This window comes from Citrobacter sp. Cb004 (assembly GCF_030337065.1).
Classification (GTDB): Bacteria; Pseudomonadota; Gammaproteobacteria; order Enterobacterales; family Enterobacteriaceae; genus Citrobacter; species Citrobacter braakii.
The window spans coordinates 1-51,067 of record NZ_JAOWCH010000048.1 but is presented as its reverse complement, the minus strand read 5'-3'; the positions used below and the strand labels follow the sequence as shown (position 1 = coordinate 51,067).

Here is a 51,067-nt window from a genome sequence, read left to right as displayed (position 1 = left end):
TGGACTGCACCCCAAAAGTTGGACACCCAACTGACTAAGGTGCAGTTTTTTATGGCAAAGCCAAAATATTCCCTCGAAACCAGATTAGCTGTAGTTAATCATTACCTTGCCGGACTCGATGGCACACATCGTACCGCTGAACGTTTTGGTGTTGAAAGAACATCGGTGCGACGCTGGGTAAGAGCCTGGCAACTTCACGGTATTGATGGTATTACCTGGAAAAATGACCGCCATTCACCGTCGTTCCGTATTGCTGTAGTCCGGACTGTACTCGCTGAAGAACTTTCCATGCGCGAGGCCGCCGCACGGTTTAATATCTCAACCGAAACCGTTGTCCGGCACTGGGTTAATGTTTACCAGGATGCTGGTGAGAAAGGACTTCTGAGGATAAAACAGGGCCGGAGCAAGGACATGAAAAAACCTAAAAAATCATCTCCACTTACCGATGCTGCACTGGAAACGTTATCGCCCGAAGAACTACGGGCTGAACTCCGTTACCTGCGTGCAGAGAATGCCTACCTAAAAAAGCTGAAGGCCTTAGTTCAAAGCGAGAAAAACGGCAAAAAGCCGCAATAATCAGTGAGCTAAGGCTGGAGTATGCGCTCAGTGATCTTCTGCGTGCCGCGGGTATGTCCCGCAGCACGTGGTATCACAATATGAACGCGCTAAAGCGCATGGACAGGCATGCCGGACTGAAAGATAAAATAAGAGAGATTTACCACTATCACAAAGGACGTTATGGCTACCGCAGGATCACGCTCTCGCTGAAAAAACAGGGGCTGCTGGTGAACCATAAAACAGTGCAACGACTGATGGCAGAGCTGTCGCTCCGGTCCCTGATAAGGGTGAAGAAATATCGTTCCTGGAAAGGCGAAACTGGCAGGGCAGCGCCCAATATACTGAACCGGAACTTCGGCGCGTCAAAAGCCAACGAAAAATGGGTGACAGATGTTACTGAGTTCTCGGTACAGGGTAAAAAGCTGTACCTGTCACCGGTTCTTGACCTGTTTAACCGGGAGATTATCTCCTACAGCCTGTCGGAAAGGCCGGTGATGGAGATGGTTAATACGATGCTGCACGATGCGTTCCTGAAGCTCAGCCCGGAAGATAGCACGCTGCTGCACTCGGATCAGGGTTGGCAATATCGAATGGAAGGTTATCAGGCCAGGTTAAAGGCGAAGGGCATGACGCAGAGTATGTCGCGTAAAGGTAACTGTCTGGACAATGCGGTGATGGAGAACTTCTTCGGGACGCTGAAATCGGAATGTTTTTATCTGAGTCAGTTCAGCAGTGTCAGCGAACTAAGGAAAGCGATAGAGAGCTATATCCATTACTACAACAACGAACGAATAAGCCTGAAATTAAAAGGCCTGAGTCCGGTAGAATACCGAACCCAGGCTCTGAAAGCCGCTTAACATGAACTGTCCAACTTTATGGGGTCAGTCCATTATCGGGCATTTTTGTCAGCAGATAGCTGGCATTAAAGCTAATGTTCTTCCATGTATAGCTATACCCTACGTTCAGGCTGCGTTCTTTCCCTCCAAGCCCCCAGTAATCCTGCTGGTATCCTGATAAGTTGAGTTGACCAAACGAGGCCATGGTCTGGCTGATGGTAATTTGCAAACGACGATGGCGAGCATAGTTGTAGCGATATGAAAAAAGATCATCATCATCATCATCATCATCGTCCTGCTGTTGATTCAATGCTTCGTTGAATGTGTAGTAGTTGCGTGTTGAATAGCGGTATCCCGCAAGCGTCAGATTAGTGTCTGTAGGAGTAAAATTTTTAGAATATTGTACTCGATATGACTGGCCTGACTGATTTTCCTCATCGACCATATTGGTTTGTGACCAAGTGACGTCGGTGGAGAGTGATCCTAGCTGCTTGAGATCCAACCCAGTACCTAAAGCACCCGAACGGTAACTCCTGGCTCCTGTCGCCCCACCATATAGCGTAATTCCCCACGGTAAGCCGTAGATAAGGGTGCCTTGAGCAAATTCTGGTTCATCTGCGTTTCTATCTGAGGCGTGATATTTTCCGCCGACCAGACTGTAGGATATTGAGCCCTGGCGACGCATTACAGGTACAGAGGCCGACGCTTGAATATAAGTTTGCTCGCTACCGTCAGATTCTTTGACGGTGACCTCCATATCACCTCCGGAGGTGATTGGACTAACATCGTGTAGTTCAAAAGGACCTGGTGAAACATAACTCTGATAGATGACATAATTATTCTGACGAATTGTGACTTGCGCGTTAGTTCGGGCGACGCCACGAATGACTGGGGCAAATCCACGCATACTGTAAGGCAACATATTGTCGTTACTTTCCAGTTTTATGCCGCGAAACTGAAAGCTGTCAAATACATCAGAACCTGTCCAGCTATCACCCAAAGTGAGTTTGCTGGTTAATGCGGTAATATTACGCCACAGATAAGTGTCAACATTTTTCCAGTGTCCATCGCTATAATTGAGGTCATTACGTAACCGCCATGGCCCCAGATTTGCACCATTACTCAGACTGATATACTTATCATTTTCATTGCTATTGTCTTGCCAATTTTGCGCACCATTAAAATAATAATTGCTGAAAATCATCGGCAAGCCGTTATCCCACAATTGTGGATCAATAAACCCTGCAGCAGAGGCATTCATTGCAATTTGTGGCACAGACAGCGAAAGACGCAGTGATTCTTGTTGAAACTGCACTGAAGAAGATGGAATGTAATCTTCAATGTTTTCAACGGCAGCATCATCAGCGAGAGCGAGGAAAGCGGCGGAAGCTTTACTGTTGACCCCCATTGCAACGTAGTCTCTTTTAGTCAACATCGGGAGCAGTTTTTGACTTTTAGTATCGAAGGTAAAAGTAATGTCTTTACGAGAAATATGTTGATTATTCATATAAATATCAACGCGATATTTACCCGGTACCAAACCATTATTTTCATTAAAATGTTTAAGTGCTTCAAGCTCACTATCTGAAGCGCCTGATTCCAGTAACCGATAATTAAAAACCTCACGTGAGTAACTACTGTGCATCCAAGTTAACAGGATTACACTTGCGATTATATTAAGTGTAAATGTGCGCGTAGTTCTCATACTATTATCACTTTTCATGGTGCAGCATACTCACAATCTCAGTGAGTATATTTGGGTTTCTGTAGGCTATTTTTTCATCGGAAGTGTGGTGCCACCGTAATCATTAATGGCTGACCACTCAATTCTACTGTTATGAGGTAATGAACTAGTCAATAAATAACTCTGCTCACCAAATGGTGAGATCATCATTTTAATCGCGCCATTACCTTTAAAAGACACCGGCTTACCGTCTACAGATAGTGTACGAAAGGTGACAAAGTAAGGGGTTGGGTTGCTGGCGATGAGTTGATTATTCTTTATTTTAAATGTTAATCTCGTATATGCCGAATTAGCCGTACCAGGCAGATTGTCTGGGCGATAAAAAACCTTCAATTGATTCTGTACGGCAAACTGAAGTTGATTAGGGGTTTGAGCTGATTCTTCATCCATACCTGGAATTGATTTAACATTTAGCCAAAAAATAGACTCTCGATCGTCCGGTAGTTTCTGTGTAGCTGTAAAAATTAAACGAAAAAGACTGTTTTGCTGCGCATCAAGTTTGACCAATGGCGGCGTGACAACAAATGGGGTTTGTTTTTTGGTGTCATTTCCGAAGTCGCTGACCCAGGACTGGACAAGATACGAACGCGTTTTGTCCTGATTGCTAACTTCAATGGGAACCTCACGTGCAGATGAAGGATAAATGATTCGCGTTCCGCGAACGACGACCCCCGCATAAGCAGTGTTAATAATCAGTAAGCAAGATAATAGGAAAAGGGACTGTCTGTTCATGAGCATCACTTGAAATAGAGTAAAAAGAGGTGAATAAACATCCACCTCTGAGGGAGATGAATTAATAATAAGCGACGCGGTAATCAGCAGTTGCCTTACCGTAACCTTCGGTAATATTGGAAGCTGTTCTCACATATACAGCTTTGTAGTTAAAGCTGTGATTGCCATCACCGGTAGATGGACTTATGGAGGACAGCGAGACCGCACTGCTGCTTGCATCAGTCCGATCGGTGGTGAAGTTGATAGGTGTACTTTCGCTTTCGCGATAAATACGGATACCTACGCCACCAGCGGCGTCGCTGCCGCTATCAATCGCCAGGGCAGTTTTATCTGTTGCGTCAGTATTGTTGCCGCTAAATTCAAGGTTAACGCTACCTAGTTGAGAGGTACAACCGGTGAGATCAATATGGAAATTAGTCGCAGAATTTGCAGCCTCATTACCGATGGTAGCTCCGAAATCTGCAACGTCGACAGTTTGCAGGGTTACAGTTTGATCGTTTTGCCCCTCACTTGAACCCTGGACCAGATCACAGGTAGAAGCCGTAATTAAACCAGTAAAATGTACTTTACCTGCAGGTGTATCCGCATAACTTACAGAAGAAACACCTGCCAGCAACACAGAAAGTGCTGGGATAATAAATTTAGCTTTCATTTAATAAAATTCCTTTTTCTATTTAAAAAAATGAATAGTTTAGGGGGGTAATTAACCAATCCTATTGGTGTTTTGTATATTATATCTTATTGCGCGGTTTGTATTTGTACATATAATGAATTGTGATTTTAGAAAAATTAATTTGAATTAAATATTCATGGTGTTTTGTTAGGTGAATTATTCATTATGTAAATGATATTGGGGTTGATCATTGTTAAATATAATTCCCTTGGTATACAAAGTTTTAATTTACTAACCAATTGTTTTAATTGCGCGATCAATTGCTGCGGCTCGCGGAAAAACCTTGCGTTTGTTAATTTTTTGGTGTCTGTTTTTTTATAAAGCATGAATATCCAGACTGCCTAAATTAAATGAGAAAATGGATTTATTGAGTCGAACTATCTTCTGGCCTTCTGATAAACATTCAGCATACTATACTTTTTGTGCCCCACGACACACTCTCTAGCTGAGCTGGAGGGCCTCGTCGTTAATCGGGATGAGTAAACGACCGCAAAGGATAACAACATGTCAGAAGTGATTACCATCAATGACACGCTGGAACTGCGTGCCGTAGAAGAGCAACACGTCACGCCTCTGCATCAGTTGGTGCTTAAAAATAAAAGCTGGCTCCAGCAGTCGCTGAACTGGCCGCAGTTTGTTGCGTCTGAGGAGGACACCCGCAAGAATGTGCAGGGCAATATGATGTTGCACCAGCGCGGTTACGCCAAAATGTTCCTGATTTTTGCTCAAGAAAATGTGGTCGGGGTTATCTCGTTTAACCAGATAGAACCGCTGAACAAAGCGGCTTATATCGGCTACTGGCTGGATGAGGAGCATCAGGGTCAAGGCATCATGTCCCAGGCGCTACAGGCCTTAATCCATCATTATTCGCAGCGTCAGGAGATTCGCCGCTTCGTGATTAAATGTCGCGTAGAAAACGTTGAGAGCAACCAGGTGGCTCTACGTAATGGCTTCCAACTGGAAGGATGTATGCAACAGGCGGAATTCCTTAATGGTGATTACTATGATGTGAATCTCTACGCCCGCATCATTGATGGCTCTTCAGAATAAACCTGCGATAGGCGTGCGCGTAATGCGCTGTTCACCGTTAATCACTTTCGGTCCGCGTAGGTGAATGGTATCGCCATCAAACGCCTGGATATGCGCCTGACCGGTTATCTCAATGTGATGCTCGATCAGCACTTCGCCCAGCACGCAGACGTGGCCTTCAATCAGGATGTGGTCGTCTAACTGGAGCGGTCCACCGCGTAATTGCGCATGGCCGCCGACCAGCACGTGGTGTTTCAGCACGCAGTTACCTTCAACTATCGCGTGCTCCGCCACCTGCGAGCTGTAGCGTAGGGTAGGTATGGCATCTTCTTCACTCCCGGCGACGACGCGCGCATATCCATAGACTTTGGCGCAATCGCAAATCCAGACATTGTTCTCTTCATTACCTTCCACCTGTGCGAAATCAAAAACTTCTGCCCGATGTTCAATAAAGGCATAGTTAATTTTCGCATCGCCATAGATCTGCGCCTGATGCACCACTCGTGAGTGGCTGACAAAAGCCCGATCATAAATTTGCAGGAGCTGGTCGCTTTCACGGGTTAGCCCCCTGGCGGCGATGATTTCAGAGTCACACACCACGCGCGCATCACCAAAGACAAGGCACTCGCCGCGAACCACAGAACCCTGAATTGTGACGTTGTCACGTATTTGCGCATTATGACTGATTTCAGCCTGGTCAATCCACACGGCATCGCTAATTTGCGCGCCATCTCTGACCACGCTTGCCTGAGTAATGCGGGCGTTTCCTGTAATCGTCGCGCCGGAAAATGCGAGCGCGTTTTCATCGTAAATCCAGCAATCACCGCTTTGTGACAGTACGCTTTCATTATCGATCCAGCCTCCGGGCGTGCCGGAATGGACATCATTAAAATCAGTGAGCGCAATGATTTGGCGTAGTAATACGCTTTTTTTATTGCCATTATCCTGGTAACTAAAGGATCGAGACTCATCGCTGAGACGATATTTGGTCATAGCTCATTTCCATGTTGCGCACCTTAGTTAAACGTAGCAAAGTTTTCCGCACTGGCTAAATCAGCGGAAATTCCATAAAATGCATTTCAAATATACTTTAAAAAATAAACAAAATGAGTAAGAACAAGCAGAGTGAGCGGGTCCTCAATCTTCCGGCCGGTTATTTTGGCATGGTACTGGGCATCATTGGGATGGGGTTTGCGTGGCGTTATGCCAGTCAGGTGTGGCCAGTGAGTCACTTGATTGGCGACGGTTTAGTGATCCTCGCAATGGTCATTTGGGGGCTGCTGACGCTGGCCTTTCTTAGCCGTTTACTGCGTTTTCCGCAGAGCGTATTGGCGGAAATTCGTCACCCGGTGATGAGCAGCTTTGTCAGTCTGTTTCCGGCCACAACGATGCTGGTCGCGATTGGTTTTGTCCCGTGGTATCGACCGCTGGCGATTGGGTTGTTCAGCATTGGCGTGGTGATACAGCTGGCCTACGCCGCCTGGCAAACGGCAGGGTTGTGGCGTGGATCGCATCCAGAGGAAGCCACCACGCCGGGTCTGTATCTGCCGACCGTCGCCAATAACTTTATCAGTGCAATGGCCTGTGGCGCACTGGGTTTCAACGACGCAGGATTGGTGTTTTTGGGCGCCGGGGTTTTTTCCTGGCTCAGTCTGGAGCCGGTGATTCTGCAACGTTTACGTAGCTGCGGTGAGTTGCCTGCGGTGTTACGTACTTCACTTGGCATTCAACTGGCGCCTGCGCTGGTCGCCTGCAGCGCCTGGCTTAGCGTTAACGGTGGCGAGGGCGATACGTTAGCCAAAATGCTGTTCGGCTATGGTCTGCTGCAACTGCTGTTCATGCTACGGCTCATGCCGTGGTATTTGTCACAGCCATTTAATGCGTCTTTCTGGAGCTTCTCGTTTGGCGTGTCGGCTCTGGCAACAACAGGGCTGCATCTGGGCCACAGTAGCGAGTCAGGATTTTTTCATACGCTGGCGATCCCACTGTTTATTTTTACCAATTTTATCATTGCATTATTACTGGTACGTACGTTTGCATTGCTGATGCAGGGGAAACTGCTCATCCGCACGGAGCGTGCTGCATTACTGAAATCTGAGGATAAATAATGACCCTTTGCGACGAAAACTACTTTACTGAGAAATACGATTTAACTCGTACGCATTCCGATGTTGTTGAAGCGGCAAAAATTGTTAAGCCAGGTAAAACGTTAGACCTGGGCTGCGGTAACGGTCGTAACAGCCTGTACCTTGCGGCAAACGGTTATGACGTGACAGCATTAGATAAAAATCCCATGAGCATCGCTAACCTTGAGCGTATCAAAGCGGCGGAAGGGCTGACCAATCTGCACGCGAACGTCGCGGATCTCAACGCATTACGCTTTGATGGCGAATATGATTTTATTCTTTCTACCGTTGTGCTGATGTTCCTTGAAGCCAAAACTATCCCTGGCCTTATTGAAAATATGCAGCGGTGCACTAAACCGGGCGGATATAACTTAATCGTCGCGGCGATGGATACCGATGATTTTCCGTGTACCGTGGGTTTCCCGTTCGCGTTTAAAACCGGAGAATTGCGCAATTATTACAGCGGATGGGATCTGCTGAAATATAACGAAGACGTGGGTGAACTTCATCGTACGGATGAAAACGGTAATCGAATTAAACTGCGCTTTGCCACAATGCTGGCACGCAAAACTGCCTGAACCTCCCGCCTGGGTTAACTCTTTCTGCGCTCAGCATTTTTTGTGCCGGGCGTAGAGAGAAAATTGTGCGGTGTTTACCATTTTTAGTACATCCAAAATGAAACGGTTTTGCTATCCTTTTTAAGCATCATTGCGAAAACTAAAGGGATCGTTTCATGCGTACTCAAACTTTATTTAAAGTTGCAGTGCTTACTGGCTTGTTGGCATTATCCGGCTGTGCGTCAAAAGTGACCGCACCGGATAAATATTCTGGGTTTTTAAAAAATTACTCTGATTTGAAGGAAACACAATCAGCATCGGGACAAACCGTACTCCGTTGGGTTGATCCGAGCTACAACGAATCCAAATATGACAACATCGTATATAACCCGGTAACGTATTATCCGGTTCCTAAACCTACCACGCAGGTAGGGCAGCAGGTTCTTGATCAACTGCTGACCTACACCAATACCCAGTTGAAATCCGCCATCAGCAAGCGTAAGCCCCTGGTTACTACCCCTGGGCCACGTAGCCTGATTTTCCGCGGAGCGATTACCGGTGTTGCAACAAGCAAAGAAGGTCTGCAGTTCTATGAAGTGATCCCGGTTGCGCTACTCGTTGCGGGAACACAAATGGCAACGGGTCACCGTACCATGGATACCAACCTCTATTTCGAGGGTGAGTTGATTGATGCTGCGACAAATAAACCGGTAATTAAAGTTGTACGTAAGGGTGAAGGTAAAGATCTGAGCAACGAAAATACGCCGATGGCGTTCGAAACGTTGAAGAAAGTTATTGATGACATGGCGACGGATGCCACCATGTTTGACGTGAACAAAAAACCACAATAATAATCAACGCACCATCTCAGGATGGTGCGTTTTTTTTATGCCACCCGGCGTCGATAGAATAGTTTACCCATCAGCACTTCTGGTCGGGCAAATATCACCATATTCCCCAGTAAAATCAATACCAATCCGGCAATAGCGTTAACTTGCCAGACGTATCCTTCATACAATGTTGACAGCGTTAGCGCAACCAGCGGGAAAAGCAGGGTGCTGTATGCCGCCCTACTGGGACCAATGCGACCTACCAGTGTGAAATAAGCGCCGAAAGCAATCACTGAGCCAAAAATAGCCAGATATAACAGCGCGCTGAGATAGCTGAATGTCCACTGTGGCGTAAAATTGTCCCCGCGCATCAGCGCAATGGCAGCGATCAACAGCGTGCCGTACAGCATGGCCCAACTGTTGGTCGTTAACACTTCCAGCCCTTTTTTCTGGTGACGCATGCTGATCATATTACCCAATGAGAAACCGAAGGTTCCAAGGGCGCTTAAGCCGATACCCAGCAGCAAGGAATGATTGAATCCGCTGTTGAGCAAATCCTGCCAGAACAGAGTAACAATGCCCGTCAGTCCAAGACCGGCTGCGATATAGAAACGCAGCGGTGGTTTTTGCCCAAAAAAGATGAAGCTATTGACCGCATTGAACAGGACGGCCATTGAGAAAATCACCGACTCCAGGCCGGTATTAATCCAGGCTGCAGCCGTATAAAAACACCAGAAGTTGAAGCAAAAAACGCATCCACCCTGTAACAGACAAAACAGATGATCGCGACCAGACAGTTTGCGTAATTTACCGCTAACCAGCAGGATCACTATCATCAGCGAACTGGCAACGGCGAAGCGCCAAAAGATAGAAACCGGCGCAGAAACCGGGCCCTGCTGCAAATAAATCGCAATCCATGTCGTTCCCCAAATTACCACCACCAGGCAGTACAACAGTGCGTTCATACAACTCTCTCTTTTTTGGATTCAGGTTCACACTGTGTCATGTCTGGCGGCAGGAGGCTTTCATCGGTTTGCGGCGGACTTGCAAAATCTTGCGCTTTTTTAGCGTAAAAGCGAAAAGGAAGCTGTTAACAATATGTGGCTGTTATAGACTGAAAGCCTGCTAACTTATTTTGAATGTGATGGTATGCCTCAGCCCTACGATGCCTTTGAAAACTTACGCAAACATAATGCCGTGCTGCATGAATCGGTTGCGTTACATTCAGGGATCCAACTGGCGGCCTGGTCAAACAAGCGCGATACTATCACCCAGTATTGCGATCACCATACGCTCAGTTTATATATCGCGGATGGCTACGAGAGTTACCACAAAACGGCGGGGGGCTGGAAGAATGGCGGCGGACCGGACCGTTTTTGCCTGATGCCGAAAGAGAGCGAGTCAAGTTGGGATATCCGCGACGATCTTTCCTTTGTTCATCTCTATTGTACCGACGAACATCTGCGCGAAGTGGGGGAAAAAGTCTGGGATAAAAGCCCCTATAGCTTCACGCTGGACGAGCACACGTTTGGCAGTGACCCGGGGATCACGGCGGTTTACCGTCAGTTTCTGCTTGATAACGACTGGCAGCAACCGGCCAATCACCTCACGCTCAGCGCGGCATCTTCGCTACTGTTAACGCATCTGATCCAGCATTACAGCAACGTTCAATGGCGACTGCCCACCGTCACCGGGGGACTCGCGCCCGTCACCTTGCGTAACGTGGTGGCCTATATTGACGCGCATCTGGCGTACCCAATCACCCTGAACGATCTGGCTAGCGAGGCGGCGCTTAGCGAATTCCATTTTGCCAGAATGTTTCGCCAGTCGATGAATATGGCACCGCATCAGTACGTGATGCAACGTCGTATGGCGCTGGCGCAGCATCTGGTCTGTTACACTTCACGCAGTTTGTCAGATATTGCGATGACCTGCGGATTCAGTTCGGCAAGCCATTTTAGTAACCGGTTTAAACAGGTAACCGGTAAAACGGCAACGCAGCTACGTGCGGCGAAATAACGTCAACACGGCGTAGCAGATACCGCCGACGACCAGCCCCCAGAATGCAGATCCAACCCCCAATAACGTCAGGCCGCTGGCCGTGACCAAAAACGTAACGATGGCTGCGTCGCGTTCCGCTTCATTATGCAACGCCTGATACAAACTACCGCTAATTGTCCCGAGCAAGGCCAGACCGGCCAGCATCTGGATCCAGCTTACGGGTAGTGCCGCCATTAGTCCTGTGACTGAACCGCCAAACACCCCTGCCAGAAGATAGAAGACGCCAGCCGCGGCGGCGGCGAGCCAGCGTCGTTTGGCATCAGGATGCGCTTCGGGACTTTGGCAAATTGCGGCGGTTATGGCGGCAATGCAGATGGAGTAGACACCAAACGGCGAAAACAGCAGCGCCAGCAGGCCGGTAAAGATAATGAGCGGTGAAACGGGTAATGAATAGCCCGACGCATTCATAGTGGCAATACCTGGGGCATTTTGCGAAGCCATGGTAACCAGAAACAGCGGCAGCGCAATGCTGATACTGTGGGCAAATGAAAAGTGTGGGGCAATAAACGCAGGCATGACCGGCGATAAATTCACTCCGCTTGTGACAATGTCACCTTTTATTAGCGCGATAGCGATACCCGCCAGCATCGCGGCGATCGTCGCGTACCGTGGGGCTGTGACTTTAAATACCAGCCATGCCACCAGCATACTACCGCACAAAATAAGCTCACTGTTGAGGCTATTAAAGGCCTGCAGACCAAAGCGCAGCAGGATCCCGGCCAGCATGGCTGATGCCAGTGAGTGGGGGATTATTTTCATCAGACGGGCAAACAATCCGGTTATGCCGCACAGCACGATCAACGCATTAGCCACGATAAAAACGCCGATAGCATCCTGAATCGATACCCCGTGCAGACCCGTAACCAGCAGCGCGGCGCCAGGTGTTGACCAGGCCGTGAGCACAGGAGCGCGATACCATAACGTCAGCGCCAGCGTACTGACGCCCATTGCAATCCCCAGTGCGGTCATCCAGCCCGCGATTTGATCGGTGGTCGCACCTGCGGCCAGGGCCGCTTGCCAGATAATGGCAGCCGAGCTGGCGTAACCGACCAGGACAGCCACAAACCCCGATAATACGGTGGGCAGTGGGATGGAAAATGCGCGCATAGTCACTCCGTGTGCGTTATAACGGTCAATCAATGTAGCACTGTGCGTTATAGCGTACAAGTGCTAAGCTGTAGCCTTGAGAAAGGAGAGTCAGGAAGGCGAAAAATGGAAAACTTAACCCACTATCTGGCCACAACGCTCCGCACGCTACGTCACCAGCGGGAATGGAGCCTGTCACGTTTGGCGGAGGAAACCGGCGTGTCAAAAGCCATGTTGGGGCAGATTGAGCGCAACGAATCCAGCCCAACGGTGGCGACATTGTGGAAAATTGCCACCGGACTGAACGTGCCATTCTCGACGTTTATTTCACCGCCAGAGTCAGACGGCGCACCAACATTCGATCCCCAGCAGCAGTCGATGGTCGTCACGCCATTGTTTCCGTGGGACCCACAGCTGTGCTTCGATCATTTTTCGATACAGCTGGCACCTGGCACACTCAGTGAATCGACTCCGCATGAAACCGGCGTTATAGAGCACGTGGTGGTGATAAATGGGCTGCTGGATATGTGTATTGAGGGGCAGTGGCGCACCATGAAATCCGGCGAGGGGGTGCGTTTTGCGGGAGACAGGGCGCATAGCTACCGTAACAGTAGCGAACAAACGGTTCACTTTCATTCCCTGATCCATTACCCGCGCGGTTAATCGGGAAAACTATTCCGAAAAGCCGCGCTTGTGACTACAATAGCCGCCATTTTTACCACTTGTGGATGGTAACAACTGTATGCGCCAGCAGCCTCATCACCTTGAATTGTTAAGCCCGGCCCGGGATACCGCCATTGCACGTGAAGCCATTTTGCACGGCGCTGACGCCGTTTACATTGGCGGACCGGGTTTTGGCGCGCGTCATAACGCCAGTAACAGCCTGAAAGATATCGCCGAACTGGTGCCGTTTGCGCATCGTTACGGGGCGAAAATCTTTGTGACGCTAAATACAATCTTGCATGATGATGAGCTGGAGCCCGCACAGCGATTAATTACCGATCTGTATCAGACCGGCGTTGATGCCCTGATTGTGCAGGATATGGGGATTCTGGAGCTGGATATTCCTCCCATTGAGCTGCACGCCAGCACCCAATGTGATATTCGCAGCGTCGAGAAGGCGAAGTTTCTTTCTGACGTCGGATTCACCCAAATTGTCCTCGCGCGCGAACTGAGCCTTGAGCAAATAAACGCCATCCATCAGGCTACGGATGCGACTATTGAATTTTTCATTCACGGTGCGCTGTGCGTCGCCTATTCAGGCCAGTGTTATATTTCACATGCGCAAACCGGACGTAGCGCTAACCGCGGTGACTGTTCTCAGGCTTGTCGCCTGCCGTATACCCTGAAAGACGATCAGGGGCGCGTGGTGTCCTATGAAAAACATCTGCTGTCGATGAAAGATAACGATCAGACCGCCAACCTCGGCGCGTTGATTGACGCAGGCGTGCGCTCCTTCAAAATTGAAGGGCGCTATAAAGACATGAGCTATGTGAAGAATATTACCGCGCATTATCGTCAGATGCTGGACGCCATAATTGAAGAGCGCGGCGATCTTGCCCGTTCTTCAGCCGGGCGTACCGAACATTTCTTTACTCCATCCACGGAAAAGACCTTCCATCGCGGCAGCACCGATTATTTTGTGAATGCCCGTAAAGGGGATATCGGCGCATTCGACTCACCAAAGTTCATCGGTCTGCCGGTTGGCGAAGTCCTGAAGGTGGCAAAAGATCATCTCGATGTTGAGGTAACAGAACCGCTGGCCAACGGGGATGGTCTGAACGTGTTAATCAAGCGTGAGGTCGTCGGATTTCGCGCCAACACCGTTGAAAAAACGGGGCACAATCGTTATCGGGTGTGGCCGAATGAAATGCCCGCCGACCTGCACAAAGTGCGCGCCAACCATCCGCTGAACCGCAATCTCGATCATAACTGGCAGCAGGCGTTGACCAAAACCTCCAGCGAACGCCGCGTCGCGGTCGATATTGAGCTGGGCGGCTGGCAGGAACAGTTGATCCTGACGCTCACCAGTGAGGAGGGGGTGAGTATCACCCATACGCTGGACGGCCAGTTTGAGGAAGCGAACAATGCAGAAAAAGCGTTGAGCAACCTACAGGATGGCCTGGCAAAACTGGGACAAACGCTGTATTACGCCCGTAATATTCAGGTGAATCTGCCGGGAGCATTGTTCGTGCCTAACGGTCAACTGAATCAGCTGCGACGTGAAGCGGTCGACATGCTGGATGCCGCTCGTTTGCAAAACTATCAGCGCGGTCGCCGTAAACCGGTTGCCCAGCCGGCGCCGGTTTACCCGCAAACGCATCTGAGCTTTCTGGCTAACGTCTACAACCATAAAGCGCGAGAGTTTTATCACCGTTATGGCGTGCAGTTGATTGATGCCGCCTATGAGGCGCATGAAGAAAAGGGCGATGTGCCGGTGATGATCACCAAACATTGCCTGCGTTTTGCATTTAACCTGTGTCCGAAACAGGCGAAAGGAAATATCAAAAGCTGGAAAGCCACGCCGATGCAGTTGGTTAACGGCGATGAGGTCCTGACGCTGAAATTTGATTGCCGACCGTGCGAAATGCACGTGATCGGCAAGATGAAACATCACATTCTGAAGATGCCGTTGCCGGGCAGCGTGGTGGCTTCCGTCAGCCCTGAAGAACTGCTGAAAACGTTGCCAAAGCGTAAAAGCTAACGGTTAGCTCTGATGTGTATCGGGTTTGCGTGATTTTTGCCAGTAATGGTGTTCGCGAAGATCGGCGGCGGATTCTTCCGCCGTCATTCGTAGTTCATCGCTGTCGGCTGTGTGTCGTAATAAGTGATCGGCATCCTGCACCTGAAGATATTCATGTCCCTGATTAGTAGCGAGAAGCTGACCGGAAAAAAGCGCGCTGGCCAGCAATAACACCGTTAACCCTTTCTTAAACATCATGCACCCTCTGGTACGTTAGCTGCGGAATTGACGATAATTTCGCCAGGTGACTATTCAATATTTTAATCGGGTTAATGACAATCTCTGTTTTGTCATTTCGATGTTTTTTACATTTTTGTTTAGATAACGTTGGGATTTGTCACAACCGGGCAGTGCAGCGCTGCCCGGTTGTTATCAGGGAGAGAATCAGGATTTAAATCCGGCGGCCGTCATCAGGAGACGAAAGAACATACCAACGGCGGCCAGGGCCAGCACGCTGCCGCCCCAGAGGATCACCAGCCACATCAGGCGTTTCCAGATTGTCTGTTGCATCAATGATACCCCTCACCATGTTGAACTTTGCCGCGGAAAACGTAGTAGCTCCAGAAGGTGTACACCAGGATTATCGGGATAATCAGCAGCGCGCCAACCAACATAAAGCCCTGACTCTGCGCCGGAGCTGCCGCCTGCCACAGCGTAATGGACGGTGGAATGATGTGGGGCCAGATACTGATCCCCAGCCCGCTGAACCCGAGAAAAATCAGCCCCAGCGTCAATACAAAAGGCAGCGTATGGCTGTTTTGCTGACCCAGCGAACGCCACAGCCAGAGGCTAATCAGCGCAACCAGGAGCGGAACCGGCATCAGGAACCACAGATTGGGCAGGCTAAACCAACGATCGGCAATGGCGCTGTGCGCCAGCGGCGTCCACAGGCTGATAATGGCAATAACAACCAGCATCGCCAGCAGCAGTTTTCTTGCCACGCAGCGCATTTTATCCTGCAACGGATTTTCGCTTTTCATCACCAGCCATGTTGCCCCCAACAGGGCGTAGGCTACAACCAGGCCTACGCCGCAGAACAGGGTAAAGGGGGTCAGCCAGTCGAAAGGACCGCCGCTGTAGCTGCGTCCGGTGACGGAAAATCCATTGAGTACGGCACCGACCACAATACCCTGAGTGAATGTCGCGAGGATTGAACCGCCGAGAAAAGCTTTATCCCAGAATGGTCGATGCACCGGCGTGGCTTTGAAGCGAAACTCAAACGCGACGCCGCGAAATATCAGGCCGATGAGCATCAGGGTCAACGGGATCGTCAGCGCATCGACAATCACCGCATAGGCCAGGGGAAAAGCGCCGAATAATCCGGCGCCACCCAACACCAGCCAGGTTTCATTACCGTCCCATACCGGGGCGACGCTGTTGACCATCACATCGCGGTCATCCGCATCCGAAATCGCAGGGAATAAAATACCGATCCCGAGATCAAAACCGTCCATCACGATATACATCAGCGTGGCGAACACGATAATTACAAACCAGATAACTGATAAATCGATACCCATTAGCGGTGTGCCTCCGGTTGAGAATCGAGAACGACAGCAGAAAGCGGCCGCGCCGGCGTGCCTGTTGGTGGAATGGTCGGCTCATCTTCCTGTGGTCCTTTGCGGATCAGGCGGATCATGTAGCTGTAACCCACGCCAAACACCGAGCTATACACCACAAAGAAAGACAGTAGGCTGATGCTCATATGTAAATCACCATGTGCGGAAACCGCATCCGCCGTACGTTGCAAACCGTAAACCACCCACGGCTGACGGCCAACTTCGGTGGTCACCCAGCCAGCAAGGATGGCAATCAGACCGGAGGGGCCCATCCACAATGCAAAACGCAGGAAAGGACGTGAGGTGTATAGCCGCTGCTTATAACGCAGCCACAGGGCAAACGCGCCCAGCAGGATCATCAGCATGCCTAACCCTGCCATAATGCGAAACGACCAGAACACGATGGTGGAATTGGGCCTGTCTTCCTTCGGAAATTCTTTTAACGCCGGGACCTGTTTATCCAGACTATGAGTCAGGATCAGGCTGCCCAGCGCCGGGATTTCCAGCCCATAGCGGGTGCGCTCCTGCTCCATATCCGGCCAGCCGAACAACAGCAGCGGGGTCGGTTCACCGGGCGGATTTTCCCAGTGTCCTTCAATCGCCGCAATTTTTGCAGGCTGATGCTTCAGCGTATTCAACCCGTGCATATCGCCAATTAAGGCCTGCAGCGGAGCGACGATTAACGTCATCCACAGCGCCATTGAAAACATAGCGCGAATTGCTGGCGTGCTATTACCGCGCAATAAATGCCATGCGGCTGATGCCGCGACAAACAGCGCGCTGCTCAGGAAGGCGGCAACGGACATATGCAGCAAACGATAAGGGAATGACGGATTGAAAATCACGGCGAACCAGTCGACGGGAACGACTTGCCCGTTAACAATTTCATAGCCCTGTGGCGTTTGCATCCAGCTGTTGGAGGCGAGGATCCAGAAGGTAGAAATAATAGTACCCAGCGCAACCATACAGGTCGCGAAGAAGTGAAGCCCTGGGCCAACCCGATTCCAGCCAAACAGCATTACCCCGAGGAAGCCTGCTTCGAGGAAGAAGGCGGTTAATACTTCATAGGTCAGCAGCGGCCCGGTGATGCTACCGGCGAACTCAGAAAAACCACTCCAGTTCGTGCCGAACTGATAAGCCATCACCAGCCCGGAAACCACGCCCATACCAAAGTTTACGGCGAATATTTTCGACCAGAAATGGTATAGCGAGCGCCAGGTCGGATTTTTCGTTTTTAACCATAACCCTTCGAGCACCGCCAGATAACTGGCGAGGCCAATGGTAATCGCCGGAAAGATGATGTGAAAGGATACCGTAAACGCGAACTGGATCCTCGCCAGGTGAAACGCGTCAAGACCGAACATGCTTAGCTCCGCAGGCAAAATTGATTTAGCGCAATTCTAAGGCTGCGAAGCAATGGAAGGCAGAAACAGAACAGTTCTTTTTAACCATAACAGTTGTCGTGCTGTTATAGGTTAGCCTGGCTGATATGAAATCTGGAACCTGGATTCCTGTTATTGAATCGCGTCCTCCCCACGCGAGTGATTTTACGCTATCACTAGCGAGGTAATGAAAAGGTAATCATAAATGTTTACTTTGTGCGTATAATAGACGACAGGGAGGCGCAGTGAAGCAAAGTGAGTTCAGACGCTGGCTTGAATCTCAGGGAGTGGCTGTTACAAACGGCTCAAATCATCTGAAGTTGAGGTATCAGGGAAGGCGTAGCGTTATGCCCAGGCATCCTGGTGATGAAATAAAAGAAGCCTTGCGAAAATCGATCCTGAAGCAGCTTGGCTTACAGTCATCATCAATATGAGGTTAATTATATGAGAGATTTTGAAAAAATCATGCGTTATCCCGTTAATCTAATCCCCGCCGTGGAAGGTGGATTCGTGGTTTCTTTCCCGGATATTCCTGAAGCATTAACTCAGGGCGAAACCCGTCATGGGGCTTTGCAGGCTGCGCAGTCTGCATTGGTGACCGCTTTTGAATTCTATTTCGACGATAACGAACCGATTCCTTTACCTTCGGCGGTTGGCGCTGAAGGTGACTATGTGGAAATCCCCCTGAGCATTGCGTCGAAGGTTCTTTTGTTAAATGCCTTTCTTGAATCAAAAATCACCCAGCAGGAGCTGGCAAACAGGATTGGCAGGCCTAAGCAGGAAATTACCCGTTTGTTCGATTTAAAGCACGCGACAAAAATTGATGCTGTGCAAATAGCTGCACGCGCCTTAGGCAAGGAGCTGTCAGTAACAATGTTGTAAAACTGTTAACTATAACAGTTATAAAAAATGCCCTGATTATGTAAACTGATATATACAGTGCGTGTCACCGACACCGATTATCAGGACGAAAAATGAAAAAATACCAGCGACTGGCTGAGCAAATTCGCGATCAAATCGCGTCTGGCGTATGGCAGCCCGGCGATCGCTTGCCATCCTTGCGCGAGCAGGTGGTCAGCAGCGGCATGAGTTTTATGACCGTCGGACATGCATATCAGTTGCTGGAAAGTCAGGGCCGGATTATCGCCCGGCCGCAGTCGGGTTACTATGTTGCCGCGCGCCCTGAACGTGAGCTGGCAGCGCCGCAGGCGCAGGTGATGCGCGATGAAGCGGTGGATATCAACACCTATATTTTTGATATGCTGCAGGCCAGCCGGGATGCGTCAGTGATGCCATTTGCCTCTGCATTCCCCGATCCGCGTCTGTTTCCCCTCCAGCAGTTGAACCGCTCGCTGGCGCAGGTCAGTAAAACCGCGACCGCCATGAGCGTGATAGAAAACCTGCCGCCGGGAAATGATGAGCTGCGCCATGCCATTGCCCGCCGCTATGCTCAACAGGGGATGACCATTTCACCTGATGAAATTGTCATCACTACCGGTGCGCTGGATGCCCTCAACCTGAGCCTGCAGGCGGTTACCGAACCGGGAGACTGGGTAATTGTCGAAAACCCCTGTTTCTACGGGGCGTTGCAGGCCCTGGAGCGATTACGGCTGAAGGCGCTTTCGATTGCCACCGACGTGAAAGAGGGGATCGATCTTACCGCGCTGGAGCAAGCGTTGCAGGAGTATCCGGTAAAAGCCTGCTGGCTGATGACCAACAGCCAAAATCCGTTGGGCTTTACGCTCAGCCCAGAGAAAAAGGCGCACCTGGTCTCATTGCTGGAAAAATATCATGTAATGCTGATAGAAGATGATGTCTACAGCGAGCTGTACTTTGGTCGCGAAAAACCACTGCCTGCCAAAGCCTGGGATCGCGCCGACAGCGTTTTGCATTGTTCGTCTTTCTCGAAGTGCCTGGTGCCCGGATTTCGCGTGGGCTGGGTGGCGGCCGGGAAGCATGCTCGACGTATTCAGCGACTCCAGCTCATGAGCACGTTATCCACCAGTTCCCCCATGCAGCTTGCGCTCGTGGATTATCTGTCAACCCGGCGCTATGACGCGCATCTGCGCCGCTTACGCCGTCAACTGGCGGAACGCAAACAGCAGGCCTGGCAAACGTTGCTGCGCCATCTTCCGGCGGAAGTCAAAATTCACCATAACGACAGCGGCTATTTTCTGTGGCTGGAACTGCCAGAACCGCTTGATGCAGGCGTGCTCAGCACCCAGGCACTGGCGCACCATATCAGCATTGCACCGGGAAAAATGTTTTCGACCTCGGGGAGCTGGACTCGTTTCTTTCGCTTTAATACCGCATGGCACTGGGGAGAGCGTGAGGAACAGGCTGTGAAACAGCTGGGAAAATTAATTCGCGAGATGATGAAATAAAACGTAACGCGCTATTCAATATAAAAGAATAGCGCGTTCTTATTTTCGAAATAGAGAATACCTAACCCCGATGTTATTTATATCGGGTGCTACCATACAAAAAATCAATAGTTCTTACTATTGCCGCCGTTGCACCTAACTCCTTGTCTATACTCCAGAAGATTAAAGCTCCCGATCAGCATCAGTAGCGTAATGAGCGTTAGCTCACAACCTGATTAAATTTCCTTGCGCCAGCAGGAACGCTTACAACACCCCGACTATTTTTAGGAAAGGACATATATTTACGGCAAGGCTGCCGCTCAATATTTTTTAGACAGGAGTAAGACGTTATGAGCAAGCAGTTTGCCCTCAGTAGCCTGTGCGCACTCAGTATGACGCTGATGACTGCACAGGCAGCCGAACCCCCGACATCCTTAGATAAACCGGAAGGCCGTCTGGATATTATTGCCTGGCCGGGCTACATCGAACGTGGACAGACCGATAAACAATATGATTGGGTCTCGCAGTTTGAAAAAGAGACCGGCTGCGCGGTCAATGTTAAAACAGCGGCCACTTCTGATGAAATGGTCAGCCTGATGGCAAAAGGCGGCTACGACCTGGTCACCGCTTCCGGTGATGCCTCCTTGCGTCTGATTATGGGAAAACGCGTTCAGCCGATTAATACCGCGCTGATCCCTAACTGGAAAAGCATCGATCCGCGCGTGGTAAAAGGCGAGTGGTTTAACGTTGGCGGAAAAGTTTACGGCACACCGTACCAGTGGGGACCAAACCTGCTGATGTACAACACCAAAATCTTCCCAACGCCGCCGGATAGCTGGAACGTGGTATTTGTTGAGCAAAAACTTGGGGACGGAAAAAGCAATAAAGGGCGCGTTCAAGCCTACGATGGCCCGATCTATATTGCCGATGCTGCATTATTCGTTAAGGCGACTCAGCCGCAACTGGGCATTACCGATCCCTATCAGCTCACCGAACAACAGTATCAGGCGGTGATCAAAGTCCTGAGCGATCAACACGCGCTGATCCATCGCTATTGGCACGATACCACCGTGCAAATGAGCGACTTCAAAAACGAAGGTGTGGTGGCGTCCAGCGCCTGGCCTTATCAGGCGAACGCCCTGAAAGGAGAAGGCCAGCCTATTGCCACGGTCTTCCCAAAAGAAGGGGTTACCGGATGGGCTGATACCACCATGCTGCACAGCGAAGCCAAACACCCGGTGTGCGCTTACAAATGGATGAACTGGTCATTAACCCCGAAAGTTCAGGGCGACGTCGCAGCCTGGTTTGGTTCTCTGCCAGTCGTGCCTGAAGGTTGTAAAGCCAGCCCGCTGCTGGGTGAAAAGGGCTGTGAAACCAACGGCTATAGCTACTTTGACAAAATTGCCTTCTGGAAAACGCCGATCGCAGAAGGTGGCAAATTCGTTCCTTACGGTCGCTGGACGCAGGATTACATCGCCATTATGGGCGGTCGTTAATTCCGCTGGGGGTTTTATGACGTACGCAGTGGAGTTTCATAACGTCTCGCGTCTGTACGGGGATGTTCGTGCAGTTGATGGGGTGAGTATTGCGATTAACGACGGTGAGTTTTTCTCTATGCTGGGGCCATCCGGCTCCGGCAAGACCACTTGTCTGCGCCTTATTGCAGGGTTTGAGCAACTGTCAGGCGGCGCAATCACCATTTTTGGTAAGCAGGCCAGCGAATTGCCGCCCTGGGAACGGGACGTTAATACGGTATTTCAGGATTATGCGCTATTCCCGCATATGTCGATTCTCGACAATGTCGCCTACGGGCTGATGGTCAAAGGTATTGATAAAAAACAGCGTCACGCTAAAGCACGTGAAGCGCTGGATAAGGTTGCGCTCGGTTTTGTTTATGAACGCAAACCATCGCAACTCTCCGGTGGTCAGCGGCAACGCGTGGCGATTGCCCGCGCGCTGGTCAATGAACCGCGCGTCCTGCTGTTGGATGAACCGCTCGGGGCATTGGATCTTAAGCTGCGTGAGCAGATGCAGCTGGAACTGAAAAAGTTACAGCAATCCCTGGGTATCACCTTCATTTTTGTCACCCACGATCAGGGTGAAGCCCTGTCGATGTCCGATCGTGTGGCGGTGTTTAATAATGGCCGCATCGAACAGGTGGATTCTCCGCGTGAACTGTACATGCGTCCGCGCACACCGTTTGTGGCAAGTTTCGTCGGGACGTCAAATGTTTTTGATGAAACGATGTCAGCGAACGTTTGCGGGCTACAGGGTATGTTTTCCCTGCGTCCGGAACACATTCGCTTGAATGATACCAGTGGCGAAGTCCAGGCCCGGGGGGTTATCCAGGCGGTGCAGTACCAGGGCGCGGCGACACGTTTTGAGCTGAAACTTGTTGGCGGTGAAAAATTGCTGGTTAGCCAGGCGAACCTGACGGGAGAAATGCTGCCGACAACGCTGTCGCCGGGTCAACAGGTGATGGCATCGTGGTCACGCGACGTGATGGTACCGCTGGTTGAGGAGAGGTGAATGGCTATGAATGTCTTACATTCGCCTCCACAGTCGACAAGTCTGAACCGGATCTCAGGGTTCTTCTGGCGTAATCCGGGACTGGGGCTGTTTTTGCTGCTCCTCGGACCGCTGATGTGGTTTGGGATCGTCTACTTCGGCTCATTACTGACGCTGTTGTGGCAAGGTTTTTATACCTTCGATGATTTCACCATGTCGGTCACGCCCGACCTGACGCTGGCGAATTTGCAGGCGCTGTTTAATCCCGCCAACTACGACATCATTTTGCGTACCCTGACGATGGCGGTGGCGGTCACCATTGCCAGCGCGATTCTGGCGTTTCCGATGGCGTGGTATATGGCGCGATATACCAGTGGCAAAATGAAAGCCTTTTTTTACATTGCTGTGATGTTGCCGATGTGGGCCAGCTACATTGTTAAAGCCTACGCATGGACGTTACTGTTGGCTAAAGACGGGGTGGCGCAGTGGTTTTTAACTCATCTGGGACTGGAGCCTCTGCTGCTTTCGTTCCTGACGCTGCCTGCGGTCGGCGGCAATACGTTATCGACTTCAGGGTTAGGGCGTTTTCTGGTGTTCGTCTACATCTGGCTGCCGTTTATGATCCTGCCGGTACAGGCCGCGCTGGAGAGACTTCCGCCTTCGCTCTTACAGGCCTCCGCTGATTTGGGCGCTCGTCCGCATCAAACTTTCCGCTATGTGGTCCTGCCACTGGCGATACCCGGTATCGCGGCGGGGTCGATCTTTACCTTCTCTCTGACGTTGGGCGATTTTATCGTGCCGCAACTGGTGGGGCCGCCAGGCTATTTCATCGGCAATATGGTGTATTCGCAACAAGGGGCGATCGGCAATATGCCGATGGCGGCGGCATTTACTCTGGTGCCGATTGTGTTAATCGCACTGTATCTGGCGTTCGTGAAGCGTCTGGGAGCTTTCGATGCACTCTGAACGCGCGCCCTGGTTACTCAAACTGGCGGCATGGGGCGGGGTTATTTTCCTGCACTTTCCCATCCTCATCATCGCCACCTATGCTTTTAATACTGAGGAGGCTGCTTTTAGTTTTCCACCGCAGGGGTTAACGCTGAAGTGGTTTAGCGTTGCGGCGCAACGTAGCGATATTCTGGAATCGGTGACGTTGTCACTTAAAATCGCTGCGTTGTCGACGGCCATTGCTCTTGTTCTGGGGACGCTGGCCGCTGCCGCACTATGGCGCAGGGACTTTTTTGGTAAAAGCGCAATATCGCTGTTGCTGCTGTTGCCGATCGCGCTGCCGGGGATTATTACCGGTCTGGCGCTACTGACGGCGTTTAAAACTATCAACCTGGAACCCGGTTTTCTCACCATCGTGGTCGGCCATGCGACGTTTTGCGTTGTGGTGGTATTTAACAACGTCGTGGCGCGTTTTCGCCGTACCTCATGGAGTCTGGTTGAAGCGTCTATGGATCTTGGCGCCAACGGCTGGCAAACCTTTCGTTATGTCGTGCTGCCAAATCTGGCGTCGGCACTGCTGGCGGGAGGGATGCTGGCGTTTGCTTTGTCGTTTGATGAAATCATCGTGACAACGTTCACCGCCGGACATGAAAGAACACTTCCTTTGTGGCTGCTCAATCAACTGGGTCGACCACGAGATGTGCCTGTCACCAACGTTGTGGCATTGCTGGTAATGCTGGTGACAACACTGCCAATTTTAGGGGCCTGGTGGCTAACGCGTGAAGGCGACACTCTCGCCGGAAACGGTAAATAAACGACGATATGGGAAATTGCTATGCAACATCAATTACTGATTAATGGCGAGCTGGTCAACGGTGAAGGTGAAAAGCAGCCAGTCTATAACCCTGCCACTGGAGAACGCATTCTGGAGATTGCCGAGGCGTCAGCCGGGCAGGTTGATGCGGCGGTACGTGCAGCAGACAGCGCATTTTCCACCTGGGGACAAACCACACCGAAAGTCCGTTCCGAACTGCTGCTGAAACTGGCGGATGCTATCGCCGATAACGCGCAAACCTTCGCTGAGCTGGAATCGCTTAACTGTGGTAAGCCGCTGCACTGTGTCCTTAACGATGAAATTCCGGCAATCGTCGACGTTTTCCGCTTCTTCGCCGGGGCAGCTCGTACCCTGCAAGGACAGGCAGCCGGAGAGTATCTGGAAGGGCATACGTCGATGATTCGTCGGGATCCGCTGGGCGTGGTGGCCTCTATCGCGCCGTGGAACTACCCGCTGATGATGGCGGCGTGGAAGCTGGCACCGGCGCTGGCGGCGGGTAACTGTGTGGTGATTAAACCGTCAGAAATTACCCCGCTAACGGCACTTAAACTGGCAGAATTTGCCAAAGATATTTATCCGCCAGGCGTTATCAACGTGCTGTTTGGCCGTGGCAAAACGGTGGGTGACCCGCTGACCGGTCATGAAAAAGTCCGGATGGTTTCCCTGACCGGCTCCATTGCGACCGGTGAACACATTATCCAGCACACCGCGCCTTCGATTAAGCGCACACATATGGAGCTGGGCGGCAAAGCCCCGGTCATCATTTTTGATGATGCCGATCTGGATGCAGTGGTGAGCGGCGTGCGAACCTTTGGGTATTACAACGCCGGGCAAGACTGTACCGCCGCTTGTCGAATCTATGCCCAGAAAGGCATTTATGATGCGTTGGTTGAGAAACTCGGTGCCGCGGTTGCCAGCCTGAAAATCGGTGCACCGAATGACGAATCGACGGAGCTGGGGCCGGTAAGCTCGCAGGCGCACCTCGATCGCGTGACTAAAGCGGTCGATGAAGCCAAAGCACTGGGGCATATCAAAGTCATCACCGGTGGTAAAAAAGTGGACGGCGCAGGCTACTATTTTGCTCCGACGCTGCTGGCCGGGGCGAAGCAGGAAGATGCTATCGTGCAGCGGGAAGTTTTCGGTCCGGTGGTCAGCGTCACCGTATTTGAGGATGAAGATCAGGTACTGGCGTGGGCTAACGATTCGAAATACGGCCTGGCATCCTCCGTCTGGACTCGGGATGTGGGGCGCGCGCATCGATTTAGCGCCCGCTTGCAGTATGGTTGCACCTGGGTCAATACCCACTTCACGCTGGTCAGCGAAATGCCGCACGGCGGACAAAAACAGTCTGGTTATGGCAAGGATATGTCGGTATACGGGCTGGAAGATTACACGATTGTTCGCCATGTCATGATCAAGCATGAGTAATATCTTAAGCGCGAGCGATAAATGCGGCACGGATAGCTAAATACTGGCAAACGTGTGTCTATATTATTCGCGCCACTGGCCTCGTCGCCATCGGACGGCGGTAAGTTGGAAATATCCGCGAGGTCAGGCTAATTGATACAACAAAGCCCCGGCTTATTAATGTCAGGGCTTTGTGCTTTCACGATCGTCATCCGGTTATCCGCGGCGCAAGCTGCAAATCCAGGCGAGTAGCGCACAGACGCTCAGAACCAGCCCCAGTTGTTGCACCATGCCTGCCACCCCCAGCATCATTCCCAGCAACAGGTAATAGCTTAATCCGAATAATGCACCGGCGGCCCCGGCCTGTTCACGATAGTGGCGTAGGGCCTGACTCAGCACATTAGGGATCGCGATGCCATAGGCAATAACCGCGCCGAAAACCGGTATCAGAATCCACGCGGAGTGCTGTAACCACCACGCGGCGAGGCCTGACGCTGCTGCCAGCGCACAGGCATAATGTACCCTCTGTTCCGATGTCAGGTCTGTCGTCAATAATCTCCGGTTCAGCAGGCTGCCCGACAGCGAAGCAAACGCAAGTAGTCCCCCCGTCCAGCCAAAGGCTCTGGAACTCCATCCCAATTGCCCGAAAAGAAACGGAGCCAGGCTGTAATAGCTAAACAGCATGGTGTTCAGCAGTGCAACCAGCATGGTATTTTTCCACAGCTCGCGGTCACGCATCATGCGGGAGAGCAGTGCAGCAAGGCTGGGTCTGAGCGTATTTTCGGGCCGGGTTTCTGGCAGCATGGTCGCAGTCAGTAGTAGCAGTAGCAGCGCCAGCAGCACAAGGGCAATAAATACACCGGTATGACCATACAGGCTAACCAACCAACCTCCGCTTAGCAGGCCGAAAACGGGACTCAATGCCAGCGCAGCGCCCATCACGGAAAAGACGCGGGATAGCGCAGTTGATTCATAAGTGTCCCGTAACATGGTCTGTACCACCACTGACCCGGCAGCCGCGCCGATGGCTGAGATCATCCGCGCCAGCAGCAAAACGCTGAAGTCAGTGGCAACCACGGCCAGGGCACAACCTGACCCATAGCAGATAAGTCCTGCCAGCATCGCCCAACGTCGACCGAGGCAGTCGCTCAGCCAACCCCACATCGCCACGCCGATGGCGAAGGCAATAAAATAAACGGAGAGTGTTTGCGCCGCGCGTTCACTGCTTACGTGATAAGACGTGGCGATTCCTGGCAATGCCGGGCTATAAATGGTTTCCACCAGTTGCGGAAACATAATGAGCAAAGTAAGAAGCCACAGCGGCGGGCGGCGAAGGGTGTTCATAGCAATATCCAGAGAGACAGAAAACTGGCGGGCATTATTGCTGAAAGGGAGATGTCGTATTACCATTATCAAGACTTTAAATATCAAATATCGGACAGATAATGGAAATTGCCCCGGATGATGATTTCGATGCGGATAGCTTTGATAAACCGGTAATCGGGATTGCCTCCGAGATGGGCGTACACGATTCCGGCCGGCATAGCCATCTTCGTCATCAGCTACTTTTTTCGGCAGCGGGAAGCATTACGATTGAGCTGGAGCATGCCCTGTGTCTGCTACCGCCACGGCGCGCGGTCTGGATCCCGGCTGGTACGGTACATCGCGCCATAATGCGTGGGGTGATGGCTTATCGTTCGTTGTATTTTTCAACTACATTGCCGTTATCTAAGTTACCGCTGCAGATAGTCGACGTTAATCCTCTCTTTTTTGAAGTAATAGAACGTATGGCTTTCTGGCCATGGGAAATGCCTGCCGAGCAGCAGGCCAGTCTTATCACCGTTTTCTGTGAGGAAATGCGGGCCGCCCACAGTGAAAACTGGACGTTGCAGTTTCCCTCAGATCCACGGCTGAACGTGTGGCTTGAAGGAGTACGTATGGGCGAATTGCCACCACGACTAAATCAATTATCCCAACGGGTTGGGGCATGCGAGAGGACGATCAGTCGAATATTTACCAGGGATACCGGGATGAATTATCAGAGCTGGCGGCAGCAATTTAGACTATTAAAAGCCATGGAGATGCTGGCTGACGGGGGGCAGATCAGCCAGGTGGCGCAATATCTGGAATTTGTCAGTGACAGTGCTTTTATCGCTTTTTTCCATCAGCATACCGGCACAACACCGAGCCGTTATGCGGGCAATATAATGCCGCAGAAGGATTAGGGGTATTACATACTAAGGATAATTTACCGGGTGGCAGGAGAGTGGGAAAATCGTGTACTAATGGCAGAGAGAAGAGCCTCTCTGCCAGCAGACGCTGCAATTAATCAAGAAGAACGACATCAAGCAAACCAGCCAAACCTTGCGGAAATCAGACTGAAAAGTCCTACAGCAGCAAATATATTTATCAGCACCACAGTTTTACTGGAAACATTCATTTGTGCCACCTTTCGTTTTAACCCTTATGGGTATAGTACGGGTTATAACTATCCGCAATAGTACGGATTCTGAACATAATGAAAACGGCTTGTTTTACCGGCGTTTCTCTTAAAATAATTAATAAAACTTGATGTGGGTCATGAAAAAGAGCATATTGCGCGCGATTTTACCTTTCGGCCCGGATGCCTGACATGTCTCTGTACCAAAAAATGTTGGTTTTTTATGCGGTGATGGCCGCTATCACGGCAATCATCACCTGGTTTCTTTCCCGCGATAAAAAACGGATTCGTTTTCTCAGCGCGGTATTAGTCGGGGCGACCTGGCCGATGAGTTTTCCCGTCGCGTTAATGTTTTCTCTCTTCTGATGACGGCGTAAACGCCGTTTCAGGAGGAAAGCAGGGCATCTAATCGTTTTTTGTCGGCTGCGCAAACATCCTGCGGATGCTGATATCCCACGTTTTCATTGGCGCGGGTATACAAAGCGACCAGCCAGTCGTAAACGTAACGGCTTGCGCCATGCGAAGGTTGTTCATCCAGTTTCGTCAACCGTAACATCGGCTGTTGCGCCGGGGCACTAAAAATAGCCGATCCTTTTTGGATCCTGCTGGCCGGACGCTGTTCCTCTGCCACGCTGGCAAATCCAAGCCAGGTAATAAAATCCCCAATATCGGCGTGAAGCTGCGCGGCGCAGACGTTTTCTCGCTGCATAATGCGCTGTAAGCGTTGCGGCATTTCCAGCCGATAGCTGGTGGTGACGAGGATATCGGCAACCTGCCTTAGCGTACGCGGCTCGAGACGTAAACGGCGCGCATTATTTTCATCGCGACACCACTGGCGCACGTGGTTAACCCACATTTTGTGCGCCTGATACCCGGTCTCTTTGCTTTCCGGCGAGTGCGGTGTGTCACGCACCTCGGCAAACAGGTCAATCTCTTCATTAAATAATCCGCTCACCTGTTCCTCGCGCGGCTGCTGAACACGCAGCAGCGACTCAAAGAGGCGCATCGGCGGGAGCAAACCGTCCAGGAGTTCGCCATGCTTTGCCGCCTGGGCCTGGAGCTGGCGGATCACCGACTCATTGCTACCCGATTCGGTTTCAACGGGATTAATCCAGCCTATCAAGGTTTCGCGTACACGCTGCTGGTGCTGCTCACGCAGGGAGGTCAATCTCGCCTGGCGTTGCTGGGGCGAGGTTGCCTGAGTCAGCCATTCGACGAGGCGTTGTAAGCTGTGTTTATCCAGCGCCTGCAGCGTGCCCCAGTGCAGTCCGGGTTTGCCCATTAATTGCTGCACAGATTCATCAAGATTTTGCTGAGTGCTAAACCGCGCATCCTGCGGAGTAATGGCCCAGACCACTCCCGGCAATGCGGCGTCATGTACGGGCTGAGTATCGTTAACCCAGCCCAGTAGTTTGCGGGTGATGGCGGGCGTCTGGGAGCGGGTAGATACCGCATTACAGATTAAAAGTACATCCGGTTGCAGATGCTGGCGATAATGTTCCAGCATCCAGCCTAATTTGGCCTGCCACAATGGATGGGGATGAACATCCGGGGCGAGGGGAATATCCAGCAGATCGACATTCTCCAGTACCGCGTCTTCAACCGTCAGGACCAGCTCGCGCGTGAGCAGCGCCAGCGAAGCCTGAGAAAGGCTGACCGCATTGAGCAACTGATCATTTTCTATTGGATGAACCACCACATCGCTTTGCGCCTCATTCCCGTTCAATGCTACCTGAGTCAGGAAACTCTCGGCAGGTAAACCAAAATGGTCAACCAGCAGGCTCAGCGGAGCCGCGAGTTCTTGCGCGCTCCCGGTTTGTTGCAGCGTATGCGCCAGCGCCAACCACTGTTGCGTCAACTCTGGTTGTTCTCCCCACAGTAACGCCCAGGCGTTTGCCCGGGTAGTCAGATCCAGAGCGGGTAGCAGCGTGGCAAACTGATGCCATAGCGCGTCGTCAAATTGCTGTTGTCTGGCCGGTACGCAGGCGCGCCAGAAACGACCAATTGCCGCGACATCTTGCGCGGTAATGCCCGGCACCGGATGACGCTGGCGCAACGTTTGCCATTTTTCCAGGCGCGCCTCAATAATCGATTTCTCGACCTGGCGGTTGTCCGCAAGCGCACAGAACTGGGTAATAAATAGCTGTACCAGTTCGGCTTCACTGAGTAGCCGCAGGCGCAACGGCCATTCACCATCGAGCGGATTTTCATCACGCGTAAAGCGGATCGCCATATTGGTTGGCGCATGACCAGGATTAATATGTGAAAAGTAATCAAAGCTGCGATCCGGGGTAACGATATTCACTTTGCCATTGGCGTTGCTGCACAATGCTGTGAGCAGGTGCGCTTTTGCCGATTGCGAATGTCCGTAAAGCCCAACGCATCCTCGCGATGAAAAGGTCGTCTTCAACGCAGATTCATTAACGGCGGCCAGGGTGAGCTGTGTCAACAGGGCATCCGCTTCATCATCAAGACGCGCCGCACGCTGACGGGTATCAGTTACCCACTCGATGGCGGCCTGCGCGGTGTTTAACATCTTACTCATTTCAGGTACACGCTCCCGCTATCAATCCAGTAATGGCTCCCGCTATGGCGTCGGTCTGCCAGCGTATTCAGTTTTAACGTTAAGGCATTGGCGGCAACGGGAGTGCCATCCTGTAACCACGCATCGCTCAGTACGAAAAATTCCGGGCCGCTTTCTTTGCTACCACCGCGTAGCTGCAGCCGTACATTCAACACGCCATCTCCGGCGATGGTTTTTGCCAGTTCGGCAGAATTTATGCTGAGCGTATACAGCGGTGTGGCAGGCCAACGGCTGTTGGCCAGTTGACGGAAACCTAACGTAACGTTGCCGCGCAATGGGAAGTGCAGGCGGGCATCCAGCTTCGCGCCGGGCTTATCCAGATCGATATCGTGATACCAGATGTTCTCATCGCGCAGCGTATTGACCGTATTATCCAACACGCCGAGATAACGTACGGTCGAGTAAGCGCCGATATCGGCAGCTTTAAAGTTGAAACGCGGCAAGCGTAGATCAAGCGCCAGGCTACACAACATGGCACCAACTGCTGCGGTGGATTTGGGGTTACCAATCCGCCCTTGTTGGCTGAACGGATACCACTCATGTACGCGGTAGTTATCCATCCAGATCATACGATTAACCGGAACGGGCTGCAGATGGCGGATCAACGCCTGTACGCCCGGCAAACAGGCGGGTCTGCCGGTCACTAATAAAATATCGCAGCGATAGTGTGAAATAGCCTCACAGACCGCGTGCAGTGGGGAGGTCAGGGTAAACTGGCCCGCCAGTAACGCTTCTCGTAACTGCCTGAACTGCACCTGTAACGGCACGCTCAGCACATCAAACGCTGGCGATCCCGCAGGTAACGCATGATCGATAGCCTGCTGGATGTAATTCAGTACGTTGCGCGTTGGTTGCTGGCTCAGGAGTTCGCCAAAGGTGGCATGCAGACCCGCTACCGGATCGTTAATATCACTTTGTTCCCAGGCTGAAAGTACCGCATGACCGAGCGGCATAAAGAGTTGTAACGCCGTTTGTTGACGCAAAATCGCCTGGGTGTCGATGCGCCCTGAATCGCCAAATAGCGTAGCCAGCAATGCGGCGGCGTCGGTCACGCCAGCCTGTTGCAGGCGGGTTTGCAGCGCAGGCAACACGCAACGCTGAATCACGTCCAGCAGCATGTCATCGCCCGCAACCTTAAAGCCTTCACGGAACAGCAGGTGCGGGGTAATTTTGACGTTTGTACCCACGCCGTCATCAAGCTGGTAATGGACGACGGCCATATCCGTTGTCCCGCCGCCAATGTCGATCGATGCCACGCGCAGCGCACGACCTTTAGTCTCACCAGGCTCCGGCAAACGGTCCGGGCGGGCAAGGGCGTTAAAGAACGACTCGGTGTGACCATCGTAGTGAGAGATAGCTTCGTTATACAGCCACACCAGTTGCCCGCAGCTGGCCTCATCCCATTCCATCTGGATCTCAGGTACGGGAACCACGCTCTTTTCCTGCTGTTTACGGGTGGTGAAGTCTTCATCCTGCGGGTGCCAGCCCATTGCTTTCCAGACCAACGCAATAGCTTCAAACATGCGCAGGCGGAAAATCTCACGCTCCTGTTTGGGCATCGCCGACGGCAGGGTCAGGATCAGCGTACGCAACTGACGAGGAGATGCCGGGAATCCGAGGCGCAAACGCGTCGCCACGCTGTTAATTTGCCCCAGCGCCTGGGCCAGTATTTCGCACAACATATGCGTCATCAGCGTACTGCGGCTGTATTGCGGTGAGAATACCGGCAGACGATCATCCTGCGGCAGGCTGAACAGCGGTTGCCCGTCATCGTTCATCAGGTTCATCAGCGGGAATGCGGTAGCCAGTGGTTCGCGCTGGGTTTTGCCATTCATCTGGCTAAAGCGCCAGTCATGCAACACCGGCGTTTCGTCCCACAGATAACGGCGCGGGCTGGAGATCCCACTGCTGCCTTCAGTGCCCATGCGCTGCATCGCCAGCTTTCGGGCTTCATCGCCAACGCGGACAATCGACGGCCAGATAAAGGCATCATCACGACCGCTCTCCACGGAAAAGTGCTGCTTACCAAAACGCGCTTCGGAAAACTCCAGTCGGCTGGTGAACAACGGATCGTTGAGAAACTGTGGCTCGCTTAACGAACGCACCTGCAATTCGGCTGTCTGGCGCAGTCCGTCATTGGCATCCCCGTGATCTTCAATCAGGACGCCACAGGTATGGGTGTTACCGATATCCAGGATAAGATCAACGGGAATGGCGGGCGTGCTGAGGGTATGCGTGACCAGTTTCACTTCCGGGACGGAAAGCTGCTCGCCTAACAGGGTCAGCACATTCAGCCAGTGCGCCTGATATTCAAAGTTACGCAGCGCCTGCTGGATCTCTTGTTCTGAGCGGTTCTCAAGCTGTGTGACATGATGCATAAAGGATTCGCGCAACCAGCCGTCAATCCAGGTCTGGTCGAGGAAATCGGCAATTTCGTTGTCATGCCAGGCCAGCGCAAATCGCGTACCGTTCAGCAGGTCATTTTCGTTGGGGGTTAACGCCGCAGGGGCATTTTCAGTGAGCTGGCTGTCCAGCGCCACGGTGACGCGGTGGGTGTTGCCCGCGCTGTCAGGTTGCGCCAGCTTCCGCACCTGTACGCGCGCCCAGTTATCCGGGCCTTCAACGAACGTACGCGGCGGATTAAAGCGCAGGAACGGCAGCGGCAGCCAGACACCGTCGAGCACGTCCAGAGAATAATGCAGCTTCTGGGTGCTTTCCGGCTTCACCACTTCGGGCTGAGCGCCGGTGCTGCCAGGTAAGGTATAACGCCCGGTTGTCAGATCGAAATCCAGCCGCAGCAGGGGACCATTTGCCGTTTTGCGCACAAAGCGGCCATGATGCGCAGATTCCTGCGGCGTCAGGCCAAAATCCAGAAATTGCACACCGCTATTGGCGATGAGCGTCACGCTCTGTTTGTAGTCACACAGATTCACCAACATAAAATCAGGCACCTATCTTTTTGATCGTCAGAGGGATTTCCGCGTGATCGTCATAACGTGCGGTACAGGCGGCGACGTCATTGGTTCCCGCTTTGCAGGTAATTTCCGGCATCGGATAACGTGACCCGTCCGTACAACGGGCATTCCCGCGACTCTTAATCATTAATTCACCTGACTGATGCAAACCGGAGAAAATCTCGGCACGACAAACAATATTGTCGCCATGAACCACGCGCGCCGTGCCTTTATTGGCCTGGATCTGATAGCGCAGCGACGGCGCTTTACCGCTAACCGGATCTTTAACATCAACCATTACGCGCCAGTTACCGTTGAGAAAACGCGTCGTTCCTGCCTTCATCTGGTTGGCATCCATCACCAGCGCATCTTTCGGAATCGCGGCGATCACGACCGGTCCTTCGACAGGTTTTTCTTTTTTCGCAGCCGGAACCACTTCAGCCCGATGCAACGGCAGTGCAGATGTCAGTTCTGGCAGCGGTGCCATATCTGCCTTAGCGACGTCTCTTGGGGGAACAGCGGGTACGGGCTGGGAGGGCTGTTGCTTCCACAACAGCGGCCCAACCATGGCTGCAATGATCACCGCGGCAACGGGCAGGCTCCACAGCGGCAGGCGGCGTGCGGGTTTCTTCTGTGCGAGCGGCGGCGAGACTTCCGGTTCGTTAACAACGACCGGGGGTTGTGGTTCAGGTTCAGCCGGTTTAGGTAGCTCAACCACTGGAGTCAACAAAGGCGCCTCGGCCTCGGCGAAGGTGATTTGGGCAGTGATTTCCTCTTCCGGCTCAGGCTCTGCTACGGTGACGACCGGAGGAATATCGGCAAGGCGCAGGCAATCGAGCACATCGTCGCGAGGATTTTCATTCAGATTGACGAAACCCCAGAACGTAATAACGGGTTTACCTTCAACCAGAAACACGTGATTCTCACCAGGAAACTGGATGGCTTTTTCCAGCAGTGAGCCAAACAGTTGCAGGGAGGTTTTACCCGATTGCAGACTTTTACGGCTCAGCGCCGCCGCATTTTCCAGCGTGCTCCCCAGATAGCGCAGCGCACGAAAACGGGCCTCTTCATCAGCGGCTTTCCATGCAACGGCTTTCCCTTCAATCGGCGAATACCAGTCAACGCGATCGCCGTTGTCGTTAATTTGTGGGATCGCCAGACAATCCACCATCGCCTGCTGTTTACGCAGGCGAAGCGTTTCACGAATTTGCAATGCTGAATCAAACACGGCCTGACCACCGCCGCCCACGGCCTGATAGTCATCCAAATTGCCGCTGCGCAAGAGAGTTTTTGCCACGTTGTTACCCCTTAGACTTCTTCACGTATCTACTTTACGTTTTATAAAAACGAGCAAACGGTGGAAGAGAGGCAAAAAGGGGCGAATTTTCATGGCATAGAGTGCCGGGAAAAATCTTGACGTTTTGAAAAAGACTTAAGGGAAATTAATTCGCTTAGGGTGATGAATTATTCAGCAAAATACACCGGATTAGAATAACCTGATAGTGATTTGTTATTGGTCAGTTTTTGTCAGCTATGCTCTGATATCCCGGTTAATAATAAAATAAGAAGGCTTATAACCATGATTGCAAGGAAAACGTTACTCGCGCTGGCGCTCAGCGCCGTCTTACCATCAGGCGCGGCGTTCGCGGCCAATACTGACACTCTCATTTACTGCTCAGAAGCGTCGCCAGAGTCATTTAACCCGCAAATCGCCAGTTCCGGTCCATCGTTTGTGGCCAGCTCACAGGTGCTCTACAACCGACTCATCAACTTTGATCCGGTAAAAAATACGCCAGTTCCGTCTCTGGCAACGGACTGGACGATTTCGCCGGACGGTAAGACCTACACTTTTACCCTGCGTCAGGGCGTGAAATTCAACAGTAATAAATTCTTCAAACCAACCCGCGACTTCAACGCTGATGACGTGGTTTTCTCGGTATTACGACAGAAAGATGCCGATCATCCGTACCACAAAATTTCTCAGGGAAGCTACGAATACTTCAACGATGTCGGTCTGGATAAACTGATTAAAGAAGTGAAGAAGGTCGATGATTATCACGTTCAGTTTATCCTTAATGAACCTAACGCCGCGTTTCTTGCCGACTGGGGAATGGATTTTGCCTCCATCCTCTCTGCGGAATATGCCGACGTGATGCTGAAAAAAGGCACTCCGGAAAACGTCGATAACTGGCCAATTGGCACCGGGCCATACGTGTTGCAGCAGTACAAGCAGGATTCGCAAATCCGCTATCTCGCCAACCCGAACTACTGGGACGGCGCCGTCCCCACGAAGCACCTGATCTTCTCAATCACGCCAAACGTACAGACCCGATTGGCGAAACTGCAAACCAATGAATGCCAGATAATTCCGGCGCCTGCGCCCGTACAGTTTGACGAGATTAAGAAGAATAAAGATTTGACGCTGCATTCGGTTGAAGCGCTGAACGTCGGCTATCTGGCGTTTAATACCGAGAAAAAACCGTTTGATAACGTGCTGGTGCGTCAGGCGCTTAACTACGCGACAGACAAAAAGGCCATTATTAACGCCGTCTCTTTAGGTTCCGGTACGGTGGCAAAATCGCCAATTCCGCCGAATATGTTGGGGTTCAATAAAGATCTGCAGGATTACGCTTACGACCCGCAAAAAGCGAAAGATCTGCTGAAACAGGCGGGACTGGAAAACGGCTTTGAAGCGACGCTGTGGTCAATGCCGGTTCAGCGCCCATACAACCCGAACTCCCGACGGATTGCCGAGATGATCCAAAGCGACTGGGCGAAGGTTGGCGTGAAGGCGAAAATTGTGTCGTACGAGTGGGGCGAATATCTCTCCGGAATGCGTAAAGGTGAGCATGACACCGCGTTGTTCGGTTGGATGTCAGACAACGGCGATCCGGATAACTTCGCCGATGTACTGCTGGGCTGTGACAGCATTAAAACCGGATCTAACGCCGCGCGCTGGTGCGATAAAGAGTATAATTCGCTGGTTCAAAAGGCGAAACTGGTGAGTAAACCGGAAGAACGCGCCGCGCTTTACCAGCAGTCGCAAGAGATTTTCTACCAGCAGGCTCCGTGGATTGCGTTGGCAAACGGGAAAACGTTTTACGCGACGCGCAGCAACGTCAGCGGATACAGCGTTAGCCTGATGGGCAGCGATTTTTCAAAAGCAAAATTAAATTAATGAGTTAAGGAGAGGTTATGTCGCATCTGGATGAGGTCAGCGCACGTGTTGATGCCGCCATTGAAGAGAGCGTCATTACGCATATGAATGAATTGCTGATTGAACTCAGCGATGATGTCGTGCTGAGCCGGGAAGAACGTTACACCCAGCAACAGCGTTTGCGTACGGCTATCGCACATCATGGCCGTCAGCATAAAGAGGATATGGAAACCCGTCGCGAACAGTTGACCAAAGGCGGCACAATCCTTTAATTCGTTGTTGTCAGATGGCGAAGTAACACCTTATCCGGCCTGCATGTTCAGGCCGGATAAGCGCAATTAAAACGAACGTCTCGCCACCAGCCAGGCCCCAACAACCAGCAGCACCGCGCCGCAGACTGGCCCCACCAACGCCCGCAGCGGTACGCCATGACTGCGGAGAATATCCAGCACCAGTCCGCCGATTAACTGGCTGGCCACCAGCACCGCGATAGTGGTTGCTGCACCCACATTTTGGTATCCACTGATGCTGGCAAAAACAAAGAACGATCCCAGCAAGCCAGGGATTAGCGTCCACCAGCGCACGCTGGAAACCAGTTCCCCAAACCCCGCCATACCTTGCTTAAACCACAGTATGCTGACAAACAGCACGATCCCGACCAGCGAGTTAAGTAACATGGCGATGAGGATCGTCGAGGACGTCTGCGTGATGCGTACCATCAAGGTATTTTGCACCACCAGACCAATACCTGCGGCAATCAGAAAGGAGAGGGTTAGCGTCTGGTTCATCTGCTGGCATCCGGTTCGCGGCGATCGTCTAACTGCAACTGCATAAAAGTCAGATCCAGCCAGCGCCCAAATTTCGTGCCAACCTGTGGCATTTGCGCGGTGGTTTTAAAACCCAGCGTGCTGTGCAGATGCAGCGACGCCTGATTCTGAGACTCAATGCCCGCAACCATCACATGCTTGCCGCACGCGCGGGCTTCTTCTATTAACCTGCTGAGCAGCGCTCGTCCCAGGCCTTTACCCTGATGAGCAGGATGGACATACACCGAATGTTCAACGGTATGACGGAATCCATCAAAGTTACGCCAGTCGCCAAAGGAGGCGTACCCTGTAATCACGCCATTCTCTTCACTCACCAGCACCGGATAGCCCATCAACTGGCGGGCTTGATACCATGAGATACGGTTTTCGGCATCGACCGTTTGATCGTTCCAGATAGCCGCCGTATGCAGTACCGCGTGGTTGTAGATTTCTGCAATGGCGGCACAATCTTCTTTGCTGGCAAATCGAATGGACATGTTGAACCTCAGGGATTGTTCACTATAGTATTACAATATGAATACTATTGAAGACAGCATAAATCAACGGATCGGTGCAAGAATTCGCATTGAGCGGGAGTCTCGCGGCTGGTCTCTGACGGAACTCGCTGAACGCGCAGGCGTGTCGCGGGCGATGATCCATAAAATAGAGCGCGGTGAGAGCAGCCCAACGGCCACGCTGCTGGGCAGGCTCTCCGGTGCCTTTGGTATCAGCATGTCTATGCTGATGGCGCGGGCCGAAATGCAGGAGGGCAAGCTGCTGCGCTTCGCTGATCAGCCGGTCTGGCACGACCCGCAAAGCCACTATCTGCGCCGCCACGTTTCACCGCGCAGCGATCTGCCTATTGATCTGGTGCAGATAGAATTGCCCGCCGGAAGCGATATCCCGATGCCAGCCTCTTCCTACGTGCAGGCAAGACAACTTATCTGGCTACAGCAGGGGGAATTGGTCTTTGTGGAAGGGGGCGTGCGTCATGAAATGCGGGCTGGCGATTGCCTGGAGCTTGGCCCGCCGAATGATTGTCGGTTTATCAATGAAACCGCACAACCCTGCGTTTACCTGGTTGTGCGGTTAAATCATGTCGTCAGCTAACTGGCGGACACAGGCTGCTACTATTGATGGAATCATGCCAAAAGCAGAGGAGCACATCATGGGTCAACAGACTAATCGCAATCGCCGCTGGGTACTGGCTTCCCGCCCGCATGGCGCGCCGGTCCCGGAAAACTTCCGTCTTGAAGAGGATGAGGTGGCAACGCCGGGTGAAGGCCAGGTTTTACTGCGCACCATTTTTCTTTCCCTCGATCCCTACATGCGTGGACGCATGAGCGATGAGCCGTCTTATTCCCCGCCGGTAGAGATTGGCGGCGTGATGGTTGGCGGGACCGTGAGTCGCGTGGTGTCCTCCAACCATCCTGATTACCAGCCAGGCGAGTGGGTGCTGAGCTACAGCGGCTGGCAGGACTATGACATCTCCGACGGTAACGGGCTGGTGAAGCTTGGCGATAATCCCGAACATCCCTCCTGGGCGCTGGGAGTGATGGGGATGCCAGGATTTACTGCTTATATGGGGCTGCTGGATATCGGTCAGCCAAAAGCGGGGGAAACGCTGGTTGTGGCCGCCGCCACCGGCCCGGTTGGCGCAACGGTAGGGCAGATTGGTAAGCTCAAAGGCTGCCGGGTGATCGGGGTTGCAGGCGGGGCAGAGAAATGCCGACATGCCACCGAGGTTTTAGGCTTTGATCTCTGCCTCGATCACCATGCACAAGATTTTGCGCAACAGCTGGCAAAAGCCTGTCCGCAGGGGATCGATATTTACTACGAAAACGTCGGCGGCAAGGTATTTGACGCCGTTCTGCCATTACTCAATACCTCTGCGCGCATTCCGCTGTGCGGACTGGTCAGCGGTTACAACGCCACATCGCTTCCAGGCGGACCCGATAGATTACCTTTGCTGATGGCAACGCTGCTGAAAAAGCGTATCCGGATGCAGGGCTTTATCATTGGTCAGGATTATGGTCACCGCATTCAGGAGTTTCAGCGGGAGATGGGGCGCTGGGTTAAAGAGGGCAAAATCCATTACCGCGAGCAAATCACCGACGGTCTGGAAAATGCGCCGCAGACCTTTATCGGCCTGCTGACGGGCAAAAACTTCGGTAAAGTGGTGATTCGTCTTGCAGACGATGCGTAAAACGGATGGCGGGAGTCATTCCCGCCAGTGTTACTCAAAACGCCAGGCCAGATTAATCCCTACGCCATAGTTTCGTCCTGGCGCCGGTTCGTAATATCGACCATTTGCCTCATTCACTATCACCGAACCGACGTAGGACTTATCAAACAGATTATCCACCCGACCGAACAGGTCGATCATCAGACTGCGGTAATAAAATTTATAGCCGGTATTTAAACCCACTACGGTATAGGACGGGGCTTGCGCCGTATTTTCATCATTGGCCATAATGTTGCTCATATAACGAACATCAGTTCCCGCATACCAACCTTCATCAGGCACGTAGCCCAGCGAAGCAAATCCCATGTTTTGCGCAATGCCAGGCAGGCGGTTGCCGTTGCAGTTTTGATCGCCACAGACGTTGCTGCGGTAGGTCGCATCCAGCCAGGTCCATGCAGCTTTTACGCGCCAGCTTGCGGCAAAGCGTTGGTCCCAGGATAACTCACCTCCCTGACGGCGGGTTTTTCCAGCGTTTTTGTAGGTTGTCCGCCCGCCGCTACTGCTGTCAACCACGATCTCGTCATCGGTATCGGTCTGGAATAGCGCTGCGGTGAACAGCCCATCGCCGATACGCGTTTTACTGCCGATTTCCACGGTATCGTTTGTGGAAGGCTGTAGGTCAAAATTCATCCCACTTTGGCCGTCGGAGCGGTAAGACAACTCGTTGATGGTGGGCGTTTCGAACCCGCGTCCTGCGGCCAGGTAGACGTTCCAGGCATCGGTGATGGCGTATTTTAACGATCCAGCAGGTAACCACTGGTGATAGCTGGCGTCACCGCTGTCATCTGCGTTACCAGGCGTAATATAGCGATCGTTAGAATCAAACCACACCGAACTGTAGCGAACCCCGGCATCCAGCGAGAGTTTCTGCGTTAATTGCCACTGGGTTTGCAGATAGGGATCGACATTCCACATCAGGTTACGTTCGTTACGTCGTAAGTCGCCTTTCTGACCATATTCTGGCACGCTATCATCAAGGCGAAAGTTGTTGTAGCCTTTACGGTTTTCGCTCATGTTTTCGTAATTCAGACCGGTGGTGAAGGTCACGGGTACGCCCAGCTCGCCACGGTGAGTCCAGCGGTTGTCTATCCCCTGATAATGACGTTGCAGGGTAATAACGCCTCCGGCATGAGAGGGTTTTAACTGCGGGGCCATCGGGATCGACTGATACTGAGTGGTTTCACGCTCGCCCGCATAAGTCATGATGCTGATATCATCCTTCGCGCTAAGCTGGCGTTCATAGCGCAACCCCGCCTGGGTCTGCTTGATGGTTTTTCGCGTGTTGTATTGCTCAGCGCGGGGAGATTGCTGCGGATTGGCCTGCCACTCCGACTCGGTAAGACCACCAGGATCGTCAGCTTTACTCTCTACGCTATTGAAAATCAGGGTTAGTTTGCTCGTATCGTCCATGCGCACGCCCAGTTTGGCATTGGCCAGATTTTTTTTGGCGCTGCTGCGATCGCGATAACCATGGGTGGTAAACCGGGTTGTTGAAACGGTGTAATCCACATCCCCTCGCTGTGTGCCATCGCCCAGTGCGCCCGTTGCTTTTAACCCGTAGCGCCAACTGCCAAAACTGCCGTAATAACTGCTGGCTTCAATGGTTGGCGGCTCATGTCCCGTTTCAGTACTGACATTCATCACTCCACCAGACGCATTGCCATACAGAGCAGAGAAGGGGCCGCGTAAAACCTCAATATTTTGTACGCTGCTGATATCAATGTTGGATGTTTGACCCTGCCCATCCGGCATGGTTGCCGGGATCCCGTCGACATACAAACGAATGCCGCGGATGCCATAAGTGGTTCGCGAACCAAATCCGCGAATCGACAACTGGAGATCCTGGGCGTAGTTCTGCCGATTTTGCACCTGTAGCCCAGGGACGCTGGTCAGGGATTCAGACAGGTTAATTCGCGGCGTTGCCAGACGCATATCTTCTCCGTCAACGACGCTGACGGCGGCAGGGGTGTCCAGTTCAGAAACGGACTGTGGTGTCGCGCTAACGATCAGCGTTTGATCGTTTATCTCACTTTCTGCCACGGCATAAGGCGAGAGGAAGACAGGCAGTAAAGAAACAGGAAGTGCAGTGTAGCGGGATGCAAAAATCGTCATGAACAAGGCCAGTTAATGATGCTTACGCCGTAACACCGGCGATAAGCGCGTGAATTCTTTTATAAAAGATGAATTTCAGCGCTGCTGAATTGCGCTAGTTTTTCGGGCAATGACAACGATTGTAGTCAATATGTGAAGAAGTGCTCCACTTTGAGATGAATAATGATTACTATTCTCATTCTTAAAAAAGGCAAGACCATGATTTTGCTCATTGAAGCTATGTGAAGCAGTAACAAACGAATTTATCAAAGGGAGTCGTCATGTCTTTACGTCATCTGTTTTCGCCGCGTCTGCGTGGTTCTTTACTGTTAGGTTCACTGCTCGTTGCATCATCTTTTACTACGCAGGCTGCAGAAGAACTGCTGCGCAAAGCCGTGGGCAAAGGCGCCTATGAAATGGCATACAGTCAGCAAGAGAACGCGCTGTGGCTGGCGACCTCGCAGAGCCGCAAACTGGATACCGGCGGGGTGGTTTACCGTCTTGACCCGGTCACCCTCGAAGTGACTCAGGTTATTCATAACGATCTCAAACCGTTTGGCGCCACCATCAACAACGCCACGCAAACGCTGTGGTTCGGCAACACGGTAAACAGCGCGGTGACGGCAATGGATGCTAAAACGGGCGCGGTGAAAGGACGTCTGGTGCTGGATGCGCGTAAGCGTTCTGAAGACGTTCGTCCACTGCAGCCGCGTGAGCTGGTCGCCGATGACGCCACCAACACGGTATACATTAGCGGTATTGGTAAAGAGAGCGTGATTTGGGTGGTGGACGGTGATGCCATTAAATTGAAGGACACCATTCAAAATACCGGCAAAATGAGCACCGCTCTGGCTGTCGACAGCAAGGCTAAACGCCTGTACACCGCCAATGCGGACGGTGAATTCATCACCATCGATACCACCACCAATAAAATTCTCAGCCGTAAAAAGCTGCTGGATGATGGAAAAGAGCATTTCTTCATCAACCTGAGCCTGGACACGGCGGGCAACCGCGCCTTTGTCACCGACTCTAAAGCGGCGGAAGTACTGGTAATCGACACCCGTAATGGCAACGTCCTGGCAAAAGTCGCCGCGCCGGAATCCCTGGCCGTGCTGTTTAACCCGGCGCGTAACGAGGCCTACGTGACCCATCGTCAGGCCGGCAAAGTGAGCGTGATCGACGCGAAAAGCTATAAAGTCGTTAAAACGTTCGAGACCCCAACATTCCCGAATAGCCTGGCGCTCTCCGCCGACGGTAAAACCCTGTACGTGAGCGTGAAACAGAAGTCCACCCGCGAGCAGGAAGCCACCCAGCCGGACGATGTTATTCGTATTGCGCTGTAATTAACCGGAGGGGGAAACCCCTCCTGTCACTTCTCTAAATTCCCCGATACGCCTCGTTACACCCCGCCAGTAGCCTGACCCACTTTAGGGACTTACACTACGCCCTCAACGGCTAACTGAATAACACGGGAATACCATGAAAAAGCCATTTATCTGTCTTTGTGCAGGCGTAATGCTGTTTACATTGGCAGGATGCACCACCGATTACGTCATGACGACCAAAAGCGGACAAACCATCACCACCCAGGGTAAGCCAAAACTGGATAAAGACACGGGAATGACCAGCTATACCGATCAGGATGGGAATGCGCGGGAAATTAACAGCAACGACGTAGCGCAGTTGATTGAAGCGAACTAAAAAAGAAGGCCTGAAGGATTAACCTGTCAGGCCTTCTGCCGTTATGGCGCGGTGCGGTGGATCTCTGCAACGCGTTTACGCACGCCGAACCAGCCCGCGACCAGCAGGATGGCAATCAGCGGTAATGACGCGATGGTATAGGTGCCGTTTGGATAGTCAAACGCCATCAATACCAGTACGCTCAGCAGGAACAGCAGCGTTAACCACGAGGTAAACGGTGCGCCCGGCAGTTTAAAGCTGACGTCTGCCGTTTTACCTTCTTTTATGGCCCGGCGCAGACGCATCTGACAGACCATGATAAACCCCCACGACGCAATAATGCCCAGTGACGCGAAGTTCAACACGATCTCAAACACCTGTGACGGCACCAGATAGTTCAGGAATACCCCGACGACATACACGACCAGCGTGGCGAGGATCCCGGCCCAGGGCACCTGTTGACGGCTCATTTTAGCCATGAATTTCGGTGCCGAACCGCCCATCGACATGGAACGTAAAATACGTCCGGTGCAGTACAACCCTGAGTTAAGGCTGGAAAGCGCCGCGGTGAGCACCACAATATTCATGATACTGCCAATGTACGGCACGCCCAGTTTGGAAAAGAAGGTCACAAACGGGCTTTGCCCCGCCTGATAGGCGTTCCAGGGCAGTAGCAGAACCAGCAGCACGACAGAACCCACATAGAACAGACCAATACGCCAGATAACGCTATTGATTGCTTTCGGCACCATCGTTTGCGGATCTTTGCACTCACCGGCGGCGGTACCCACCAGTTCAATAGAGGCAAAGGCGAAAACCACACCCTGTACCAGTACCAGCGCAGGTAACAGGCCATGCGGGAAGAAGCCGCCGTTGTCGGTAATCAGGTGAAAACCCGTGGCGTTACCATCCAGCGGCTTTCCGGTACCTAAAAAAACGGTACCCACCACCAGGAAGATCACAATTGCCAGTACCTTAACCAGCGCAAACCAAAACTCCATCTCCGCGAACCATTTCACGCCGATCATGTTCATGGTACCGACAATAGCCAGCGCGCCGAGGGCGAACACCCACTGCGGCACGTCGCCAAACGCGCCCCAGTAGTGCATATACAACGCCACCGCGGTGATATCGACAATGCCGGTCATCGCCCAGTTGATGAAGTACATCCAGCCAGCCACATAGGCGGCTTTCTCACCTAAAAATTCACGGGCGTAGGAAACGAAGCTACCGCTGGAAGGGCGATGTAAAACCAGTTCGCCGAGCGCGCGCAGTATAAAGAACGAAAAAATACCGCATACCAGATAGACCAGCGCCAAAGCCGGGCCGGCCATCTGCAGGCGTGCGCCTGCCCCTAAAAACAACCCGGTACCAATTGCGCCGCCAATGGCGATCATTTGTACCTGTCGATTGCCCATCGCTTTGTGATACCCCTCTTCGTGAGCATTCAACCAGCGTCGTTTCGCCGCATGCTGTTCCGCGGCTTGCGTGTTGTTTGTGTTCATTACGATTCCTGTTGACCTGACAAAAATACAACATCCTTTTTGCCGCACCTGCTGCGGCGAAAACAGCCTTACCCTTCATTGTGTTACGGGGGAAAACTGCCGGCCGAGCATCCTACATTCAATTGATTGGTTCCGCAAAGCCCCGGTAACAAGAATTCAGCATTTTTATGCAGCCGGTACTGGCGCGGTGTGGCCTCGATTCAGCCAATAAAAGAGAAGGGCGTTTATACCTGTAGAGGAGTGCGCTTATCGAGACATTCACCCAATAAGCGCCGTAACGTTATGCCGATACGCCAAAGACCTGAACGGCCTGCTGTAAGCGTGATGAACGCTGGGTCAGATCGGCGGTGGCGTCGGTGACGCGCTCCACCATCTCGGCATTATTGTGTGTCATGGTGCCAACGCGTGAAATTGAATCGTTAATCAGATCCAAAGCCTGGGTTTGCTCACGCGTGGCCAGACTAATGTCTTTGATCATCATCGACATCTGCAGTACATCCCCAATCATCCCGGTGAGATGCGTTTCTGTTTGCTCCACCATTTTGACGCCGCTATTAACATTGGCGACGTTCTTCTCAATAAGCTGTTTGATCTCTTTTGCCGCAGACGCCGAGTGTTGGGCCAGATTGCGGACTTCTGCCGCGACAACGGCGAAGCCACGCCCGGATTCCCCGGCTCGTGCGGCTTCAACCGCGGCATTGAGCGCCAGAATATTGGTCTGGAAGGCGATGCTGTCGATCACGCCAATGATGTCAACGATCTGCCCGTTGTCACGCGATATCGCCTGCATCATGGCGATAGTTTGTTTCATGATATCGCCGCCTTCTGCAGCGTTGGCGCTGGTTTTATCGGCCATGGTCATGGTATGTGCCGCCGTCTCAGCGGTTTGTTGTACCGCGCTACCAATTTCTTCAATGGCCGCAGCGGTTTGTTGCAGGTCGGCAGAGGTTTCTTCTGAACGCTGGTGCAGCGCCGTACCTTCTTTTGACACCCGCTGACTGATAGCGCGAATACCGGAAATTTGCGTACTGACGTCATCGACCAGAGAATTCAGATTAAGCACGGACTGATTAACCAGTCGCATTAGCATTCCGATCTCATCCACCCGATTTAAATGACAGTTATCAGGTTTACGTCCGGACACCACTTTCTTCATTTGCGTCAGGAGCGTATTAACTGGCTGACAAATTTGATACTTAAGGTAAATAGCCAGCGCCAGAAATAACACCAGCAAGCCACCCGACTGAATAAAGGGATTAAACGGGGCGAAGATAAATAACAAAGCGAGCAGGGCCGTCACCCCTAAAGAATAATTGACGCGCTGGCTGATATTCAGCCATTTAAACATGGAAGTCCATGCCAATAAGCCGCGACGAATGATAATCCCTTTAAAAAGTCGAAAGCCTTTAAACTGCTGACTATTCATTTTTTGGTATAAACTTTCGCTGTGAGTTATTTCATCACGCGAAGGAACGGTACGCACCGAGATGTAACCGGTGAGTTTTTCATTGTGCCAGACCGGCGTAACGTTGGCGCGAACCCAGTAATGGTCACCATTTTGGCGGCGGTTTTTCACCATACCCGTCCAGCTGTCTCCCTGCTGTAGCGTGTACCACATATCGGCGAATGCAGCGGGAGGCATGTCAGGATGGCGAATAATATTATGCGCTTCGCCCATTAATTGATCTTCGTTAAATCCGCTGGCATCGATAAAAGCAGAGTTAGCGTAGGTAATATGACTTTCTTTATCCGTCGTTGAAAGCAGCGTCGCTTTGTCGTTAAGTGCGTGCTCAATTTGTGTAACGGGCATGTTACTTTTCATAGAGGCCCCATAATGATATGTATAATCCATACAAAAATTCCCGCAATAAAATCGGGAGGAATATTAAAAAGCCGTTTTAAACCGTTTTAATAAGAAACGCTGCATTCTCTACTAATCATCATTTCTGTGGAAGTATTTAAATTAAAAAATCTCTGTGGAATATTCATTCAGGGTCATAAAACTGAAACATTTTATACAACCGCATAACGTTTTAAGTCATTTAACCTGACTTAACGTAAATCGCGTTAAAAAACGTTTTCGCAAAAAGAAAACTGGCATGAAATGATTTGGATGTTATTCCCGTGAGACCAACGACCCTATTATATTTTGTAGGCCATACATTCCGCGTGTTTTCAGTTTCGTGTTCCGACCAGTACAAGGCGATCCGAATTTTAACCCTGACAGCGTCAGGGCTGGTTATCTACTTTTTAGCTGAGCAAATGTGAATTAAATGTTTCTGCATGGTTATCTGATAATTTAATAATAATGACATGTTAACAAGCATAGGCCCGTAACATGTCATATCGCCTGAGTATTCTGGATAAAAGCCCCCTCGGGGAAGGTGAAACCGCCGCGATGGCGCTTGCCCGGACGTTACGTCTGGCGCAGCAGGCAGAAGAGTGGGGATACCATCGTTTCTGGATCGCGGAACACCATAATACGCCACAGCTGGCCAGCCCATCACCGGAGCTGGTGATTGCCTGGATCCTCGGGCAAACCCAGCGTATTCGCGTTGGCTCCGGTGGCGTGATGCTGCAACATTACAGCCCGTACAAAGTGGCGGAAAACTTCAATCTTCTGGCCTCGCTGGCACCCGGGCGTGTCGATCTCGGCGTAGGGAAAGCCCCTGGCGGCTTACCACTGTCGACTCGGGCACTACAGCAAGGAGTGCATCAGGATGAAAAAGGCAGTTTTGCCGACCAACTTTCCCAGCTTAACGACTGGCTGACGCTGAGCGGCACGGAAAGCGGGGAAACAGTATTTCCGACGCCAATCCCACCGATACCGCCGGAAGGATTTGTCCTGGGAGCCAGTGTGCAAAGCGCACAGTTAGCAGCGCAATTCAATTGGCATTTTATCTTCGCGGCACACCTCAACGGTGACCGCGCGTTATTGCGTGACGTTTTGTCCTTCTGGCAGACCCACAGCGCACGTCCGACGATAGTTGCCGTCCAGGTGATTGTGGCTGACAGTAACGATACCGCCGCGCAGCTTGCGGAAAACGTGCAAATCTGGGGCGTGGAGCTGGAGAATGGTCAACGTGTCACGGTAGCCAGCGAAGAGCAGGCGCTGGCATTCGCCGCGCAGGCCGGCAGTCCGCCATGCAAAATCGCGCGTCGTGAGCAGGCGTTGTTACACGGCACGGCTCAGGAGGTGATGGCAAAGCTGAATGCCCTGCATACGCAATTTGGCATTGAGGAGTTCATTATCGACACGCCAGTGGCGGAAGGTCACGCGCGTCTGACATCGCTGCGGTTGTTGGCGCAAGCCCATAACGCCGTGGAGGTGCTCTGATGACTCTGGCCTCAACGCTTATCAACTGGCGTCGTGAATTACACCAGCACCCGGAACTTTCCCTGCAAGAGTCGGCAACGACGGCGCGCATTCACGCCTGGCTGCACGCAGCGGACGTCGAGATTTTGCCGTTCGACCTGAAAACCGGTCTGGTCGCGGAAATCGGGCAGGGAGAAGATGTCATCGCGCTGCGAGCGGATATCGATGCGCTACCGATAGAAGAAAGCGCCGATGTGCCGTTTCGCTCCCTCACTCCGGGAGTGATGCATGCCTGCGGGCATGACGTCCACACCAGCGTCATGCTGGGCGCCGCGCTGCTGCTTAAACAACAGGAAACACACTTACCGGGGCGCGTACGTATATTGTTTCAGCCCGCTGAAGAGAGTTTCGGTGGCGCAAAAACGCTGATCCGCGCCGGTGCGCTGCACAACGTTGCGGCTATTTTTGGCATGCACAATGAGCCAGGTTTACCAGTGGGGGAATTTGCCACACGCGGCGGCGCGTTCTATGCCAACGTCGATCGCTTCGTGCTGCGTATTAATGGCAAGGGCGCACATGCGGCGCGTCCGCATGAAGGCAGAGATGCCATCCTGCTCGCCAGCCAACTGGTCACGGTGTTGCAAAGCGTTGCCAGTCGCGACGTTAACACACTGGATTCAGTGGTGCTTAGCGTGACCCGTATTCAGGGAGGAAATACATGGAACGTGTTGCCAGAATCCGTTGAGCTGGAAGGGACGCTCAGAACGCACCGGACTTCGGTGCAGCAGCAGGTTAAAGCACGGGTTAATGACATCGCCGCCGGTTTTGCCCACGCCTTTGGCGCACAAATCGACGTTATCTGGCATGCGGGGCCGACCGCGTTGGTAAACGATGCTCGTTGGGCCGATATCGCCACCGCCGTGGCGAAACAATCAGGCTACACCACCCACCATGCCGACCTGCATATGGGCGGCGAGGATTTTGCTGTCTATCTGCAAAATACGCCTGGCGCATTTGTCAGTATTGGCAGCGCCAGTGAATACGGATTACATCACCCGGGCTTTAATCCGGACGAACGTTTAATTGAACCTGCCGCGCATTACTTTGCACAGCTAGGGAAGGTGCGAACAAGTTCCTGATATGAGATCATCATATTCATCCGGAGCGCATCCCAGAGGGACATCATGAGCCATCAACTCACCTTCGCCGATAGTGAATTCAGCACTAAGCGCCGTCAGACCCGAAAAGAGATTTTCCTCTCCCGCATGGAGCAGATTCTGCCATGGCAGAATATGACCGCTGTCATCGAGCCGTTTTATCCCAAGGCGGGCAATGGCCGACGGCCCTATCCGCTGGAGACCATGCTGCGTATTCACTGCATGCAGCATTGGTACAACCTGAGCGACGGTGCCATGGAAGATGCCCTGTACGAAATCGCCTCCATGCGCCTGTTTGCCCGATTATCCCTGGATAGCGCCCTGCCGGATCGCACCACCATCATGAATTTCCGCCACCTGCTCGAGCAGCATCAACTGGCACGTCAATTGTTCAAGACCATCAATCGCTGGCTGGCCGAAGCAGGCGTCATGATGACCCAAGGCACTTTGGTGGATGCCACCATCATTGAGGCCCCCAGCTCTACCAAGAACAAAGAGCAGCAACGCGATCCGGAGATGCATCAGACCAAGAAAGGCAATCAGTGGCACTTTGGCATGAAGGCCCACATTGGTGTCGATGCCAAGAGTGGCCTGACCCACAGCCTAGTCACCACCGCGGCCAACGAGCATGACCTCAATCAGCTGGGTAATCTGCTTCATGGAGAGGAGCAATTTGTCTCAGCCGATGCCGGCTACCAAGGAGCGCCACAGCGCGAGGAGCTGGCCGAGGTGGATGTGGACTGGCTGATCGCCGAGCGTCCCGGCAAGGTAAAAACCTTGAAGCAGCATCCGCGCAAGAACAAAACGGCCATCAACATCGAATACATGAAAGCCAGCATCCGTGCCAGGGTGGAGCACCCGTTTCGCATCATCAAGCGGCAGTTCGGCTTCGTGAAAGCCAGATACAAAGGGCTGCTGAAAAACGATAACCAACTGGCGATGTTATTCACCCTGGCCAACCTGTTTCGGGTGGACCAAATGATACGTCAGTGGGAGAGATCTCAGTAAAAACCGGAAATAACGCCAGAAATGGTGGAAAAAATAGCCTAAATAGGCTGATTCGATGTGTTTGCGGGAAAAAAATCGGCCCAGATCCGCGAAATTTTAATCAGCGAGTCAGCTTGGGAAGAAATGACCTGCTTATTCGCACCTTCC

Annotated in this window: 47 protein-coding genes; 27 read left to right on the top strand and 20 right to left on the bottom strand. The window is 52.1% G+C overall.

Annotated elements, in window-relative coordinates; genetic code table 11:
* Positions 1-51: 51 nt before the first annotated feature.
* A protein-coding gene (locus OGV65_RS08215) for an IS3 family transposase (protein ID WP_155849795.1) occupies positions 52-1,415 on the top strand; the annotation gives its coding sequence in 2 pieces (ribosomal slippage) (positions 52-529 and positions 529-1,415; 1,365 coding nt in all).
* 16 nt (positions 1,416-1,431) lie between these two features.
* Here the strand turns inward: OGV65_RS08215 and OGV65_RS08210 are convergent.
* From OGV65_RS08210 to OGV65_RS08200, 3 genes are all read right to left on the bottom strand, one after another.
* On the bottom strand, positions 1,432-3,117 hold the full coding sequence (locus OGV65_RS08210; RefSeq protein WP_286454834.1) for a fimbria/pilus outer membrane usher protein: 1,686 nt from the start codon (positions 3,115-3,117) through the stop codon (positions 1,432-1,434).
* Between the two features lie 48 nt (positions 3,118-3,165).
* Entirely contained in the window at positions 3,166-3,870 is a 705-nt protein-coding gene (locus tag OGV65_RS08205) for a fimbrial biogenesis chaperone (RefSeq protein WP_286454833.1), read from the bottom strand.
* Positions 3,871-3,931: 61 nt separating this feature from the next.
* Positions 3,932-4,522, bottom strand: a complete 591-nt coding sequence (locus tag OGV65_RS08200; RefSeq protein WP_153690346.1) for a fimbrial protein — start codon at positions 4,520-4,522, stop codon at positions 3,932-3,934.
* A gap of 525 nt (positions 4,523-5,047) precedes the next feature.
* Between OGV65_RS08200 and rimL the strand changes: the two genes are divergently transcribed.
* The gene (rimL, locus tag OGV65_RS08195; RefSeq protein ID WP_153690347.1) at positions 5,048-5,593 is read left to right on the top strand and encodes a 50S ribosomal protein L7/L12-serine acetyltransferase; all 546 of its coding nucleotides are present in this window, start codon (positions 5,048-5,050) and stop codon (positions 5,591-5,593) included.
* Here rimL and ydcK read toward each other — a convergent pair.
* The gene (gene ydcK / locus OGV65_RS08190) at positions 5,585-6,565 is read right to left on the bottom strand and encodes a YdcK family protein (RefSeq protein WP_286454831.1); all 981 of its coding nucleotides are present in this window, start codon (positions 6,563-6,565) and stop codon (positions 5,585-5,587) included. The genes rimL and ydcK overlap by 9 nt on opposite strands.
* 113 nt (positions 6,566-6,678) lie before the next feature.
* Here ydcK and tehA point away from each other — a divergent pair, with 113 nt between their 5' ends.
* From tehA to OGV65_RS08175, 3 genes are all read left to right on the top strand, one after another.
* The gene (gene tehA, locus OGV65_RS08185) at positions 6,679-7,680 is read left to right on the top strand and encodes a dicarboxylate transporter/tellurite-resistance protein TehA (RefSeq protein ID WP_103766334.1); all 1,002 of its coding nucleotides are present in this window, start codon (positions 6,679-6,681) and stop codon (positions 7,678-7,680) included.
* The gene (gene tehB / locus OGV65_RS08180) at positions 7,680-8,276 is read left to right on the top strand and encodes a tellurite resistance methyltransferase TehB (protein WP_049282403.1); all 597 of its coding nucleotides are present in this window, start codon (positions 7,680-7,682) and stop codon (positions 8,274-8,276) included. Before tehA ends, tehB begins: the two co-directional genes overlap by 1 nt.
* 155 nt (positions 8,277-8,431) lie before the next feature.
* On the top strand, positions 8,432-9,106 hold the full coding sequence (locus OGV65_RS08175; protein WP_019076834.1) for a DUF3313 domain-containing protein: 675 nt from the start codon (positions 8,432-8,434) through the stop codon (positions 9,104-9,106).
* 35 nt (positions 9,107-9,141) lie between these two features.
* On the opposite strand, the gene OGV65_RS08170 is transcribed toward OGV65_RS08175, so the two are convergent.
* Entirely contained in the window at positions 9,142-10,050 is a 909-nt protein-coding gene (locus OGV65_RS08170; protein ID WP_286454830.1) for a DMT family transporter, read from the bottom strand.
* 184 nt (positions 10,051-10,234) lie between these two features.
* Between OGV65_RS08170 and OGV65_RS08165 the strand changes: the two genes are divergently transcribed.
* Entirely contained in the window at positions 10,235-11,104 is an 870-nt protein-coding gene (locus tag OGV65_RS08165; protein WP_286454829.1) for an AraC family transcriptional regulator, read from the top strand.
* Here the strand turns inward: OGV65_RS08165 and OGV65_RS08160 are convergent.
* Positions 11,087-12,253 carry a benzoate/H(+) symporter BenE family transporter gene (locus tag OGV65_RS08160; RefSeq protein WP_153690351.1) on the bottom strand — a complete coding sequence of 389 codons (1,167 nt, stop codon included), beginning with the start codon at positions 12,251-12,253 and terminating at the stop codon, positions 11,087-11,089. The genes OGV65_RS08165 and OGV65_RS08160 overlap by 18 nt on opposite strands.
* A 105-nt stretch (positions 12,254-12,358) precedes the next feature.
* Between OGV65_RS08160 and OGV65_RS08155 the strand changes: the two genes are divergently transcribed.
* A complete protein-coding gene (locus tag OGV65_RS08155) occupies positions 12,359-12,895 on the top strand; it encodes a helix-turn-helix domain-containing protein (RefSeq protein WP_153690352.1) in 537 nt (178 codons plus the stop codon).
* A gap of 79 nt (positions 12,896-12,974) precedes the next feature.
* Positions 12,975-14,936 carry a peptidase U32 family protein gene (locus OGV65_RS08150; protein WP_019076832.1) on the top strand — a complete coding sequence of 654 codons (1,962 nt, stop codon included), beginning with the start codon at positions 12,975-12,977 and terminating at the stop codon, positions 14,934-14,936.
* A gap of 3 nt (positions 14,937-14,939) precedes the next feature.
* Here the strand turns inward: OGV65_RS08150 and OGV65_RS08145 are convergent, their stop codons facing one another.
* From OGV65_RS08145 to OGV65_RS08130, 4 genes are all read right to left on the bottom strand, one after another.
* Positions 14,940-15,170, bottom strand: a complete 231-nt coding sequence (locus OGV65_RS08145) for a DUF2554 family protein (protein WP_016153158.1) — start codon at positions 15,168-15,170, stop codon at positions 14,940-14,942.
* Between the two features lie 189 nt (positions 15,171-15,359).
* The gene (locus OGV65_RS08140) at positions 15,360-15,485 is read right to left on the bottom strand and encodes a DUF2474 domain-containing protein (RefSeq protein WP_003020230.1); all 126 of its coding nucleotides are present in this window, start codon (positions 15,483-15,485) and stop codon (positions 15,360-15,362) included.
* Positions 15,485-16,495, bottom strand: coding sequence for a cytochrome d ubiquinol oxidase subunit II (gene cydB, locus OGV65_RS08135; RefSeq protein WP_049282401.1), 1,011 nt, complete (start codon positions 16,493-16,495; stop codon positions 15,485-15,487). The genes OGV65_RS08140 and cydB overlap by 1 nt, the downstream gene beginning before the upstream one ends.
* On the bottom strand, positions 16,495-17,898 hold the full coding sequence (locus tag OGV65_RS08130) for a cytochrome ubiquinol oxidase subunit I (RefSeq protein WP_047417372.1): 1,404 nt from the start codon (positions 17,896-17,898) through the stop codon (positions 16,495-16,497). The genes cydB and OGV65_RS08130 overlap by 1 nt, the downstream gene beginning before the upstream one ends.
* Before the next feature lie 263 nt (positions 17,899-18,161).
* Between OGV65_RS08130 and OGV65_RS08125 the strand changes: the two genes are divergently transcribed.
* The 8 genes from OGV65_RS08125 to patD all read left to right on the top strand — a co-directional run bounded on the left by OGV65_RS08125 (position 18,162) and on the right by patD (position 25,998).
* Complete coding sequence (locus OGV65_RS08125) at positions 18,162-18,350, top strand: type II toxin-antitoxin system HicA family toxin (protein WP_049259794.1); 189 nt, start codon at positions 18,162-18,164, stop codon at positions 18,348-18,350.
* A gap of 31 nt (positions 18,351-18,381) precedes the next feature.
* Entirely contained in the window at positions 18,382-18,798 is a 417-nt protein-coding gene (locus OGV65_RS08120) for a type II toxin-antitoxin system HicB family antitoxin (RefSeq protein ID WP_131341011.1), read from the top strand.
* A gap of 92 nt (positions 18,799-18,890) precedes the next feature.
* A complete protein-coding gene (locus OGV65_RS08115; protein ID WP_153690353.1) occupies positions 18,891-20,300 on the top strand; it encodes an aminotransferase-like domain-containing protein in 1,410 nt (469 codons plus the stop codon).
* Between the two features lie 329 nt (positions 20,301-20,629).
* Positions 20,630-21,775, top strand: coding sequence for a putative ABC transporter substrate-binding protein YdcS (gene ydcS / locus OGV65_RS08110; RefSeq protein WP_286454827.1), 1,146 nt, complete (start codon positions 20,630-20,632; stop codon positions 21,773-21,775).
* Between the two features lie 16 nt (positions 21,776-21,791).
* Complete coding sequence (locus tag OGV65_RS08105) at positions 21,792-22,808, top strand: ABC transporter ATP-binding protein (protein WP_016156582.1); 1,017 nt, start codon at positions 21,792-21,794, stop codon at positions 22,806-22,808.
* Positions 22,809-23,753, top strand: coding sequence for an ABC transporter permease (locus OGV65_RS08100; protein ID WP_016153152.1), 945 nt, complete (start codon positions 22,809-22,811; stop codon positions 23,751-23,753). It begins immediately after the preceding gene.
* Positions 23,743-24,549 carry an ABC transporter permease gene (locus OGV65_RS08095; RefSeq protein ID WP_003020204.1) on the top strand — a complete coding sequence of 269 codons (807 nt, stop codon included), beginning with the start codon at positions 23,743-23,745 and terminating at the stop codon, positions 24,547-24,549. The genes OGV65_RS08100 and OGV65_RS08095 overlap by 11 nt, the downstream gene beginning before the upstream one ends.
* Positions 24,550-24,570: 21 nt before the next feature.
* The gene (gene patD, locus OGV65_RS08090; protein ID WP_200015357.1) at positions 24,571-25,998 is read left to right on the top strand and encodes an aminobutyraldehyde dehydrogenase; all 1,428 of its coding nucleotides are present in this window, start codon (positions 24,571-24,573) and stop codon (positions 25,996-25,998) included.
* Between the two features lie 195 nt (positions 25,999-26,193).
* On the opposite strand, the gene OGV65_RS08085 is transcribed toward patD, so the two are convergent.
* Positions 26,194-27,321, bottom strand: coding sequence for a multidrug effflux MFS transporter (locus OGV65_RS08085; RefSeq protein ID WP_286454825.1), 1,128 nt, complete (start codon positions 27,319-27,321; stop codon positions 26,194-26,196).
* Positions 27,322-27,422: 101 nt separating this feature from the next.
* Here OGV65_RS08085 and OGV65_RS08080 point away from each other — a divergent pair, with 101 nt between their 5' ends.
* Positions 27,423-28,202 carry an AraC family transcriptional regulator gene (locus OGV65_RS08080; RefSeq protein ID WP_200052220.1) on the top strand — a complete coding sequence of 260 codons (780 nt, stop codon included), beginning with the start codon at positions 27,423-27,425 and terminating at the stop codon, positions 28,200-28,202.
* Positions 28,203-28,321: 119 nt separating this feature from the next.
* Here OGV65_RS08080 and yncL read toward each other — a convergent pair whose 3' ends face one another.
* Positions 28,322-28,417, bottom strand: a complete 96-nt coding sequence (gene yncL / locus OGV65_RS08075) for a stress response membrane protein YncL (protein ID WP_071524268.1) — start codon at positions 28,415-28,417, stop codon at positions 28,322-28,324.
* Positions 28,418-28,609: 192 nt separating this feature from the next.
* Between yncL and OGV65_RS08070 the strand changes: the two genes are divergently transcribed.
* Positions 28,610-28,783 carry a GhoT/OrtT family toxin gene (locus OGV65_RS08070; protein ID WP_016153148.1) on the top strand — a complete coding sequence of 58 codons (174 nt, stop codon included), beginning with the start codon at positions 28,610-28,612 and terminating at the stop codon, positions 28,781-28,783.
* Positions 28,784-28,802: 19 nt separating this feature from the next.
* Here the strand turns inward: OGV65_RS08070 and OGV65_RS08065 are convergent, their stop codons facing one another.
* Genes OGV65_RS08065 through OGV65_RS08055 form a run of 3 tightly spaced genes read right to left on the bottom strand, consistent with a single transcriptional unit; the run spans position 28,803 to position 35,252 of the window.
* On the bottom strand, positions 28,803-30,962 hold the full coding sequence (locus OGV65_RS08065; RefSeq protein ID WP_286454824.1) for a virulence factor SrfC family protein: 2,160 nt from the start codon (positions 30,960-30,962) through the stop codon (positions 28,803-28,805).
* Positions 30,959-33,940: a virulence factor SrfB gene (locus tag OGV65_RS08060; RefSeq protein ID WP_286454823.1), complete on the bottom strand. Its 2,982-nt coding sequence runs from the start codon at positions 33,938-33,940 to the stop codon at positions 30,959-30,961. The genes OGV65_RS08065 and OGV65_RS08060 overlap by 4 nt, the downstream gene beginning before the upstream one ends.
* A 4-nt stretch (positions 33,941-33,944) precedes the next feature.
* Complete coding sequence (locus tag OGV65_RS08055; RefSeq protein ID WP_181221821.1) at positions 33,945-35,252, bottom strand: SrfA family protein; 1,308 nt, start codon at positions 35,250-35,252, stop codon at positions 33,945-33,947.
* 282 nt (positions 35,253-35,534) lie between these two features.
* Between OGV65_RS08055 and OGV65_RS08050 the strand changes: the two genes are divergently transcribed.
* On the top strand, positions 35,535-37,133 hold the full coding sequence (locus OGV65_RS08050; RefSeq protein ID WP_286454822.1) for an ABC transporter substrate-binding protein: 1,599 nt from the start codon (positions 35,535-35,537) through the stop codon (positions 37,131-37,133).
* A gap of 17 nt (positions 37,134-37,150) precedes the next feature.
* A complete protein-coding gene (locus tag OGV65_RS08045) occupies positions 37,151-37,384 on the top strand; it encodes a YdcY family protein (protein WP_016153143.1) in 234 nt (77 codons plus the stop codon).
* Between the two features lie 66 nt (positions 37,385-37,450).
* Here the strand turns inward: OGV65_RS08045 and OGV65_RS08040 are convergent, their stop codons facing one another.
* The gene (locus tag OGV65_RS08040) at positions 37,451-37,900 is read right to left on the bottom strand and encodes a DMT family transporter (protein ID WP_016156572.1); all 450 of its coding nucleotides are present in this window, start codon (positions 37,898-37,900) and stop codon (positions 37,451-37,453) included.
* Positions 37,897-38,415: a GNAT family N-acetyltransferase gene (locus OGV65_RS08035; protein WP_016156571.1), complete on the bottom strand. Its 519-nt coding sequence runs from the start codon at positions 38,413-38,415 to the stop codon at positions 37,897-37,899. Before OGV65_RS08035 ends, OGV65_RS08040 begins: the two co-directional genes overlap by 4 nt.
* Before the next feature lie 37 nt (positions 38,416-38,452).
* On the opposite strand from OGV65_RS08035, the gene OGV65_RS08030 reads away from it, so the two are divergent.
* Together OGV65_RS08030 and curA are read left to right on the top strand one after the other, a co-directional pair.
* Positions 38,453-39,028, top strand: coding sequence for a helix-turn-helix domain-containing protein (locus tag OGV65_RS08030; protein WP_286454821.1), 576 nt, complete (start codon positions 38,453-38,455; stop codon positions 39,026-39,028).
* A 58-nt stretch (positions 39,029-39,086) separates the two neighbouring features.
* The gene (gene curA, locus OGV65_RS08025) at positions 39,087-40,124 is read left to right on the top strand and encodes an NADPH-dependent curcumin/dihydrocurcumin reductase (protein ID WP_259688572.1); all 1,038 of its coding nucleotides are present in this window, start codon (positions 39,087-39,089) and stop codon (positions 40,122-40,124) included.
* A gap of 30 nt (positions 40,125-40,154) precedes the next feature.
* Here the strand turns inward: curA and pqqU are convergent, their stop codons facing one another.
* Entirely contained in the window at positions 40,155-42,275 is a 2,121-nt protein-coding gene (gene pqqU, locus OGV65_RS08020) for a TonB-dependent receptor PqqU (protein WP_286454820.1), read from the bottom strand.
* A 260-nt stretch (positions 42,276-42,535) separates the two neighbouring features.
* Between pqqU and yncE the strand changes: the two genes are divergently transcribed.
* Positions 42,536-43,597: a 7-bladed beta-propeller protein YncE gene (gene yncE, locus OGV65_RS08015; protein WP_016153137.1), complete on the top strand. Its 1,062-nt coding sequence runs from the start codon at positions 42,536-42,538 to the stop codon at positions 43,595-43,597.
* Positions 43,598-43,733: 136 nt separating this feature from the next.
* Entirely contained in the window at positions 43,734-43,955 is a 222-nt protein-coding gene (locus OGV65_RS08010) for a YgdI/YgdR family lipoprotein (protein WP_003020157.1), read from the top strand.
* A 41-nt stretch (positions 43,956-43,996) separates the two neighbouring features.
* On the opposite strand, the gene ansP is transcribed toward OGV65_RS08010, so the two are convergent.
* Positions 43,997-45,439, bottom strand: a complete 1,443-nt coding sequence (ansP, locus tag OGV65_RS08005) for an L-asparagine permease (RefSeq protein ID WP_003833088.1) — start codon at positions 45,437-45,439, stop codon at positions 43,997-43,999.
* A 280-nt stretch (positions 45,440-45,719) separates the two neighbouring features.
* On the bottom strand, positions 45,720-47,261 hold the full coding sequence (locus OGV65_RS08000; protein ID WP_286454819.1) for a methyl-accepting chemotaxis protein: 1,542 nt from the start codon (positions 47,259-47,261) through the stop codon (positions 45,720-45,722).
* A gap of 516 nt (positions 47,262-47,777) precedes the next feature.
* On the opposite strand from OGV65_RS08000, the gene OGV65_RS07995 reads away from it, so the two are divergent.
* Genes OGV65_RS07995 through OGV65_RS07985 form a run of 3 tightly spaced genes read left to right on the top strand, consistent with a single transcriptional unit; the run spans position 47,778 to position 50,920 of the window.
* Positions 47,778-48,776, top strand: a complete 999-nt coding sequence (locus tag OGV65_RS07995; protein WP_286454818.1) for an MsnO8 family LLM class oxidoreductase — start codon at positions 47,778-47,780, stop codon at positions 48,774-48,776.
* The gene (locus tag OGV65_RS07990; protein WP_286454817.1) at positions 48,776-49,894 is read left to right on the top strand and encodes an amidohydrolase; all 1,119 of its coding nucleotides are present in this window, start codon (positions 48,776-48,778) and stop codon (positions 49,892-49,894) included. Before OGV65_RS07995 ends, OGV65_RS07990 begins: the two co-directional genes overlap by 1 nt.
* 45 nt (positions 49,895-49,939) lie before the next feature.
* A complete protein-coding gene (locus OGV65_RS07985) occupies positions 49,940-50,920 on the top strand; it encodes an IS5-like element ISKpn26 family transposase (protein ID WP_000019445.1) in 981 nt (326 codons plus the stop codon).
* Positions 50,921-51,067 lie beyond the last annotated feature (147 nt).

Coding starts and splice junctions, on each gene's coding strand:
- OGV65_RS08210 (WP_286454834.1), bottom strand. CDS start 3,117: ATGAAAAGTGATAATAGTATGAGAACTACGCGCACATTTACACTTAAT.
- OGV65_RS08205 (WP_286454833.1), bottom strand. CDS start 3,870: ATGAACAGACAGTCCCTTTTCCTATTATCTTGCTTACTGATTATTAAC.
- OGV65_RS08200 (WP_153690346.1), bottom strand. CDS start 4,522: ATGAAAGCTAAATTTATTATCCCAGCACTTTCTGTGTTGCTGGCAGGT.
- rimL (WP_153690347.1), top strand. CDS start 5,048: ATGTCAGAAGTGATTACCATCAATGACACGCTGGAACTGCGTGCCGTA.
- ydcK (WP_286454831.1), bottom strand. CDS start 6,565: ATGACCAAATATCGTCTCAGCGATGAGTCTCGATCCTTTAGTTACCAG.
- tehA (WP_103766334.1), top strand. CDS start 6,679: ATGAGTAAGAACAAGCAGAGTGAGCGGGTCCTCAATCTTCCGGCCGGT.
- tehB (WP_049282403.1), top strand. CDS start 7,680: ATGACCCTTTGCGACGAAAACTACTTTACTGAGAAATACGATTTAACT.
- OGV65_RS08175 (WP_019076834.1), top strand. CDS start 8,432: ATGCGTACTCAAACTTTATTTAAAGTTGCAGTGCTTACTGGCTTGTTG.
- OGV65_RS08170 (WP_286454830.1), bottom strand. CDS start 10,050: ATGAACGCACTGTTGTACTGCCTGGTGGTGGTAATTTGGGGAACGACA.
- OGV65_RS08165 (WP_286454829.1), top strand. CDS start 10,235: ATGCCTCAGCCCTACGATGCCTTTGAAAACTTACGCAAACATAATGCC.
- OGV65_RS08160 (WP_153690351.1), bottom strand. CDS start 12,253: ATGCGCGCATTTTCCATCCCACTGCCCACCGTATTATCGGGGTTTGTG.
- OGV65_RS08155 (WP_153690352.1), top strand. CDS start 12,359: ATGGAAAACTTAACCCACTATCTGGCCACAACGCTCCGCACGCTACGT.
- OGV65_RS08150 (WP_019076832.1), top strand. CDS start 12,975: ATGCGCCAGCAGCCTCATCACCTTGAATTGTTAAGCCCGGCCCGGGAT.
- OGV65_RS08145 (WP_016153158.1), bottom strand. CDS start 15,170: ATGTTTAAGAAAGGGTTAACGGTGTTATTGCTGGCCAGCGCGCTTTTT.
- OGV65_RS08140 (WP_003020230.1), bottom strand. CDS start 15,485: ATGCAACAGACAATCTGGAAACGCCTGATGTGGCTGGTGATCCTCTGG.
- cydB (WP_049282401.1), bottom strand. CDS start 16,495: ATGGGTATCGATTTATCAGTTATCTGGTTTGTAATTATCGTGTTCGCC.
- OGV65_RS08130 (WP_047417372.1), bottom strand. CDS start 17,898: ATGTTCGGTCTTGACGCGTTTCACCTGGCGAGGATCCAGTTCGCGTTT.
- OGV65_RS08120 (WP_131341011.1), top strand. CDS start 18,382: ATGCGTTATCCCGTTAATCTAATCCCCGCCGTGGAAGGTGGATTCGTG.
- OGV65_RS08115 (WP_153690353.1), top strand. CDS start 18,891: ATGAAAAAATACCAGCGACTGGCTGAGCAAATTCGCGATCAAATCGCG.
- ydcS (WP_286454827.1), top strand. CDS start 20,630: ATGAGCAAGCAGTTTGCCCTCAGTAGCCTGTGCGCACTCAGTATGACG.
- OGV65_RS08105 (WP_016156582.1), top strand. CDS start 21,792: ATGACGTACGCAGTGGAGTTTCATAACGTCTCGCGTCTGTACGGGGAT.
- OGV65_RS08100 (WP_016153152.1), top strand. CDS start 22,809: ATGGCTATGAATGTCTTACATTCGCCTCCACAGTCGACAAGTCTGAAC.
- OGV65_RS08095 (WP_003020204.1), top strand. CDS start 23,743: ATGCACTCTGAACGCGCGCCCTGGTTACTCAAACTGGCGGCATGGGGC.
- patD (WP_200015357.1), top strand. CDS start 24,571: ATGCAACATCAATTACTGATTAATGGCGAGCTGGTCAACGGTGAAGGT.
- OGV65_RS08085 (WP_286454825.1), bottom strand. CDS start 27,321: ATGAACACCCTTCGCCGCCCGCCGCTGTGGCTTCTTACTTTGCTCATT.
- OGV65_RS08080 (WP_200052220.1), top strand. CDS start 27,423: ATGGAAATTGCCCCGGATGATGATTTCGATGCGGATAGCTTTGATAAA.
- yncL (WP_071524268.1), bottom strand. CDS start 28,417: ATGAATGTTTCCAGTAAAACTGTGGTGCTGATAAATATATTTGCTGCT.
- OGV65_RS08070 (WP_016153148.1), top strand. CDS start 28,610: ATGTCTCTGTACCAAAAAATGTTGGTTTTTTATGCGGTGATGGCCGCT.
- OGV65_RS08065 (WP_286454824.1), bottom strand. CDS start 30,962: ATGAGTAAGATGTTAAACACCGCGCAGGCCGCCATCGAGTGGGTAACT.
- OGV65_RS08060 (WP_286454823.1), bottom strand. CDS start 33,940: ATGTTGGTGAATCTGTGTGACTACAAACAGAGCGTGACGCTCATCGCC.
- OGV65_RS08050 (WP_286454822.1), top strand. CDS start 35,535: ATGATTGCAAGGAAAACGTTACTCGCGCTGGCGCTCAGCGCCGTCTTA.
- OGV65_RS08045 (WP_016153143.1), top strand. CDS start 37,151: ATGTCGCATCTGGATGAGGTCAGCGCACGTGTTGATGCCGCCATTGAA.
- OGV65_RS08040 (WP_016156572.1), bottom strand. CDS start 37,900: ATGAACCAGACGCTAACCCTCTCCTTTCTGATTGCCGCAGGTATTGGT.
- OGV65_RS08035 (WP_016156571.1), bottom strand. CDS start 38,415: ATGTCCATTCGATTTGCCAGCAAAGAAGATTGTGCCGCCATTGCAGAA.
- OGV65_RS08030 (WP_286454821.1), top strand. CDS start 38,453: ATGAATACTATTGAAGACAGCATAAATCAACGGATCGGTGCAAGAATT.
- curA (WP_259688572.1), top strand. CDS start 39,087: ATGGGTCAACAGACTAATCGCAATCGCCGCTGGGTACTGGCTTCCCGC.
- pqqU (WP_286454820.1), bottom strand. CDS start 42,275: ATGACGATTTTTGCATCCCGCTACACTGCACTTCCTGTTTCTTTACTG.
- yncE (WP_016153137.1), top strand. CDS start 42,536: ATGTCTTTACGTCATCTGTTTTCGCCGCGTCTGCGTGGTTCTTTACTG.
- OGV65_RS08010 (WP_003020157.1), top strand. CDS start 43,734: ATGAAAAAGCCATTTATCTGTCTTTGTGCAGGCGTAATGCTGTTTACA.
- ansP (WP_003833088.1), bottom strand. CDS start 45,439: ATGAACACAAACAACACGCAAGCCGCGGAACAGCATGCGGCGAAACGA.
- OGV65_RS08000 (WP_286454819.1), bottom strand. CDS start 47,261: ATGAAAAGTAACATGCCCGTTACACAAATTGAGCACGCACTTAACGAC.
- OGV65_RS07995 (WP_286454818.1), top strand. CDS start 47,778: ATGTCATATCGCCTGAGTATTCTGGATAAAAGCCCCCTCGGGGAAGGT.
- OGV65_RS07990 (WP_286454817.1), top strand. CDS start 48,776: ATGACTCTGGCCTCAACGCTTATCAACTGGCGTCGTGAATTACACCAG.
- OGV65_RS07985 (WP_000019445.1), top strand. CDS start 49,940: ATGAGCCATCAACTCACCTTCGCCGATAGTGAATTCAGCACTAAGCGC.